The organism is Citrobacter sp. Cpo069 (assembly GCF_030332785.1).
GTDB classification, from domain to species: domain Bacteria; phylum Pseudomonadota; class Gammaproteobacteria; order Enterobacterales; family Enterobacteriaceae; genus Citrobacter; species Citrobacter portucalensis.
Genome location: NZ_JAOWHD010000049.1, coordinates 1 through 51,027, shown reverse-complemented (window position 1 = coordinate 51,027; position 51,027 = coordinate 1). Strand labels below are relative to the sequence as shown.

At 53.2% G+C, this 51,027-nt stretch carries 53 protein-coding genes, 5 pseudogenes and 1 riboswitch; of the genes and pseudogenes, 36 read left to right on the top strand and 22 right to left on the bottom strand.

Features of this window, described 5'->3' with window-relative positions; translation table 11 throughout:
* Positions 1-83 precede the first annotated feature (83 nt).
* Genes tnpA through tnpC form a run of 3 tightly spaced genes read left to right on the top strand, consistent with a single transcriptional unit; the run spans position 84 to position 2,396 of the window.
* Positions 84-467, top strand: a complete 384-nt coding sequence (gene tnpA / locus OGY08_RS25210) for an IS66-like element accessory protein TnpA (protein WP_001201739.1) — start codon at positions 84-86, stop codon at positions 465-467.
* Positions 464-811 (top strand): IS66 family insertion sequence element accessory protein TnpB, encoded by a 348-nt coding sequence (gene tnpB, locus OGY08_RS12325; RefSeq protein ID WP_000609174.1) that lies wholly within the window; start codon positions 464-466, stop codon positions 809-811. Before tnpA ends, tnpB begins: the two co-directional genes overlap by 4 nt.
* Positions 812-860: 49 nt before the next feature.
* Positions 861-2,396 carry an IS66 family transposase gene (tnpC, locus tag OGY08_RS12320; RefSeq protein WP_032430836.1) on the top strand — a complete coding sequence of 512 codons (1,536 nt, stop codon included), beginning with the start codon at positions 861-863 and terminating at the stop codon, positions 2,394-2,396.
* A gap of 371 nt (positions 2,397-2,767) precedes the next feature.
* Here tnpC and OGY08_RS12315 read toward each other — a convergent pair whose 3' ends face one another.
* On the bottom strand, positions 2,768-3,118 hold the full coding sequence (locus OGY08_RS12315; protein WP_016154441.1) for a DUF3147 family protein: 351 nt from the start codon (positions 3,116-3,118) through the stop codon (positions 2,768-2,770).
* 290 nt (positions 3,119-3,408) lie between these two features.
* Between OGY08_RS12315 and OGY08_RS12310 the strand changes: the two genes are divergently transcribed.
* Entirely contained in the window at positions 3,409-3,621 is a 213-nt protein-coding gene (locus tag OGY08_RS12310) for a YdgH/BhsA/McbA-like domain containing protein (RefSeq protein ID WP_009652456.1), read from the top strand.
* 120 nt (positions 3,622-3,741) lie between these two features.
* Here OGY08_RS12310 and OGY08_RS25300 read toward each other — a convergent pair.
* Positions 3,742-3,885, bottom strand: a pseudogene (locus OGY08_RS25300) (Tn3 family transposase); the annotation flags it as partial.
* Between the two features lie 116 nt (positions 3,886-4,001).
* Positions 4,002-4,076, top strand: a riboswitch (Fluoride riboswitch).
* A 42-nt stretch (positions 4,077-4,118) separates the two neighbouring features.
* On the opposite strand from OGY08_RS25300, the gene OGY08_RS12305 reads away from it, so the two are divergent.
* The 6 genes from OGY08_RS12305 (at position 4,119) to OGY08_RS12280 (ending at position 8,607) form a co-directional block, all read left to right on the top strand.
* A complete protein-coding gene (locus OGY08_RS12305) occupies positions 4,119-5,081 on the top strand; it encodes a DHHA2 domain-containing protein (protein WP_009652407.1) in 963 nt (320 codons plus the stop codon).
* Between the two features lie 3 nt (positions 5,082-5,084).
* Entirely contained in the window at positions 5,085-5,513 is a 429-nt protein-coding gene (locus tag OGY08_RS12300; protein WP_009652460.1) for a universal stress protein, read from the top strand.
* A gap of 15 nt (positions 5,514-5,528) precedes the next feature.
* Positions 5,529-6,815, top strand: a complete 1,287-nt coding sequence (eno, locus tag OGY08_RS12295; protein WP_009652415.1) for a phosphopyruvate hydratase — start codon at positions 5,529-5,531, stop codon at positions 6,813-6,815.
* A gap of 377 nt (positions 6,816-7,192) precedes the next feature.
* Entirely contained in the window at positions 7,193-7,828 is a 636-nt protein-coding gene (locus tag OGY08_RS12290) for a 2,3-bisphosphoglycerate-dependent phosphoglycerate mutase (protein ID WP_223175621.1), read from the top strand.
* Positions 7,829-7,862: 34 nt separating this feature from the next.
* Positions 7,863-8,237, top strand: a complete 375-nt coding sequence (gene crcB / locus OGY08_RS12285) for a fluoride efflux transporter CrcB (RefSeq protein WP_016154442.1) — start codon at positions 7,863-7,865, stop codon at positions 8,235-8,237.
* Positions 8,238-8,346: 109 nt separating this feature from the next.
* A complete protein-coding gene (locus tag OGY08_RS12280; RefSeq protein WP_016154443.1) occupies positions 8,347-8,607 on the top strand; it encodes a cation-transporting P-type ATPase in 261 nt (86 codons plus the stop codon).
* A 168-nt stretch (positions 8,608-8,775) separates the two neighbouring features.
* Here OGY08_RS12280 and OGY08_RS12275 read toward each other — a convergent pair whose 3' ends face one another.
* From OGY08_RS12275 to OGY08_RS12260, 4 genes are all read right to left on the bottom strand, one after another.
* On the bottom strand, positions 8,776-11,835 hold the full coding sequence (locus OGY08_RS12275; protein ID WP_016154444.1) for an efflux RND transporter permease subunit: 3,060 nt from the start codon (positions 11,833-11,835) through the stop codon (positions 8,776-8,778).
* Complete coding sequence (locus OGY08_RS12270) at positions 11,832-12,947, bottom strand: efflux RND transporter periplasmic adaptor subunit (RefSeq protein ID WP_009652501.1); 1,116 nt, start codon at positions 12,945-12,947, stop codon at positions 11,832-11,834. The genes OGY08_RS12275 and OGY08_RS12270 overlap by 4 nt, the downstream gene beginning before the upstream one ends.
* Positions 12,948-13,048: 101 nt before the next feature.
* Complete coding sequence (locus tag OGY08_RS12265) at positions 13,049-14,215, bottom strand: sensor histidine kinase (RefSeq protein WP_009652412.1); 1,167 nt, start codon at positions 14,213-14,215, stop codon at positions 13,049-13,051.
* The gene (locus tag OGY08_RS12260) at positions 14,212-14,907 is read right to left on the bottom strand and encodes a response regulator (RefSeq protein WP_009652481.1); all 696 of its coding nucleotides are present in this window, start codon (positions 14,905-14,907) and stop codon (positions 14,212-14,214) included. Before OGY08_RS12260 ends, OGY08_RS12265 begins: the two co-directional genes overlap by 4 nt.
* A 127-nt stretch (positions 14,908-15,034) precedes the next feature.
* Between OGY08_RS12260 and OGY08_RS12255 the strand changes: the two genes are divergently transcribed.
* Positions 15,035-15,820, top strand: coding sequence for a MipA/OmpV family protein (locus OGY08_RS12255; protein WP_016154445.1), 786 nt, complete (start codon positions 15,035-15,037; stop codon positions 15,818-15,820).
* A gap of 1,619 nt (positions 15,821-17,439) precedes the next feature.
* Here OGY08_RS12255 and OGY08_RS12250 read toward each other — a convergent pair.
* From OGY08_RS12250 to OGY08_RS12225, 5 genes and pseudogenes are all read right to left on the bottom strand, one after another.
* The gene (locus OGY08_RS12250; RefSeq protein ID WP_373887364.1) at positions 17,440-17,610 is read right to left on the bottom strand and encodes a heavy-metal-associated domain-containing protein; all 171 of its coding nucleotides are present in this window, start codon (positions 17,608-17,610) and stop codon (positions 17,440-17,442) included.
* A gap of 366 nt (positions 17,611-17,976) precedes the next feature.
* Positions 17,977-19,446, bottom strand: coding sequence for an efflux transporter outer membrane subunit (locus OGY08_RS12245; RefSeq protein ID WP_009652383.1), 1,470 nt, complete (start codon positions 19,444-19,446; stop codon positions 17,977-17,979).
* Between the two features lie 17 nt (positions 19,447-19,463).
* The gene (locus OGY08_RS12240) at positions 19,464-22,637 is read right to left on the bottom strand and encodes an efflux RND transporter permease subunit (RefSeq protein WP_009652455.1); all 3,174 of its coding nucleotides are present in this window, start codon (positions 22,635-22,637) and stop codon (positions 19,464-19,466) included.
* Positions 22,637-23,851 carry an efflux RND transporter periplasmic adaptor subunit gene (locus OGY08_RS12235; protein WP_009652401.1) on the bottom strand — a complete coding sequence of 405 codons (1,215 nt, stop codon included), beginning with the start codon at positions 23,849-23,851 and terminating at the stop codon, positions 22,637-22,639. Before OGY08_RS12235 ends, OGY08_RS12240 begins: the two co-directional genes overlap by 1 nt.
* A 546-nt stretch (positions 23,852-24,397) precedes the next feature.
* Positions 24,398-24,523 (bottom strand): annotated as a pseudogene (locus OGY08_RS12225) (hypothetical protein); the annotation flags it as partial.
* Positions 24,524-24,795: 272 nt separating this feature from the next.
* Here OGY08_RS12225 and OGY08_RS12220 point away from each other — a divergent pair.
* Positions 24,796-25,182, top strand: a pseudogene (locus OGY08_RS12220) (transposase); the annotation flags it as partial.
* On the opposite strand, the pseudogene tssB reads toward OGY08_RS12220, so the two are convergent.
* From tssB to OGY08_RS12195, 5 genes and pseudogenes are all read right to left on the bottom strand, one after another.
* Positions 25,180-25,484, bottom strand: a pseudogene (tssB, locus tag OGY08_RS12215) (type VI secretion system contractile sheath small subunit); the annotation flags it as partial. The pseudogenes OGY08_RS12220 and tssB sit on opposite strands and share 3 nt — an antisense overlap.
* 736 nt (positions 25,485-26,220) lie before the next feature.
* Positions 26,221-26,826 (bottom strand): DUF2913 family protein, encoded by a 606-nt coding sequence (locus tag OGY08_RS12210; RefSeq protein WP_009652485.1) that lies wholly within the window; start codon positions 26,824-26,826, stop codon positions 26,221-26,223.
* A 76-nt stretch (positions 26,827-26,902) separates the two neighbouring features.
* A complete protein-coding gene (locus OGY08_RS12205; protein ID WP_009652434.1) occupies positions 26,903-27,469 on the bottom strand; it encodes a UCP030791 family putative phage-derived protein in 567 nt (188 codons plus the stop codon).
* Between the two features lie 75 nt (positions 27,470-27,544).
* Positions 27,545-27,961, bottom strand: a complete 417-nt coding sequence (locus OGY08_RS12200; protein WP_009652429.1) for a putative zinc ribbon protein — start codon at positions 27,959-27,961, stop codon at positions 27,545-27,547.
* Entirely contained in the window at positions 27,949-28,368 is a 420-nt protein-coding gene (locus tag OGY08_RS12195; RefSeq protein WP_016154451.1) for a putative zinc ribbon protein, read from the bottom strand. Before OGY08_RS12195 ends, OGY08_RS12200 begins: the two co-directional genes overlap by 13 nt.
* Before the next feature lie 72 nt (positions 28,369-28,440).
* Between OGY08_RS12195 and OGY08_RS12190 the strand changes: the two genes are divergently transcribed.
* The gene (locus tag OGY08_RS12190) at positions 28,441-28,620 is read left to right on the top strand and encodes a hypothetical protein (protein ID WP_131334065.1); all 180 of its coding nucleotides are present in this window, start codon (positions 28,441-28,443) and stop codon (positions 28,618-28,620) included.
* 37 nt (positions 28,621-28,657) lie between these two features.
* Here OGY08_RS12190 and OGY08_RS12185 read toward each other — a convergent pair whose 3' ends face one another.
* Both OGY08_RS12185 and OGY08_RS12180 read right to left on the bottom strand, forming a co-directional pair.
* Positions 28,658-28,897 carry a helix-turn-helix transcriptional regulator gene (locus OGY08_RS12185; RefSeq protein WP_009652493.1) on the bottom strand — a complete coding sequence of 80 codons (240 nt, stop codon included), beginning with the start codon at positions 28,895-28,897 and terminating at the stop codon, positions 28,658-28,660.
* Positions 28,898-29,049: 152 nt separating this feature from the next.
* Positions 29,050-29,619 (bottom strand): inovirus Gp2 family protein, encoded by a 570-nt coding sequence (locus tag OGY08_RS12180; protein ID WP_016154452.1) that lies wholly within the window; start codon positions 29,617-29,619, stop codon positions 29,050-29,052.
* A 2,146-nt stretch (positions 29,620-31,765) separates the two neighbouring features.
* On the opposite strand from OGY08_RS12180, the gene OGY08_RS12175 reads away from it, so the two are divergent.
* The 23 genes and pseudogenes from OGY08_RS12175 (at position 31,766) to OGY08_RS12065 (ending at position 43,934) form a co-directional block, all read left to right on the top strand.
* The gene (locus OGY08_RS12175) at positions 31,766-32,734 is read left to right on the top strand and encodes a hypothetical protein (protein WP_016154453.1); all 969 of its coding nucleotides are present in this window, start codon (positions 31,766-31,768) and stop codon (positions 32,732-32,734) included.
* 349 nt (positions 32,735-33,083) lie between these two features.
* A complete protein-coding gene (locus OGY08_RS12170; RefSeq protein WP_009652512.1) occupies positions 33,084-33,380 on the top strand; it encodes a membrane protein in 297 nt (98 codons plus the stop codon).
* A 261-nt stretch (positions 33,381-33,641) separates the two neighbouring features.
* Positions 33,642-34,370 (top strand): helix-turn-helix transcriptional regulator, encoded by a 729-nt coding sequence (locus tag OGY08_RS12165; protein ID WP_009652433.1) that lies wholly within the window; start codon positions 33,642-33,644, stop codon positions 34,368-34,370.
* Entirely contained in the window at positions 34,367-34,633 is a 267-nt protein-coding gene (locus OGY08_RS12160) for a hypothetical protein (RefSeq protein WP_009652486.1), read from the top strand. The genes OGY08_RS12165 and OGY08_RS12160 overlap by 4 nt, the downstream gene beginning before the upstream one ends.
* A 12-nt stretch (positions 34,634-34,645) precedes the next feature.
* Positions 34,646-34,957 (top strand): hypothetical protein, encoded by a 312-nt coding sequence (locus OGY08_RS12155; protein ID WP_009652410.1) that lies wholly within the window; start codon positions 34,646-34,648, stop codon positions 34,955-34,957.
* A gap of 46 nt (positions 34,958-35,003) precedes the next feature.
* Positions 35,004-35,474: a YfjT/YkfB family phage-associated protein gene (locus tag OGY08_RS12150; RefSeq protein ID WP_009652431.1), complete on the top strand. Its 471-nt coding sequence runs from the start codon at positions 35,004-35,006 to the stop codon at positions 35,472-35,474.
* A 48-nt stretch (positions 35,475-35,522) separates the two neighbouring features.
* Positions 35,523-36,035 (top strand): DUF4234 domain-containing protein, encoded by a 513-nt coding sequence (locus OGY08_RS12145; protein ID WP_009652395.1) that lies wholly within the window; start codon positions 35,523-35,525, stop codon positions 36,033-36,035.
* An 82-nt stretch (positions 36,036-36,117) separates the two neighbouring features.
* On the top strand, positions 36,118-36,339 hold the full coding sequence (locus OGY08_RS12140) for a hypothetical protein (protein ID WP_009652443.1): 222 nt from the start codon (positions 36,118-36,120) through the stop codon (positions 36,337-36,339).
* A 55-nt stretch (positions 36,340-36,394) separates the two neighbouring features.
* Positions 36,395-36,628, top strand: coding sequence for a DUF905 domain-containing protein (locus OGY08_RS12135; protein ID WP_009652474.1), 234 nt, complete (start codon positions 36,395-36,397; stop codon positions 36,626-36,628).
* 103 nt (positions 36,629-36,731) lie between these two features.
* Positions 36,732-37,550: a DUF932 domain-containing protein gene (locus OGY08_RS12130; protein WP_009652424.1), complete on the top strand. Its 819-nt coding sequence runs from the start codon at positions 36,732-36,734 to the stop codon at positions 37,548-37,550.
* Entirely contained in the window at positions 37,550-37,804 is a 255-nt protein-coding gene (locus tag OGY08_RS12125; RefSeq protein WP_009652519.1) for a hypothetical protein, read from the top strand. The genes OGY08_RS12130 and OGY08_RS12125 overlap by 1 nt, the downstream gene beginning before the upstream one ends.
* A 16-nt stretch (positions 37,805-37,820) precedes the next feature.
* Positions 37,821-38,294, top strand: coding sequence for an antirestriction protein (locus OGY08_RS12120; RefSeq protein WP_080336072.1), 474 nt, complete (start codon positions 37,821-37,823; stop codon positions 38,292-38,294).
* Between the two features lie 10 nt (positions 38,295-38,304).
* Positions 38,305-38,523 (top strand): hypothetical protein, encoded by a 219-nt coding sequence (locus OGY08_RS12115; protein ID WP_009652503.1) that lies wholly within the window; start codon positions 38,305-38,307, stop codon positions 38,521-38,523.
* Between the two features lie 11 nt (positions 38,524-38,534).
* Positions 38,535-39,017, top strand: coding sequence for a RadC family protein (radC, locus tag OGY08_RS12110; RefSeq protein WP_016154455.1), 483 nt, complete (start codon positions 38,535-38,537; stop codon positions 39,015-39,017).
* Positions 39,018-39,030: 13 nt separating this feature from the next.
* The gene (locus tag OGY08_RS12105; RefSeq protein ID WP_009652392.1) at positions 39,031-39,252 is read left to right on the top strand and encodes a DUF987 domain-containing protein; all 222 of its coding nucleotides are present in this window, start codon (positions 39,031-39,033) and stop codon (positions 39,250-39,252) included.
* A 23-nt stretch (positions 39,253-39,275) separates the two neighbouring features.
* On the top strand, positions 39,276-39,635 hold the full coding sequence (locus tag OGY08_RS12100) for a type IV toxin-antitoxin system YeeU family antitoxin (protein ID WP_009652436.1): 360 nt from the start codon (positions 39,276-39,278) through the stop codon (positions 39,633-39,635).
* Positions 39,636-39,684: 49 nt separating this feature from the next.
* Entirely contained in the window at positions 39,685-40,062 is a 378-nt protein-coding gene (locus tag OGY08_RS12095) for a TA system toxin CbtA family protein (RefSeq protein ID WP_016154457.1), read from the top strand.
* The gene (locus tag OGY08_RS12090; protein WP_009652438.1) at positions 40,059-40,550 is read left to right on the top strand and encodes a DUF5983 family protein; all 492 of its coding nucleotides are present in this window, start codon (positions 40,059-40,061) and stop codon (positions 40,548-40,550) included. The genes OGY08_RS12095 and OGY08_RS12090 overlap by 4 nt, the downstream gene beginning before the upstream one ends.
* A 29-nt stretch (positions 40,551-40,579) precedes the next feature.
* Positions 40,580-40,783 carry a DUF957 domain-containing protein gene (locus tag OGY08_RS12085; protein ID WP_009652505.1) on the top strand — a complete coding sequence of 68 codons (204 nt, stop codon included), beginning with the start codon at positions 40,580-40,582 and terminating at the stop codon, positions 40,781-40,783.
* An 80-nt stretch (positions 40,784-40,863) separates the two neighbouring features.
* Positions 40,864-41,709: pseudogene (locus OGY08_RS12080) on the top strand (DUF4942 domain-containing protein).
* 11 nt (positions 41,710-41,720) lie between these two features.
* Positions 41,721-41,957 (top strand): hypothetical protein, encoded by a 237-nt coding sequence (locus OGY08_RS12075; RefSeq protein WP_016154458.1) that lies wholly within the window; start codon positions 41,721-41,723, stop codon positions 41,955-41,957.
* A 635-nt stretch (positions 41,958-42,592) separates the two neighbouring features.
* Positions 42,593-43,375 (top strand): lipoprotein YafT, encoded by a 783-nt coding sequence (locus OGY08_RS12070; protein WP_125363306.1) that lies wholly within the window; start codon positions 42,593-42,595, stop codon positions 43,373-43,375.
* A gap of 301 nt (positions 43,376-43,676) precedes the next feature.
* Complete coding sequence (locus OGY08_RS12065; RefSeq protein WP_125363307.1) at positions 43,677-43,934, top strand: SymE family type I addiction module toxin; 258 nt, start codon at positions 43,677-43,679, stop codon at positions 43,932-43,934.
* A gap of 77 nt (positions 43,935-44,011) precedes the next feature.
* Here OGY08_RS12065 and OGY08_RS12060 read toward each other — a convergent pair whose 3' ends face one another.
* From OGY08_RS12060 to OGY08_RS12045, 4 genes are all read right to left on the bottom strand, one after another.
* Entirely contained in the window at positions 44,012-44,329 is a 318-nt protein-coding gene (locus tag OGY08_RS12060) for a hypothetical protein (protein ID WP_228553259.1), read from the bottom strand.
* The gene (locus tag OGY08_RS12055) at positions 44,322-48,755 is read right to left on the bottom strand and encodes an RHS repeat-associated core domain-containing protein (protein ID WP_286565892.1); all 4,434 of its coding nucleotides are present in this window, start codon (positions 48,753-48,755) and stop codon (positions 44,322-44,324) included. The genes OGY08_RS12060 and OGY08_RS12055 overlap by 8 nt, the downstream gene beginning before the upstream one ends.
* Before the next feature lie 23 nt (positions 48,756-48,778).
* Positions 48,779-49,207: a DcrB-related protein gene (locus OGY08_RS12050; RefSeq protein WP_008784877.1), complete on the bottom strand. Its 429-nt coding sequence runs from the start codon at positions 49,205-49,207 to the stop codon at positions 48,779-48,781.
* The coding region (locus OGY08_RS12045) for a type VI secretion system Vgr family protein (protein WP_286565891.1) at positions 49,204-51,027 on the bottom strand (1,824 nt) is incomplete at its 5' end. The genes OGY08_RS12045 and OGY08_RS12050, both read right to left, overlap by 4 nt.

The window sequence follows — 51,027 nt, the reverse complement described above, 5'->3', positions numbered from 1 at the left end:
GTAAGCGTCGTCTGAGTACCGTCTGGTCCCGAATCCAGGATCCTGTAACTTAAGCACCCACTTATTTTGCAGGTGGACACCTCATGCGCGCTAAAGAAAGACTTCCCCGGAAACACTATTCCCCTGAATTCAAAATGGAACTGGTCAGGCTGGCTCTTGAAGAAGAAGGCAGTATTGCCGCACTGGCCCGGAAACATGACGTCAATGATAACCTGCTCTTTAAATGGATAAGGCTCTGGCAGCGTGAAGGGCGGGTCTGTCGGCCCCGAAAAAACTCATCGTCGCTTCCTGCCCTGATACCCGTGCAGCTTCAGGCGGGCTCTTCTCTCCCAACCTTCGAACTACCATCCTGCTCTCCTCCCGCTACCTGCCACATAAAATGTCGGGGAGGAGAAATAACACTGACTCATCCCTCTGCTGAACTCATGAGCACTGTCCTGCGCGAACTGATGCGGGGGCCGGTATGATAAATCTTCCCGCAGGCACAAAAATCTGGCTGGTTGCCGGTATCACCGATATGCGCAACGGCTTCAATGGCCTCGCCGCAAAGGTGCAGACCGCGCTGAAAGATGACCCGATGTCCGGCCACGTCTTCATCTTCCGGGGACGCAGCGGCAGTCAGGTAAAACTGCTCTGGTCCACCGGCGATGGTCTGTGCCTGCTGACAAAGCGACTGGAACGTGGTCGCTTCGCCTGGCCCTCAGCCCGCGATGGCAAAGTGTTCCTGACGCCGGCGCAACTGGCGATGCTGATGGAAGGTATCGACTGGCGACAGCCAAAGCGGTTACTGACATCCCTGACCATGTTGTAGCGCTCTTTATCCTGGTTGTCGCAGAATAAGCCTGGTAAAATACAGGCTTATGAACGATACCTCTTCTGACGACATCCTTCTGCTGAAACAGCGCCTGGCCGAACAGGAAGCGTTGATCCACGCCCTGCAGGAAAAGCTGAGCAACCGGGAACGCGAAATAGACCATCTGCAGGCGCAACTGGATAAGCTGCGCCGGATGAACTTCGGCAGTCGTTCCGAAAAGGTATCCCGCCGTATCGCGCAAATGGAAGCTGACCTGAACCTGCTGCAGCAGGAAAGCGATACGCTGACCGGCCGGGTGGATGACCCGGCAGTGCAGCGCCCGCTGCGTCAGACCCGCACCCGCAAACCGTTCCCTGAGTCACTCCCACGGGATGAGAAGCGGCTGCTGCCGACTGAGCCGCGTTGCCCGGAGTGCGGTGGTTCGCTGAGTTACCTGGGTGAGGATGCCGCCGAACAGCTGGAGCTGATGCGCAGCGCCTTCCGGGTTATCCGGACAGTCCGTGAAAAGCATGCCTGCCGTCGGTGCGATCGCATCGTTCAGGCCCCGGCTCCTTCGCGCCCCATCGAACGGGGGATCGCCGGACCGGGGCTGCTGGCCCGAGTGCTGACCTCAAAGTATGCAGAGCACACACCGCTGTATCGCCAGTCGGAGATCTATGCCCGCCAGGGTGTAGTGTTGAGTCGTTCTGTACTGTCGGGCTGGGTGGATGCGTGTTGTCGTCTGCTGGCACCGCTGGATGAAGCCCTTCAGCACTATGTCCTGACCGACGGCAAACTCCATGCTGACGATACGCCTGTCCCGGTGCTGTTGCCGGGCAATAAGAAGACGAAGACCGGGCGCTTATGGACGTACGTTCGAGACGACCGCAACGCCGGATCAGCGCTGGCCCCCGCAGTGTGGTTCGCTTACAGCCCGGACAGAAAAGGTATCCACCCTCAGACCCATCTTGCAGGCTTCAGTGGCGTACTGCAGGCTGATGCCTACGCCGGGTTCAACGAGCTCTACCGCGACGGCCATATAAAGGAAGCCGCGTGCTGGGCCCATGCCCGCCGAAAAATCCACGATGTTCACGTCCGTACCCCGTCAGTCCTGACGGAGGAGGCGCTGAAACGGATCGGCGAGCTGTATGCCATCGAGTCGGAGATCAGAGGTAAAAGAGCAGAGGAACGGCAGGCAGTCCGGCACCAAAAAGTGCTGCCGCTGCTGGCGTCACTGGAGGGGTGGCTGCGGGAGAAACAGAAAACCCTCTCAAGGCACTCAGAACTGGCGAAGGCGTTCGGGTATGCGCTGAACCAGTGGCCGGCGCTGATCCGCTATGCAGAAGATGGCTGGGTGGAGGTGGATAATAACATTGCCGAAAACGCCCTACGACGGGTCAGTCTGGGGAGAAAAAACTGGCTGTTCTTCGGCTCGGATCATGGTGGTGAGCGCGGTGCGTCACTGTACAGTCTTATCGGGACGTGCAAATTAAACGGCGTGGATCCGGAACGCTATCTGCATTATGTACTTGATGTCATCGCCGACTGGCCTGTGAACCGGGTGGGTGCTCTGCTCCCGTGGCGGGTTACTCTGCCTGCCTGACCAGCTTCACTTCGTCAATACGGTTCTCACTGCACGCTTACGGTTCTGGCTGAACCCTCTCTTTTCAAATCAAGCCTGAAAAAATGAGCTCACTGCCCTTTTTTCTTCATCAGAAATCAGCAGAAAGTGACATTTAAAACCGGGAAATCAGGGTGACATTATCAATAAGGAAAGACAGCGAGTATAATAGTTGTAATATCCGCACCTCCCCAGAACATCTGAATTTGTCTTTGACAGAAAGAACCGCGCTTCCGGCAGGAAGCCGGCCCCCTTGAAAACTCTCTTATCCTGTTAAAAAGCCTGATATGGTTCGGAGTTAGTCGGTGTTTCCTCCGGCAATAGTGCAGTTGGCTTCACAACAGCGTACATTATCACATCAGATTTATGCCAAAACGGCGTAACGCACTGGCCCACAAAAAGAAAATAAGGACGGTTACGACGCAGCAGCTACCCAGCGTGATCCAAAAGCCAAATCGCTGACAGAAAACAGGGAATAGTAAAAACATAGGTAGTGTCGGCACTACATACCAGAATGTATACCACGCATGATTGGCTATTTTTTGCTGACTCTGTCCTTCCAGCTTCATCCACACGAGCACAAGCACAGTAACCAGGGGAAGCGCGGCGACAAGACCACCAAGCCGATCACTACGCTTGGCAACTTCAGAGATAAAAACAACCATTCCGGCGGTGATCGCGTACTTAATCAGTAGCCATAACATCATAAACCCTCACTAATCCTGTAAGTTAACGGCCCTGCACCGACCTATCTCCCCAGCGCAATCCCGGTTTCGCGGTGTCTGTTACGGCCGTATTTTCTCATGCCTCGTCAGCCACGGTGAGGCTCTTTCAAGAGCTGGGTTGTATGAAAACGAAAAAACACAGCCAACAATAATTTACAAAATAACTTATTGACCCTGTATTTACTACAGGGTTTTTAATGCACATCAACAGGTGAGACGGCGATGATGCCGGTATCACCAGATGACCAGATAACCCAAGGAATATGACCATGAAAAATATCAAACTGCTTGTTGCTGCCAGTATGCTCTCCGTAGTCTCTTTCTCTGGCTTCGCCCAGTCAGTCAGTGTTACTGCTGACACACTCAGCAACGCGGAAGCGAAAATTGCCGCTATCGCCAAGGAATCCGGTGCTTCGTCCTACCGCATCACCAGTGCTGACCAGAACAACTTTGCCCGCATGACTGCAGTCCTAGATAAGTAACCCGGGACTGTACTACCCTGAACCTGACCAGTTAACGCAAGAGATGGTCGCAGAGCAAATAGCCGGACTGGCTGTCCCCCAGTGGGATGCATCTGGTTCCGCTGGCGACCTCACACGCAATCCCTCACTGTAACGTTTTCTGATCTCACCACGCTGGCCATAACAGATTGCCCTAGCCACTGCATTACGACCTTCTCTCCGGTTAAGCTGAGTCAGGATACGTCGGCGATAATACTCATCATAAATATAATTAAGAAGGTATAAATTGCTTCATTCGGCGCACTATTGTAAACGTTTTTGGCGGGACAGGATGTACTTGTGTGTACGAAACCGAGGGCCAACAATAAATATTGATTTAATGCAAAGGCCCATATAAGATTGATTTACAAGGTGATGGTGCTCCACCTTTCCCAACCGCCGGTTTTTCAACACCGGATGATGGCGCCTGATATACAGATGAAGTTGTCCTCTTATAGGCATGTATGTCAGGTATAGCTATGCAAAATAAAACCACATTACCGCTTACCGCAGAATCTCTCTCTTTTCAAAGAGATAATCCGATTTATGTCTTCGGTCATCGAAATCCTGACAGCGATGCTATTTGCAGCGCGCTGGTTGTGGCTGACTGGCTTAATTACACCGGTCGTCCCGCAACGCCCTGGCGCCTGGGGGATATCACCCCGGAAACCCGTTATATCCTCAACGCTGCGGGTGTTTCACAACCCGATTTACTCACCGTCGATCTGACAGATAAAACCGTATGGCTGGTTGATTTTACGGATGCAGAGCAGGGACCGTCTTCGCTGATGGACAGCAACGTCATCGGCATCATTGACCATCATCGTATTGGTACCCTTGTTACCCGCAATCCACCGGATGTCTGGGTGCGGGCGGTAGGATGCTGCGGAACAGTAATTCTCTCAATTCTCATGCATGACATTCCGATGCCGCTGACTGCCGCTCAGGCTGTGTTGCTGATGGGGGCGATCCTCAGTGATACCGTTGCGCTGACGGGTCCCACCACCACCACTCAGGATCAGGAATCCGTGGCTGTTTTGCGGGAAATCGCCGGTATCGATTATGACCAGTTTGTGACAGGGCTGCTGCGAGCCAAAACAGATATAACCGGGCAATCCGCGTCGGTTTTACTCAATCGTGACGCCAAAAATTACCGGATCCATGATGTGCCGCTGTTGTTGTCACAAATTGAGGTCCGCGACATGGCTGATATTACTCCCCTGTTGCCTGAGCTACTGCAGGAAATGGATAAAACCTGCAAGGACAGCGTGCTGGACATGGTGATCCTGATGGTGACAGACATTACCAGCCGGAACTCCGTTTTGCTTTTTTCAGACAGCAGCCTGACAGGCTCCCGCCAGGTATCGCTGCCCGGCATGACAAGCCGGAAAAAAGAAATCCTCCCCTGGCTGACCAACCGCTTCGCTTCTTATAAGAGGTGATTTATGCAAATTTACCGGCATGCCTTGTTACTTGTACAGAATGAAACCGATGGTCTGCTGTTGCTTGAGCAGGCAGAACGTCTGGCAAAAGAGATGGGCACCCGTATTACTGTCGGGCATCTCAGTGCTGACTATAGGGAACTGGATTATACCAGTGACTCATTAACCAAAGACCGTCAGTCCCGCGAAGTTATTGATGCAAAGGCAATGCTTAGCCGTCTGGTGGAGTCCAGCAGTATTGATATCAACGTCAGGTCCATCGTCAGCATCCATCGTTTCCGGGACGTTGAGGCCGTTGTTCAGCATGAAGATATCGATCTGGTCATGCTGGGGCATGAAAACCGCCTGTTCGGGGTTTTTTCCTCCTTTTCTTTCGAATTCATCAATCACCTTTCTGTTGATGTTCTGATTAAACATATTCCAGCCCCTTAAAAGAAGGTCAAACTTATGAGCTTTGAAATTGAATGTATCATCGCAAGAGAAATTCTGGATTCCCGCGGTAACCCGACCGTAGAGGTTGAAGTGACTTCTGTAGGGGGCAGTATGGCCCGTGCCTCCGTTCCTTCCGGTGCCAGCACCGGCTCCCGTGAAGCCATCGAGCATCGCGATGATGACAAGACACGTTTTGGCGGTAAAGGTGTTCAGGATGCGGTCCAGTGCGTCAATACCGAAATTAACGATGCCCTGCAGGGCTACGATGTACGCCGCCAGAAAGAAATCGACAACTGTCTGATTGCCCTTGATGGCACAGAAAACAAAGGCCGGCTGGGTGCTAATGCGATCCTTGGCGTATCGCTGGCAGTATCCCGCCTGGCGGCACAACTATCCTCTACCCCGCTCTACCGCTATCTGGGTGGCGTCGGCGCGAATCTGCTGCCGGTTCCCTGTATGAATATCATTAACGGCGGAGTTCATGCCCGCTGGCAGGGCGCTGATTTTCAGGAGTTTATGATTGCACCATGGGGAGCCTCTTCCGTACGCGAAGCTATTCGCTGGGGCAGTGAGGTCTACCAGGCCCTGCGTCAGGTCCTGCTGGAAAAAGGTTTATCCGCCGGCGTGGGCGATGAAGGCGGTTTTGCACCGGCCGTTTCCTCAAACCGTCAGCCGCTGGAGCTTATCGTGGAGGCAATTAGCAAGGCGGGATACCGCCCAGGCGAAGATATCGTTATTTGCATGGATCCGGCCTCCAGTGAATTCTACGTCGATGGGAAATATACCCTGCGTACCGAAAATACCCGGCTCAGCGCCGACGAAATGACCCGCTACTATGAGCAACTGGTGAAGGATTTCCCGATAGTCCTGATTGAAGATGGCCTTGCGGAAGACGACTGGGCCGGCTGGCAGCTCCTGCACCGCGCGCTCGGCGATAAAGTTGAGCTGGTTGGCGATGATATCTTTGTGACCAATGTGAAATATATCCAGCGAGGTATCGATGAAAACCTGGCCAATGCCGCATTGATCAAACTGAACCAGATAGGCACCCTGAGTGAAACCATCGAAGCCGTCCAGTTGTGTCAGGATAACAACTGGGGAACCTTTATTTCGCACCGGAGCGGGGAAACCGTGGACAGCTTCATTGCAGATATGACCGTCGGCCTGCGGGCTGGTCACCTGAAAACCGGTGCACCCAGCCGTGGGGAGCGCATTGAGAAATACAATCAACTGATGCGTATTGAAGATGAATTAGGTGATGCCGCCATCTTCGCCGGTAAAGCCGCCTTCAAAAAACGCTGATTCCGTCACCCTTCCCGTATGCTCAGATACGGGAAGGGGTAGGGTGGTTCTGTGAACGGAAAAATACTCATACTGTAACAGCAACGGGGATCCAGGCAAACTGTCTGGTTTTCCTGATCGCTGATGCCTTTTTTAATATACTGCCGGATGATACCAGTGCCGTTGTAATCGCGCTGTTCATCGGGAGCGGTGCCCATCTTCTGATGCGTCACCTCCTTGACCGGAGTCCAGGTAAATCCGGGTAATCAGTACAAACAACTCAACGGGTTCAGGTCCTTCCGGTTCAGTTGTGGGTGACAGACAGGTAGTTGTTATGGGGAAAATTATTTTACTCCGCCATGGCGAAAGTTAGTTGAATCGCAAAATCGTTTTACCGGATGGGAAAATGTCCCGCTGATGCTGAAAGGAGTGGAGGAAACCCGGCGCGCAGCAAACCTGATAAAACGGTCCGGAATCAGTGTGCCACTACAATCATAGATGGAGCCTGCACATCCGTTCTGAACCGGGCAATTCATTCGCTCTGGCTGATAATGGAAGCGCTGAATCAATTGTGGTTACCGGTGGACAAATCATGGCGGTTAAATGAACGTCATTACGGTGCGCTTCAGGGAATGAACAAAGATGAAGCCACTCAACAGATTGGCCAGAAAATCGTTTATCACTGGCGGAGGAGCTATCGTGGTATCTCCCCTCCGTTGCCGGATGCACCTGCTTCACTTCATCGTGAGGCACGTTATCGTCATGTGTCCCTGACGGATTTGCCGGGGGGAGAAAGTCTGGAAATGACGCAACGAAGGTTGTTGCCTTACTGGCACCACGTCATTGTCCTGCGCGTCGCCAGTGGCGAAACCATGTTGCTGGTCAGTCATGCTAATACACTGCGTGCGCTGACCATGTTTATTGAGCAGATTGATGAAAATAAGGTTCCCGATCTGCATGTCCTGACGGGAATCCCCGTACTGTATGAAATGAATGAAAAACGGGCCATCACCGCACGTTATTCCCTTGAATGACGGTCTGATGGTGCCCTGATTTCAGCGAGGTGGTATGTACAAATCATTATTCGCGGTGGTGATAGGCGGATCGATCGGCTGTGTGATCCGCTGGATACTGTCCATGCGTCTCAATGCACTTTTCCCCAATCTTCCACCTGGTACCCTGGTGGTTAATCTGGTTGGCGGATTTATCATCGGTATGGCACTGGCCTTTTTTGTCCGGCAGCCTCACCTTGATCCCGCCTGGAAGTTTTTTATTACCACCGGCATATGTGGCGGTATGACAACCTTTTCCACCTTTTCTGCTGAGGTGGTGGTGTTACTTCAGAATGGCAATTATGCATGGGCTGTCATTTCCGTACTGACGCACGTAACTGGCTCGCTTCTGATGACTGCCACTGGTTTCTTTGTGATGACACTGCTGTAAAAGCATATGCGCCATACACTTAACCGCGCCATGTCTCCGGCAGATTTTCATTTTATCGCCATAACAACATACCTGACCTGCCGGGTCAGGTATTTCCGGAGAAGGGTGTATGGAGATGCTCCCTGAGAATATCGTGAAGGGACTTTCCGAAGCCGAGGTGCAGACCCGGCTGGGTCAATGTGGCTATAACGAAGTGCGTGAACAGCCTCCGGACCAGGTGCGTGCTATCCTCAAACGTCTGCTGGGTCCCATCCCCTGGATGCTCGAAATTGCGCTGGTACTTGAAGTGGTTCTGGGAAAGACGACTGAACCAGTGCGCGCTCAGACAACGACGAACCATCCATTCACCTCATTCGGAGGTCACAGATAGTCGCTGTCTCACACGCCGAATCCCCTCCTGAGTTCACCACGATCCAGCAGGTCATGGCGGCGTCCGGCGCCATGATCCTAGCAGTCGCAACCGGCAGCGACGGTCATCCCCATATCCGCGGGTTGCAATCATTAGTCGAAGCACTAGGCGATGATACGGCAGGACTCGTCAGGGATACGGTTTCCAGTGAAAGATTAGACTTATTGCTGCCGGCAGTAGTGTCAGCGTTGCCAGTGTGGCTGAAAGCAGCCCACCAATAATGGCAAATGCCATCGGTCCCCAGAAAACATCCCGGGCAATCGGCAGCATCCCGAGAATGGCCGCCGAAGCGGTCAGCATGATGGGGCGTGAACGGTGCAGCGCGGCGACTTTGATCGCCTCATCCGCAGTGAAACCATTTTTCATCCCCACATCCACTTCGCTAATAAGAATGACGGCATTACGGATGATCATCCCGGCCAGTGCAATGATCCCCAGCAGCGCCACAAACCCCATCGGTATGCCAAAAGGCAGCATAGCCACAACTATCCCAGGCAAACCAAACGGTGCCATCAGCAGGGCCAGCAGCATCGACGAAAAGCGTTGTAACTGAATCATCAGCAGTAACAGCATCACCATCAGCGTGACAGGCAATACCGCATACACTGAGCTGTTTCCTTTCTCCGATTCCACAACCACTCCACCTTCCTCCACACTGTAACCCGGCGGGAGACTCTCCCGGAAACCGGCAACCACCGGAGAGAGTGCCGATGACACGGTCTCTGCACGAACGCCGGGCGCGGTATCCGACTGAACCGTGATAAACGGCAACCGCTGCCGACGCCAGATAACCGGATCATCCAGCGTCCATTCTGGCGTGGCGACCTGTCCCAGGGGAACTTTATTCCCGGTCGATGATGTCAGCATCAGAGCATTCAGTAACGCCGGGTTTTGTCGTGAGGCTTCATTTCCCCGCAGCACCACATCAATCTGGCGGTTACGGTCGCGCAGGGTGGTCACGGTGGTTCCGGAAAACAGCGTGGCAAGCGTTCCTGCCAGTGACTGAGACGTCATGCCGGTGGCACGCGCCTGCGTCTGATCCACCCGCAGACGGATGACCCGCTCCGGTTCACCGGACGTCAGATTGACACCCCGGGTATCGGGATTGCGGGCAATCATCCCTGCCAGTTGCGTGGCCAGTTCACGTACACGGGTATTATCCGGCCCGGATACCCGGTATCTGACCGGCCAGCCCACCGGAGGGCCCAGCTCCAGTGTGGATACCCGGGTTGTGAGCGTACTGAAATCTTTCGACAGGATCTGCTCAAGCTGTTTCTGCAGCCGGTTTCTCGCCGCTTCATTTTTCGCCACTACGACCAGCTGGGCAATGTTCTCTTTCTGCAGCAGAACATCCATCGGCAGATAAAAACGCACAGCGCCGGAACCGATGTAGCTTGAGTAATGGTCAATATCAGGATTATCGCGCAACTTCGCTTCAAACTTCAGGACGTCGCGGTGCGTCTGTGCCTGGCTGACATTCTGCGGCAGAGTCAGGCTCACCAGCAGCTCCGGGCGATCGGACGCTGGGAAAAACTCACCCTGCATCAGCAGGGCTCCGCCCCCGGACAATATCAGTATCGCCAGGGCACAACCGAGTGTCTTGCGCCGGTGCTGCATCACCCGGTCGAGCAGGCGGGTATAATGACGGTGAAAGAAACTGTGCTTATGTGACTGATGTGAATGCTGTTCCGGCAGTAACCAGACGCCGGTAAGCGGCGAGAAAAGAACCGCAACCAGCCATGAGCTCAGCAGCGCTGTCAGTACCACCACAAACAGGGAGTAGCAGTATTCTCCTGCGCTCGATGCCGCAAATCCCACCGGTATAAATCCGGCAATCATCACCAGTGTCCCCGTCAGCATCGGGAACGCGGTGGTACGAAATACCTGCGTGGCGGCCACACTCAGGGCATCGCCAGCCTCAAGCCGCGACACCATGGCTTCTACGGTGATCATGGCATCATCAACCAGCAGTCCCAGTGCAATGATCAGGGCACCGAGGGAGATTCGCTGTAGCCCTATTCCGGCCAGTTCCATCCCGGTAAATGTCATGGCCAGCACCAGCGGAATGGCCACGGCGACCACCAGACCTGCCCGGCTGCCCAGCGAAACAAAAGAAACGGCCAGCACAATAATAACGGCCTCAACCAGCACCTGGACGAATCCTCCCACCGCGTCACTGACTACGGCCGACTGGTCTGCCACCTTCTCCACACTGATCCCGTAAGGAAGATGCGTGCGGATCCTGTCCATCGTCGCGTTCAGCGCCCGACCAAAATCAACAATATTTCCACCGCGAGCCATCGAAATCGCCAGCCCGAGTGCTGGTTTACCGTTAACCCTAAACTCCGGTGAGGGCGGATCTGCCTGCTGCAGTGTGACCGTGGCCAAATCGGTGAGTGGGATAAAACGGTTTCCGGTATGCAGCACAATTTGCCGCAGGCTGTCCACGGATGTGAAGGCGCCACTGACTTCCACCGACATATTTTCCTGTGATGTCCGGATACGTCCGGCGGGCGTGACGGCATTCTGTGCCTGCAGAGCCGCCGTCACCTGCTGAAGATCGAGTCCCATTCCCGACAGTTTCAGTGGATCAAAAGCAATCACCACCTGTTGTTCGCTGTCACCCAGCAGCGTAACTTTCCCTGTTCCCGGAACAGCCAGCAGAGATGTCCGGATATCATCGACGGTATCGCGTAACTGCCGGGGAGTGAAGCCGTCCGACGTGAAGCCATAAATTGTGCCGTATGTATCATCGAATTCATCATCCACGGCCGGGGTGGTGGTGCCGTCCGGCAGGGATGCCCGGATGTCGTCCATCTTTTTCCGCACGCTATACCAGATACCCGCAACCTCTGACGGCGGTGTGTCATCACGCAGGTTCACAAAAATCACCGACGAGCCCGGACGCGTGTAACTCTCGATATAATCCAGATGTGGGATTTCCTGGAGCTTCTTCTCCAGCGTGTCGGTGACGAAACTGACGGTATCTTTTACCGTTGCGCCCGGCCACTGTGCCGACACCACGGCGGTCTTAATGGTAAACGCCGGATCTTCGCTGCGCGGCAGATTTAGAAAGCTCATGACGCCTGTCACCGTGACCATCAGCATCAGAAAAGCCACCAGTTGTCGGTGGGCCAGTGCCCAGGCAGAAAGATTAAAACCGCCGGAAGCGTGCATAACATTTTTCATTTTTGGTTCTCCGTCAGCACGTTTTCCCCGTCACGTAACTGACTGACCCCGGCAGTGACCACCTGTTCACCGGCTGTCAGCCCTTTGCGGATGAGCACCGAATCGGTCATATAGGCCGCAATGTCAACGGGTGTCAGGCGCAGGCGATTTTTGCCGGTGTCCACCACGAACACTGCCGGTTTCTGTTCTTTCCTCGTCAGGGCAGATGCCGGTACCTGAAACACTTCACTGCCGCCCAGGGGTAATGACCCGGTGACCGTCGCCCCCATAGCCATTACCGCGGGTGCATTCTCAAGGTCATAGCGTACCCGCCAGGTCCGGGTCTGTGTGTCGGCCTGCGGGCTGATGTCACGCAGCGTTCCGGTTACCGACACCGACGGGTTATCCGCCATACGCAGGGTGAGTGTCTGCTGCTGTTTCAGGGTGTCAGCCAGAGCCCCCGGTACGCTGAAGACCGCATCACGGGCCCCTGACTGCGCCACCCGCAGGATTTCCTGTCCGGTGGTCACTACCTGTCCCGGACCGGCGCTGACGGTGGTGACCACCCCGGTAACCGGTGAGAGCAGTCGCGCATACCCCAGACGGTCCGCTGCACTGCTCAGGTCGGCCTGAGCGCTCTGCAGTTTTGCTGTTGCCGTGTCGCGGTTTGTGCGGGCCTCGTCAAGCTGAACCCGGGCAACCGCACCCTGCGGGGCAAGCAGCGTCATGCGTCGCAGGTTTATCTCAGCAAGCCTGGCGCTTGCCTCGGCTTCCTGTACTGCCGCCTGAGCACTGCGGTACTGATTACGCAAATCGGTATCATCCAGTTCAGCCAGTACCTGCCCGGCAACCACTGACTGCCCCACATCCGTGAGTCGTTTCACCATCCGGCCATCGGTACGGAAGCCGATAATCGTCTCTTCATGGGGCAATATTTCACCGGTCATCAGCGTCTGTCCGCCATGATTGCCGGCAGATACCTCCGTGGTCATCACCGGTCTTGGTGGGACATGGCGGGATACCGGCTCATTATCACAGCCGGTCAGTTGCAGGGCGAGGGCGAAAACCAGGGCTGAGCCCCGTCGCCAGAAAAGCAAAGACGCTATCAGGGGGATGAATGAATATGATGGCATGGCAGCCTCCGGAAAAAATGCTGCCATGAGTAAACCGCAGGTGTGTCCAGATACGTTCGACGAACCATCAAGATTTGGTCAAGAAAAGTGAAAAAGAAAACTCATACGGGCAGTTTCACCCGAAACAGGAGTCCGTTCCCCTCTTGCGGGATACTGGCGGTCAGCGTTCCGCCGTGAGACTCACAAATGGCTCTGGCAATCGACAGACCCAGTCCACTGCCTCCTGAATGACGGGAACGGGAAACATCAGAACGGGTAAACCGGTCAAACATCACCGGCAGAAAATCCGGTTCGACGCCCGCGCCGTAATCCCGGAAGGAGAACGTCCAGTAGCCTGACTGAACGGAACCCTGTATCGTTTGCTTCCCGCCTTCCGTCGCGTAACGCAGTGCGTTCTCCATTAAAATGGTAAAGACCTGTCCGATTCGCAGCGGGTCCGCACAACATTCTCCCGGAGGGATATCCGTGTCGTAACCGAAATGCCCGGCGGTAGCCTGTGGCCGTAGCCAGGCAATCTTTTCCTGCAGTAATCCGGCGGGTGAGAAGCGTTGTTTATTCAGCGTAAGCTGCCCTGCATCAGCCAGTGAGAGCAGGTGCAAATCATCAATCAGACGGCTGAGGCTCAGGAGCTGGTTCATCACCATATTCATCTGCGCTTTATCAGCCGGGAATACGCCGTCCATCATTCCCTGTAGACGGCCCACCGCGGCCGTCAGTGGAGAGCGCAGTTCATGCGCGGCTGCAACATGAGATGCCCGTAATTCCCGGTCATAACGTTCAAGTCTTTCGGCCATGGTATTGAAGTTCTGCGTAAACAACATCAATTCAGAGGGCGCACTTGCATCCATTTTTGAGCGAGTGGTAAAACGCCCCTGCGCTATCGCTGCGGAGGCTCGCGTCAGCAGACCGAACTGCCGGGCGAGAGGCCGGGCGGCCAGCAAACCGAGCATAATTATCAGCGGTGTCACAAACAGGACCAGCCCTCCCAGCGTCAGCCAGTCTGTTGACGCAATGGACGGATCTGAGAACTGCAGTCCGTACCAGTCATCAATAATTTCATGGTAACGGATGCGATTAAGATCGGGATTTTCCCGCAGATGCAGAAATTCCTGTCGTACCGCCTCCGGCATCCGATGCTGTACCCAGGCATCCAGCAGGGCAAAACGCAGCCACATGCACAGGGCGATAAGCACGACACTGCCGGCCGCCAGCGACAACACCCTGACGCAAATCCAGCGCCATAATGAACGGGACTCTCTTTTTTTCATGGCTGCAGATACCGGTAACCGATCCCTCTCACGCTGGTCAGCACACCGCTGACCCCCGCTTTTTCCAGTTTGCGGCGTAGGTTATAGATGTGTGTATCAACCACCCTCTCCAGCGCATCACTTTCCGGCAGGCAGTGTTCAAGCAGCGTCTGACGGGAACAGACGCTCCGGGGGCGGGTCATCATCATGTCCAGCAGTGAAAACTCGGTGGGGGTCAGCTCAAGGTGCACCCGGTTTTCATCGTGAATAACAGCGACTGACATGGTGTCCCGGTTGAGTTCAACGGCCCCCACCCGGCGATAATTTTCAGCGCTAGCATGCGCTGCCGCCCCACGCCGTAACACCGCCTGCACCCGGGCCACGACCTCACCCGGATCATAAGGTTTGACGACATAATCATCCGCACCGAAGCGTAAGGCCCCGATACGGTCCGGGGCCTCGCCCATTGCGGTGACCATTATCACGGGAACATCGGATTCGCGGCGCAGCCGGCTGAGTATTTCTGTTCCGGTCATACCCGGCAGCATGATATCAAGCAGAATAAGTGCAGGATGCTGGGTAAGGGCGGCTTCAAGTCCTGCTTTTCCATCATGGGCCAGTATGACCCCGAAGTTTTCACGGCGAAGATAGGCTTCGAGCACATTCGCCGCATCCCGGTCGTCCTCGATAATCAGAATACGTTTTGTGTTCATTCATTCTGCCTTGATGGTTTCTTGATGGTTTCCACGCTGAGTCTTGATAAAGCATCGTCATAATCCACTGCGGGTGGCCGGGCGGGTCACAGCTTACCGTAATGCATAAACATAAAACGAGGGATATATGATGGCAACGTATTCGTCTGTAACAGGGTGTACAGTGATCCTGCTGGCAGCGACCTGCGGGTCCGCTATTGCCGACAGCGGCAATCAGGATGGAGTGACGGTGGGGATAATGGGAGAAAACGCCCCCCGCTACAGTGGCGCGGATAAGCAGCACTGGACAGTGATGCCTTCCCTGCAGGTCCGTAAAGGCGCGTTTTTCTTCGACTCAACAAAAGGTATCGGTTATGACCTGCAGACGGATAATGGCCTCTATTTTGAAAATGCGTTCGGATACAGTTTTGGCCGTGCCGATCAAAATTCATCGTGGCGCGATGGTTCTGACAAACTGAAAGGAATGGGAAACATCCGTGGTGCACTGAACACGCAGGTTGCTGTTGGCTGGCAGGTGAACAGCTGGTTTACCCCGGAAATCCGTGCAACTCTGCCGCTGACGGATTCACAGGGGGTACAGTACCAGGCCTCGCTGACGCTCGTGCCCTGGCAGAACGACACAGATACGGTTGCCCTGCAGGGCGCGGCACTTTTTGGTGACGCCCGGTACATTAACACCTGGTACGGCGTTAATGCTGCCCAGAGCCGCACAACCGGTTTCCGGGAATACAACCGTAGCGCAGGATTTTATGCTACGCAGACTACCCTGAGCTGGCAGCATCAGTTTAATGAACACTGGGGCACCCTACTGGGCGCTTCATATGCCTGGCTTGCGGATAAAACCAGTGACAGTCCTGTTGTGTCAGCGCGAGACAATATCAGCGGTTTTGCTGGTATCAACTGGACATTCTGACACGCCAGGAACTGGCAGAGTCTCCGAAAAGTGGACTATCAGAAACATATATTTGAATGTTGATATCAGATGATGTTTTGCGAGTCATCTACTGGCTTGGAAATGGCTTCAAGCCCTGAGTGATATATCACCGGAAGATTACGAGCAGGAGCATGTACTATTACACTTTCAGTGGAGTGGATTATAAGCGCAGGATAATAGCATATGAGGACAGCATTAAAATTCATTACATTCCCAAATCCTTTATCTATATTCTCGCTAGTATAAAATCATGTATAGCGAAAGAAAACCCTAGCACCTTAAATAAGACCGCACCGACAGTCTTTTGCGCCGAGGTTCTTCTCCCCCCCATAAACAATGACCACGAAAATATCAGGAAAACTACGACATCACATGTCAGATGGGCCGAATCCCAGCTTAACCAGAATTGACGAATGAATACTTGAAAAATTTGACATAAATTGAATATCGTCATTCCATAATAGTATGGGCATAGTACGAACTGCCAGCTAGTTTGTTCCGTCCGTTGAGTCTCTAACTGACTATTATTTTAAGACTAACATATCAGTCTCTTTGATTTTTAGATAGCAATAATATTTGCTGATATTACTTCATTGAGTACTTCTACCGCCATACTGGCATCAAGATTCTTGACCGACACATAGACCTTTATATGAGCCTCCACGCTATCGAGAATTATCTCGAACGTACGGTCAAGCTCTTCTGGATAGTAGTTCATCACGCTGTCGAACACGCTATTGTACGATGCCCTGACAATCCCATTACATACCGTAAGGAATAAGGCGATATTTCTCATTCAGAACTGAATCACATGCGGTAGCAGGAGGATGAAAATCAGCTACTGAAGAAACAGGTGGCTGGCCTGAGTGTGGACAAGGAGATGCTTCAGGAGATGCTGAAGCAAAAGTTCTAAGGCCGGCACAGAAATACCAGTCGGTGCATTCTCTGCGGGAAGCATATCGTATCAACGCCTACCGGGGACGCGGGTTACTAATGCAAAGCAGAACTGTTTAACCGCCGCTATCGGACATAAATACTGGATTTTAATCTATTTAGAACTCAGAATGAGGTACGGGAGAATTACATTATGCTGGCTGAGGTAATACAATAACGAGCGGCCTCATGAATCTCTGAATAACCTGATACAGGAAGAGGTATCGGCTGATGACTGAAAACCCGGAGCTATCAAGAAGTGCATGGAACAAAAATGGCATGCTTAAACTTACAGCGTTTGGTTTACGTATACTTCGCTCTTCTTACTTTTTATGATGATAAATTTGGCATACCACCCTGTTCTTAATATATTTAAAAAAAACCAAATACTCCCTCCACAAATACTTGACGTCACATGATACATTAATGAGGCCTTAAAAGAAAAAACCGATGATTTAGTAAATCACACATAAATATTGAACACAATACATTTAACATAGAGAAAAAATTAGTGAGTTAAGTAATAGACATATTAAATCAAAACTACAACTCAAGACATCTAAACACCCCACCATGGTGCATAATAATAACAGAAATACTTCTAACCGTAAGGATACATGATAAAAAATGGTTACCACAGCGGGGAGGTAACCATTTTTAGTTAACTACTCTCTCGGAGGAAAACCTGCCTCACGTAAAGCATTAGCAACTTGTTCAGTAGATAAAGAAGTTTTCACTTCGATCTTACGAGTCGGTGGATCAGTTATGATACTTGCCTCAGGATCAATATTTTGAATCACTTTAGTCACTGTCCGGGCACATCCGCCGCATGTCATATTTTCTAGATGTAATTGCATATATATATCCTATTTAGTTGTAGTAACTTCAATGATAGAACTTGCCACCGTTGTAAGGTCAAGCCCTATCGCCAAAAATTTTCGTGCTTATATTCTCTGACTAAGCGTTTCACCTGAGGTGGGGATATATACTGCCCCAAAGTATTTCAAGTAAACCGTTCAGTTGTGCTTTCTGCCGGCTGTCGGGCAACAAGACGAAGACGTAGCAGTCCTCGCAGTAAAAGAAGTGGTTGCCGCGCCGTAACCCCTTATCCCTACGACAATGCAATACGCGGGCGGTTTTATCCCTCCACCCACGTATTGCCGACCTTATCGCCAGACAGTGGCGTTAACCTGCCCGGAGAGTTATGGCTTAGCCGGAGAGCTTTCTGTCCATCCGCCCCCCAGCGCTTTATACAAATTGACCAAATTGCTCATTCGCGCCAGTCGGGTCTGAACCAGAGTTTGCTGTGCACTGAACAGCGCTCGTTGCGCGTCAAGCTCCGCCAGATTATCGTCAATACCGGCCCGGAAGCGCTGTGAGGCCAATTCATAGTTAGCCTGGCTGGCCTGCACCAACAATTGTTCTGAACGGAATTGATCGTCCAGGGTTTGTCTGCCCGCCAGGCCATCAGCCACTTCGCGGAAGGCAACCTGAATCGCCTTCTCGTAATTCGCAATTTCGATGCGCTTTTGTACCTGGGCTAGGTCCAGATTGGCGCGCAGAGCGCCTCCCCGGAAAATAGGCAACGAGATTTGCGGAACAAAACTCCAGGCCGCTGACCCCGGCTCGAACAACCCGTCCAGACTCGAACTGGCCGTACCAGCCGATCCTGTCAAACTGATTGCCGGGAAAAATGCCGCGCGAGCGGCCCCGATATTGGCATTGGCCGCACGCAGTTGCTGCTCTGCCGCACGGACATCCGGACGACGCACCAGCAATTCTGCCGGCAAGCCCGCCGGCAACGCGGAAGGGATGATGTCATCGGGCAAGGTATTCGCCTTATCCAGGCTGGCCGAGAGTTCGGCCGTCAATGGCTGCCCTAAAAGCAAAACCAGTGCATTGCGATCCTGCGCCGCCACCCTCGTATAAGCAGCCTGACTGACTTCCGCAGTACGCAACGCAATCTCTGCGCGCCGCAAATCAATTTGCGTTGCATTACCCGCATCAAACAGCGCCTGGGTCAATGCGTAAGTCCTCTTTTGCGTGCTCAGCGTATCGTGAGCCAGTTGCAGCAACTCCTGATCCGCACGCAACGTCAGATAAGCGTTTGTCACCTCAGCGAGCAGGCTCAGCCTTGCCGCAATCCGTGTTTCATCCAACGCCAGGTACGTTGCCAGCGCCCGATCGCTGAGGCTACGAACCCGTCCCCACAAATCCAGCTCCCAGGCTGACACCGCACCATTAACGTCATAACTCCGCGTTATCTGCGTTGTACCACTCGGGCTGACATCTGCGGGCAGACGCTGCACGGTAGCGCCCGCATCCACATTCAGTGTTGGCAACATATCGGCACGACGGATCCGGTACTGAGCCCGCGCGGCCTCAACATCCAGCACCGACTTGCGCAGATCGCGGTTGTTTGCCAACGCGACCTCAAGTAATTGTTGCAACAACGGATCACGATAGAAATCGCGCCAACCGATATCAGCCACGGCAGTCTGAGCCGCTGAAACTGTTCCCTGAGCATAAGCCGCTCCCGAAGGATAGCTTGAGCTCGTTGGTGCAGAAGGCCGTTCGTAGTCCGGCGCCATAGTACAACCGGCCAATACCAGCGCCATCGCCAGCACCGAGAGTTTATTAATACGATGGTTCATTTCATACTCTGCTTTCATTATTCTCTCTCCGCCCGTCATGGCCGTGAATCACTGATTGCCCGCTGTGCCTGCTTGATTTCCCGGCGAATAACCAGCTTACGGACCACGACATAGAACACTGGCGTCAACAAGAGTCCGAACAGCGTCACCCCCAGCATCCCGGCAAACACGGCAATCCCCATGGCATGACGCATTTCCGCACCGGCACCGCTCGCGATCACCAAAGGCACAACCCCCGCAATAAATGCCAACGAGGTCATCAGTATCGGGCGCAGACGCAGGCGAGCGGCCTCCAGCACAGCAGCCAGAGGATCGACGCCTTCACTCTCTCTGGCGCGAGCGAACTCGACGATCAGGATTGCGTTTTTCGCCGCCAGTCCCACCAGCACCACAAAACCAATCTGCGTGAAGATGTTGTTATCTCCATTCGATAGCCAAACCCCGGCGATCGCGGAAAGTAATGCCATTGGGGCAATTAACAGCACCGCAAACGGCAGCGACCAGCTGTTGTATTGTGCGGCCAGGATCAGGAACGCCAGGAACACCGCCAACGGGAAGATATACAGCGCCGAGTTGCCAGTCTGCTTCTCCTGGTAAGTCAGATCGGTCCATTCGTATGTCATTCCCTCAGGCAGCGTTTCACTAACGATCTTCTCAATAGCTGCCGTTGCCTGTCCGGAGGAGTAGCCAGGCGCTGCGCCACCGGTAATATCCGCCGACGGATAACCGTTGTAACGCATAACACGGTCTGGTCCAGAGGTACGGGTAATGTTCACCAGCGTTCCCAGTGGGATCATGTCACCCGCGGCATTACGCACTTTAAGCAACCCGATATCTTCAGGCTGCATACGGAATTGCGCATCCGCCTGAGTGATCACCCGATACGTACGACCGAAGCGGTTAAAGTCATTTACATACAGCGACCCCAGATTCACCTGCAACGTATCAAAGATATCGGTCAGTGCGACGCCCTGAGACTTGGCTTTGACGCGGTCGATATCAACCTGCAACTGAGGTGCGTTGGTCTGGAAACTGGCCATCATCCCTGCCAGTTCAGGAGCCTGCATGGCCTTCGCCATAACCATCCCTTGAACACGGGTCAGCTCTTCAAAGCCAAGCCCTGCCCGGTCTTCGATCTGGAGTTTAAATCCTCCCATGCTGCCCAGCCCCGGTACCGGTGGTGGCGGGAAGATCCCGACAAAACCGTCAGGTATCTGGCTAAATTTCCCCATCAGGCTACCGGCAATAGCCTCGGCAGACAGCGAAGGATCCTTACGTTCACTGAAGGGTTTCAGCATGGTAAACATCAATGCGGAGTTAGGCATGTTAGGGCCGTTTACCGACAACCCAGGAAACGCCACGACGCTTTCCACTCCAGGTTCCGCCAGCGCAATTCGGGACATCTCTTTCACTACGGCTTCCGTGCGATCCAACGAGGCGCCGGAAGGCAATTGAGCAATCCCAACCAGATAGTATTTGTCCTGAGCGGGCACAAAACCGTTAGGAACCTGCTGGAACCCCAACAGTGTCAGGCCCAGGAAACCGGCATACAGCACCAGCACGATGATACTGCCGCGTACGGCCCGGCGGACTGCGCCAACGTAGTTGTTCGACAATCTATCGAAGAAAGCGTTAAAGCGACGGAAGAAACCACCGAATACGCGATCCATGATGCGCGTCAACCTGTCGGCCTGCGCCATATCCTGATGGGGTCTAAGCAGAACCGATGCCAGCGCCGGCGACAACGTCAACGAGTTGATCGCAGACAAGATCGTCGAAATGGCGATGGTCAGCGCGAACTGGCGATAGAACTCCCCCTGCAATCCTGACAGGAACGCAGAAGGAATAAACACAGCAGCCAAAACGGAAGTAATGGCTAAAATAGGGCCAGTCACCTCGTCCATGGCCCTTCTTGCCGCTTCTTTCGGAGAACGGCCCTGTGCAATATGCCGTTCGACGTTTTCAACCACCACAATGGCATCATCGACAACGATACCAATCGATAACACCAGACCAAACAACGACAGCGTGTTGAGCGAAAAGCCGAACAAATACATGAGGGCGAAAGTACCGACCAACGAAATAGGTACCGCGACCAGAGGGATGATCGAAGCCCGCCAGGTTTGCAGGAACAGCATCACCACCAGTACCACCAACACCGTCGCCTCCAGCAACGTCATTGCCACTGATTTCAACGAGGCGCTGACAAACACTGTCGGGTCATAAGCGATACGGTATTCGATACCTTCCGGGAAGTTGGCCTGCAGCCTCGCCATCGTCGCCCGAACCGAGGCAGAGACGTCCAGCGCATTGGCGCCTGGCGTCATAACGATGTGCATACCCACGGCATTTTTATCGTCCAGCAGGCTGCGCAGGGAATAGTTGTCCGATCCCAATTCCAGACGCGCAACATCGCGCAGGCGGGTAACCTGCCCGTCAGCGCCAGCTTTGATCACGATATCGCCAAACTGCTCAACGGTGGTCAGACGCCCCTGGGCATTGATACTGACTTCGAAGGCTGAGGAGCTGTTCGGCTGTTGACCGACAGAACCGGCCGCGACCTGGACATTCTGCTCACGAATTGCTGCGGTCACATCACTGGCCGTCAAACCGCGGGAAGCGACTTTGGTCGGATCCAGCCAGACGCGCATCGCGTATTCACCCTCGCCCCCAAGCGTGACGCTGGCAATACCTGGCAAGCGTGATAGCTCATCACGCACGTTCAACATGGCATAGTTGGAAACATAAAGCGGATCGTAGCGATCGCCCTGTGCAAATATATGCACAACCATGAGGATATCCGGTGACGTTTTCTCCGTCACGACACCGATCTGCTGCACCTCAGTCGGCAAGCGCGGCAAGGCCCGAGAAACCCGGTTCTGCACCTGAATCTGCGCAATATCGGGGTCGGTTCCCTGCCGGAATGAAATCGTCAAGACCATTCGACCGTCGGCAGACATCTGGGAACTCATGTACAACATGCCTTCCACCCCGTTGATTGCCTGTTCCAGTGGAGCAGCAACGGTGTCAGCAATCACCTTAGGGTTAGCACCAGGGTAGCTTGCCGAAACCTGCACGGTAGGCGGTGTTACCGATGGGTATTCACTCAGCGGAAGCTGAAAGAAAGCCAGAGCGCCAGCTATCAGCATAAACACCGATAACACAATCGCGAAAATAGGCCGCTGGATGAAGAAGTGTGGGAATTTCATTATTGGCCTCCCCCTTCAACGGAGCCGGCTTTTTCCCCCTCGCTAACCGACGCGCCAGAAGCCTGCATCGGGGTCAAACGCGGCGTCACCGCCATACCGGGACGCACCAGCCCCTTGATAATAATGTTCTCACCGGCTTTCAGGCCACTCTTGACCACGCGCAAACCATCAACCACCGCGCCCAGCTCAATCGGGCGATACTGCGCCTTATTATCCGCACCCACCACCAGGACATAGTTGCGTCCCTGATCGCTCCCTATCGCCTGATCGTCAATCAGAATCGCCTGATGTGCCGCACCGGTGGCCAGCTGCACGCGGGCAAAGGCACCTGGCGTCAGTTTCCCATCGTCGTTAGGGATTACGGCACGTACCCTGACAGTACCGGTACTACGATCGATCTGATTCCCGACAAAATCGAGCGTTCCCTGATGCGGGAAACCTTTTTCTGTCGCCAGCCCAACATGCACGGGTAAACGCTCTTCCACCTTGTTAACTGCGTCAGGACGTGCCTTGCTGACTGAATTAAGGAACGTCGCTTCGTCAATATCAAAGTAAGCGTATAGCGGATTGACGGAAACAATCGTTGTCAATAGCGTCGCAGATCCCGTACCACCGCCGCTGACCAGATTTCCCTCAGTCACCAGCATGCGATCCACGCGGCCGGTAATCGGTGCCACCACGCGCGAATAAGACAAGTCCAGTTTCGCCGCCGCAACCTCGGCCTTTGCAGCCTGCACCTCAGCCTGACGAGCATGACGTGTAGAAGCGGCGTCATCGTAATCTTTCCGGGATACCGCGCCATTGTTCACCAGCCGACCAACTCGTTCAAAATCGCGATTGGCCTGGATAGCCAGCGCTTCTGCCTGCTTGAGTCGTGCTTGCGCGCTGTCAAGAGCCACCTGGAATGGACGAGGATCAATTTGGAACAGCAGCTGCCCCTGACGCACCATGCTGCCTTCAGGTACGCTGACAGCGTCGATGGTACCGCCAACGCGTGGGCGTAGCTCTACGGTTTTTGGGGCCGCCAATGAACCGGTAAACTCTGCCGAAGGGACTATCTGACGCGAGAGCACTTCGGCTACGGGAACCTGGGGAGCCATAGGTGCGGCCGCTGCGGCCGGCTCATCGTTGCCGCCACTATCCCGGGCAAACGCAATCCCGGCAGTGGCGATGATTGCGGCCGACACAATCAGAACCCCAATTTTCATTTTCATAACAGTGATCCTTTCATACGCCACAGGCAGCCCCGGCCCATCCGAAAACGGCGCTGTAGCAATTTCTTACAAGGCTAAAGGTTGATGTTACTGGAAGGTCAAGCACACCAATTAAAAAAAATGAAAAACATCCAATCAGGCTTAATTAATATTTAATGTGTAAGCGTTAAACGAGCGCCGTATTGACGATTATTTATCGGGAAGAACCACGTTCCATGGAAGTAGTTCGGCCACTTTGTTGCTGGACTACTCCGGTAGTATGCTCAAGATATGGCGAAGGTAGTGACCCATGCAGCAATTGAGCTCACCGCTGAAGACTCACGCCAGACCTTCCCCCTTCTCCCGGGATAGCCGCCTGCGGCAGCATGTCATTCGTCATCGCGCTGCCAACCTGACCATTCAGAACCAGCGGCACAACATGCCGCATTTCTTTACGCAACTGGCTGATTTGCTAGCGCGGGACCAGCAGATGATTGGTAGGTGCTTGGCTGTCCGCGTGTCTCCGGGGTCAGACACTGACCTTTACTGACAGCTGGCGGCCCCCATTAAGGTCGGAACCACAGTACTTGGCGGGCTGTGCTGCAGGCGCTGATACTGCCCCAGTACCAGTTCGGCGCTGTTCAGAACATTTAGCATCCAGAACGGGGACATGTCTGCCATGCGCTCGTTACTATAGGGCAGGATCGTCTACCGGGGTGGGGTCAGTCCATCAACGGCTCGGAAGTGTCTAGATTACCCGTGGCGATTCAAGAAGGTTGAATATGATTCCCGACTCATTAATGGAACGCTGCATGATGTTATGCATTACGGGTTGACATTACGATGTGACGGGCCGGGTTAGCTGTATGGAGCCTGTACACAAGTTTGTGTAATTGCCTGATTTTGATATGTTCAATTCAACATCAAAAGCAGGTTACTTTATGGACGAAAAACAGTTGTAGGCTCTGGCTAACGAACTGACCAAAAATCTCAAAACCCCTGACGATCTCAACCAGTTCGATCGCCTGCTGAAAAAAATCAACGTTGAGCGCCGCCTCAACGCCGAAATGCTCCATCACCTCGGCTACGGTAAACATCAGTCTAAACCGGGTGCCAACTCCCGCAACGGCTATTTCACAAAAACCGTTACCACCGGCGATGGCCCGCTGGAACTGCGTACGCCGTGCGATCGTGACGGCTCCTTCGAGCCCCAACTGGTGAAGAAAAACCAGACCCGGATCACCGGGATGGATAACCAAATCCTGTCACTGTACGCCAAAGGGATGACCACCCGTGAGATAGTGGCTGCGTTCAAAGAGTTGTATGACGCGGATGTCTCACCGACGCTGGTAGTCCTTCATGCTCCGGAAGGTCAGACTGATGTTGTCTTCACTGCCATCATCAGCAAGCGTGTTTTTAACGGTAAGATTGACTTTTGGGGAATATTCAGAAATGACAGAATCACAATTATTTTTATTCAAATCAACTTTTTTGCGCTCAGACAAGGGGCAGACTCCTGACCATTACTGAAGTCGCCCGCCACGAGCAATTTCAGGGGGAGCTCCGTTTTCTTGCTCGCACCACCGGTATGCAAATCAAGTTTTAAATTAATACGCGCTTTAGGGATTTCGGACTGAAAGGAAGAATTAGACATGGCTGTCCCTGTTCTATGGAGTGATAGAAACGGTCAATGCCAGTGAAAAATAAATAAGAAAAAATTACCCAGCCAGAACAACTTTCCGGTTCGCGTCATCCGACGTAAATAAAAATCCCGGAACCAAAAAAAGCGGGCGCATTCCATCCACCAGCATGTCGACACTGTATTTTCTGGGTATTTGTCTGAAATGAAAAATTTCGGATAAGGCCCAATGGCTGGAGTTTGGGAACGTTCCCTGCCAGATCGAAAATGAAAAAATGTAACAAAGATTTACATTCCTGGCTTTTAACAAAAAAAATATCATCTTTCTGATTTATAAAAATTTTACACCATAACCCTTCAGGCCCCGCGGGATAAGGATGTACAGAAAATGATCAATTTGGCTTAGGGTGTATATTTGTACAAAATATCACCAGTCACGTGAAATATCTGATTTTGTACTTTTATCAGAAATTGAGAAGCTGGACGTGACTGAGCATGTGAAAAACTGGCGACAGTTTCAGGTTTCCATCATTTCTTATTATTCACGTAAACCGGGCTTATTTATTTTTTTTCAGATTAAAGGAATTGCAACGCCCGGACTTTACGCATATCTCATACCTGTACCAGCGATATGAATATCTCAGCCGCCGGTGCATTAGCGCGACCAGGAACAACACCCGTTCGGTTTACAGAAAGACAGACGTGGACAGTGATGAGCTTTGCTGCGGGTTGAGAACGGTTGTTTTACTGCTCAAGGTTGTAACACGATCCGATTCGACTCCAGCATGACAGCCGACAGTGTATGAGCCGCAAAAACAGCCATACAGGCTGACAAGTCGCCATTCACAAGAAACTCAACCGGCGCAACGAGTTTCCCTCCATCCGAAAATCCGCAGGTCAGTGCCGACTTCCTTACCAGCAGTGCATTCGCATCGCTGTATTCCAGGGCCAGAAGCGTTTCATTGTCCCAGTCCCTGTCACTCACCGCTGCATTGACCCAGCCCCGCGATTTAAGCTGTTCAATTGCGTACGTCAGCCGATACAAATCCGACTGCGCTGACACCGGTCCGGTGCACGAAGACCACAGATATTCCAGACGACTGAATAAGCTGGCGGCAAGGCCTTTGTTACGCCCCAGCGTCAGCAATCCCTCAATATCAGATGCGATTGCACGTGGAAACCGTTTTTGCTTATACGCCACCGTTAACCAGCGCAGTATAAATGCATGCGTGCTGAGTGGCGACAATGCCTGACCATCCTGCTGAGCGGTACGTAAGGCGACAAGGGCGCACCAGGCGAAATGCGCAAGTGCTGTGACGGTTTGTTCCGGGGGTAAGGTATCGTGAGCTTTTTTCATTCAGGGATTATATCGGCGCTGCAGACACCGGGGAAGACCTGGATAACTCCCCCATTAATTAGAGAAGCTATTACTTTCACGGACAAATCATCCCCGTTCTGGCCGTTGCTATTGGCTCTGACATGGCCTTAACATGCACGGTAAGCTGGTTAAAGGGTGTTGCGAAGACTCCCTGAGCGACGCGGTTAATAATGATCTGCGTCATACTCGTTACACCGTCAGTGCAGGCGGTACCGGTCACCTTTTGCCATGCGTCGGCGATGATGGCGTTAAGCCCCGGAGGCGCACTGTCGGTCAGTTGCAGGTTTCGCCCTGTACCCAGCGTATCGAGATTGAGCAGCAGCACCATTTTGCACTCCGGTGCGCTGGCCGTCTCCCATATCCAGCGTAACAGCGTCGGGAGTGAACGATGTCGTGCCTGCTGACGCTGGCGCGAATATTCGCCGGTGCGCTGCCAGACTTCAGAGTGAAAACGCAGAATCAATGACCGGTATTCGCTCATGGCTTCACGATACGGTAGCGCCAGCGTAAAGCTGAATGCCGCCAGTCGCGGGTAATGGTCAACGGCCTGTTGCAGAAATGCACGCGTGCTGACGGCATCCGCGCTGACAGCATCAGACGCCCGTATGTAAGAATGATTCATAATGCAGACTCTCTTTAGGTTAAATCAGGGAGGACACCGCCTCTACGGCGGTATCTGGTTCATAAAGACGGGGAACTATCTGGTACTGCAGCAGTAGTTTCTCTGCCAGTGCGCTTCTTCGATGCTGTAGATACCAGTCAGACACCGGGGACAGTGCTTCACGCCCTGGTAATGGTCGCCGCACCACACGCAGTACCAGGAGAGCACCATTACCGTCGCTTCCAGCCCGTTGATGAGACTGCGCAGCTTTCGGTGCCGGGCTTCGGTTTTCACTTCCGGGTCAAGGTGGGCGCAGGCCATCAGCACATGCCGGGCCACGCTCTGCTGGTCATGTTCAAACCACGGCGGCTCCCCGTATGTCCCCGCATGGAGCACCAGTCGACAGCCGCAGGACGCGCAGCTCCATATCTGCCCCGGCGCACTCACGGCCTCCCCGGCTGTCGCGAAGTGGCCTTCGCGGTCATTGGCCAGATAACATTTCAGCATGCGCATGCCGTCACTTCCTCTATCCGGTTGGTATCAGCACGCACATCACTGTGCTCGCCCGTCCGGCAGGTGAGGCAGTAGCGCTCACCGTGGTAATCACTGCCGCAGCCGTGACAGTGCCAGTCTGCGTAGAAAACCAGGGGACGGGCTTCCGGTACATAAGACTGCAGTTGCCGGATATGGCGGGTCTCCCTCACCCCGGGCTTTACATACGGGCAGTGCTGTCGACCGTTCTCCGAAAGCTTTGCTGCATGATGTTCAAACCACGGACGTTCGGTGTCGTATTCAGGATGGTACTGCAGGGCACTGGCACACAGATGGCAGCTGTAGCGGTCATACGGCGCGGTCTGCGCGGTTATGGCTCCCGTGAGACGGCCGTTGCCGTCCAGAGCCATAAACGATTTTGCATACATAGTGGTACTCTCCTTACCGCCAGACGACACGCAGGCGTCAGCCGTCCCGGTACGGGCAGCGTGGCAGGGTGAATGGCGGTTCAGTTATGCGTTAGCGGGTCGGTACGGTTGGTGGTCGGCACCGGAATACAGAAAGGTTACGGTTGTGCAGGTGCGTCGGTGGGTCTGAAACAAACGGGACAGGGTCTGGCGCCACAGTACTGTCGCCGGCAACGGGGACACGTCCAGCGAACCGGGATGGCCTGTGGCTGAGTGCGGCGTCGTTTTTCCATTCAGATATCCTCCCTGCTCAGACGCCACGGGAATCAGCAATACGCTGCTGCATCCAGGCTTCCACCTCGCTTCTGCGCCAGCGGGAGCTGCGCCCCAGCTTGATGGGTTTCGGAAACAACCCGTCGCCAATCAGTTTGTAAAACCATTTGTCGGTCATCCCGGTAAACGTGGTGATAAAGGTCATGTCGATAAGCGGGTCCTGAGCTGAAAGCAGTGTGTCAGGGCTGGCATTAATATTCGTATTCAACGTGGTCATGGTATTTTTCTCCCTCTGAGGATATGGCTATCGGGAGACGTCCGGTGGTGGTTGAATCATGGGGTTACCGGTTCTCCTCAGAGGATAGGGGAACGTTGTAAAAAATTACCCGGCCCGCACAATCAGGCCTGATGAATCGAGATATGTCTGGCTCAGCCACGGCTGCAACCGAAGTTACGCTCACCGTCACCGGTGATTTTGGTCTCCAGCTTGGCTAAATAGGCCGCCTGCGACAGGGCCTGTTGCAGTTGAGCACCATCGCCACGTGTCAACCATGAGACTGGACTCGCCGGGAAACGAGCCAGAACGGCATGCGCCTGTGCATCCACCTTCAGGGCGCTGCACCACGCTTGTTTAATCATACCTGCAAGCGAATCCGGGTCTTTGTAATCTCCCGGTCCGCACCACGTATCGCGGTTCAGCAACAGCACCGCGTGGTAATGCTTCTTCCCTTTGATTTCACCAAACTCCCGCGCCCAGATAAAACGCAGCGTGGTCGGCCAGACGCGTTTGCCCTCGCGACGTTGACGCGTCTGAAGGGCATCAATCCGGGCTTTCAGGGAATCGGTGAAGCGGGAGATAACAGCAGCATCGGTGGCCGCTGGCGTATCCGGCAGACGGAGGTCAACACGCAGGGCCAGTAAGCGGGTGTAAGCGTTAAGAGCGCAACTGAAGGTATCAGCGATGCGTTGCTGCCAGTAAGGGTCGTATGTGTAACTCATTAAAATGGACTCCGGTGGGTTATCGTTCATAACCATTACCGGTGCTGTTAAAAAAAACTTATTGCCTTCAGCGAGTCCGCCAGTCGATCCCTCAGAGACGGCTGGCTTCAGTAAAATATCGTGGCTGGCAGAATGATTGCGTAAAGGGTAATCGCCTCTCAGAAATCGGTTCTAATGCCGGGTGACCCGAAGGCTGCGAAAAAACAGTCTTCCCGTTAGACGATGGCGGGTACGCTTGACATAAGCGGCGTCAACGAGTTCATCGGGTGGCAAATCACGGGTGATATTACAAATCGTCGCCAGTGCTGTATCGGAGAGTTTAAAACTCCGTGACAAGGCGTAGTAATCCCCGGTTTTTTGGTTACTGATGTTATCGAATAACGCTCTGAAGAAATCCGTCTGTGAAGGTCTGCGGGCGTTGATAATTGCCTCTGTCGCTTCATCCCTAAATGTTACCTCCACCTCTTCCATCCCCAGTGAGCGAATGATCCCGGCAATGTCAGGCCAGTAGCGAAGATCGAAACTGTTAAGTCGCTGCAATTCTGGCTTACAGAAGCAGCTGAAGATTGCGATGCCCTTGTATTGACCTGGACCCAAAATAGGTTGTGGTTACCCTGAAAAGCAAATATTACCCCAGAGGGATGTATATACCCGGGGCAAGAGCCCCTGTACCAGTCCCTCATTGCTGTCATGATATTATTACCCCGTTCAATAAGCCCGATAAATAATCGTTATCGGGACTACTGCTAAAACGCCCTGTAACGCATCAGGAGCGCCATATTCATACTAACCACAGATTTCCACTATCGTGTTATTCAATGCGCTTATGCAGGCTCACAGGAAGCTATGGCGGTATAAGACACTACAGCGCTCAATTACTTATTAAATAGCTTGCGGTGATTACCAGGATAATCACCCTATTCCACGTCACCTCAATCGGGTTATTCTGTTTACGATACAATCATGACTATTATCACCAACACGGATAATGCCCCGTTTACAGTCGTTACCAATGGCCTTGTTTACACATATCAAAAAACTTTCAGGGATAACGGGTCACCGTAGTATCTGTAACTGACAGGTATTGTAAGCGTCAATATCAGGCAGACAGAGCAATACCGACAGGCTTACTACAGGTTAGTTCACTGACTGAGCATTTAACGCTCATCACTAATACGCAGACCAGTAATAAACCATTGATACTCACCTGCTGATTTTCAGGCATGACCATTCACCCAAAACGTTACTGTTAACCAGTAACCACCCTGTCGTTATGATTATTAGATTACTGATGTTAATCATCTTCACTTTTATCCTGACGAGGACTAGTCAATGGTAATATCGACTCAATTCAATTCTGTTTTCTTAATGATAGATTTTTAATGAGTGCTAAACATTCAGGTTGTGACTACATTGAATGGTGTATTTCTTACCTGATGGCAATGATTGCTCAATGGATACCATCCAATAGTACTATCCCCTTAGTGAATACCTTCAGATAATAATACCTCCCAGGCATAACCCACTTACTGATAACACATCATCGATTACTGTTACAAATGATAAGACCCCTTCTTTAATATATTAATACCAATCCAACACGCCAGGCATAACAATAGCTATGAAGATAACCACGCCAGACAGCACTTACCTACAACAAACGCCTGCATCAGTTACTCTGGAATTATCTTTTTTCAATAACATGAAAATAGACACCACGTCATATCAAATAACCTCAATCAAATTAACCCCGTATCATCACTGCCCGCAGAAGCCCTCAATCCTGATTATGAGCAACAAAATGGAAATACCTCATGGCAGCCCGACCTGATACCAGAAATGCCCCCTGAAGCGAACCAGGCACCATGATGGGGATGAAAACGAAAGCATGCAGGAGAACAAGATAACCTATTGAGACGATACTCATCCAGTAAACAGAGAAGCATCTGAGAGATAAACAAAGAAAATGACAACTTTAAAACCATGGTAAAACCTTGTCAAAACCAGTATAAATCAACAATAAAACCTCACGATGACTACCAGATGTGTTTTTAAGTGACGATAAAACCATCATCGTGATACTGTGTAGCTACAACAATCACCACCATAACCACTACTATGTAGTTTACGATTACAGGTATCCACAATGGTTGTACATTACGACAATGGCAGACAACATCTTATAAAAACCCGTGACCTGAGAGTCTGTGCTTTTTATGCCGGGTGGCTGGGTGTTAATAAAATAATTAACACCCGTGACATTCCTCACCAGGATGCAGAAAGTTGTCGACAGGCACTCAACAAACTGATTAATCAGTTCATACCGAATGCAGAACAGCGGGCAAGACTTTTTTCTGATATGGAAACAGCCCGTGATGAAAACATCCTTCCGCTGGAAAGTTTTGACTGGCTAGAACAGGATGAACGGGCAACATTCTGGTTATGGGCGTATATTTGCAAGGCCGGAGACTACGAACTTGGTATTGACAAACCAGCAAATGCAGAGTTCGGAAAGAACTGGTATCAGCGAATGAATCTGAGTGTATCTCCGACAAGCCACCAGGAAAGAATTAATATTATCATCTCTTTTTTCGACAACATTATTATTCCGACCCCACCGGTAAATCATCTCAAGCGCCAGGTCATGGACAGGCTGAAAGACCAGTGGAAAAATATTTACAGCAAACCAGCTCCGCTGAAATGGTTACCTAATGAAGAAGACGCGGTACTGTGGGCATGGAACAGCCTCAAATCGCTTCAGGAAGAAAGAAATGCGCCCACTATCGGGCTCTCATTAAATATTTCAACGCCAGGAATGAGTACCTGGTTTACCCCCCTGAGTCATTCTGAACGCAATTTAGCCCTGCGCACGGCGATCGACTTATGGGACGATGCACCGGATACAAAGCGTTTATTCCTTCTGAACCTGAATAAAGCCTGGAACCAGCAAAAATTACGTCAGTCCCGTACCGATAAAAAAGCACTCAATACGTACCTGAAGAACGAAACAAAAACTCGACTGGACTTTATGGCAGAACGTAGCGGAGTTCGCATCAGTGATATGCTGGAAATGCTGATTAATGACCATTACCGAAAAACCTGTGGTGGTGAGTGAGGGCTTTGCGCTAAAAACAAGGTGAGCGGAGGCAGTAATACAGACCAGAAATGACATTCAAAATAATTTCAGACCTATATTACCGGTGTGAGAACGGCAGCAGAAGTGCTGCCGTTTTGTTATTTCACTCACGGAGGTTAATGTGTCCAGTAAGAACAAACGGGGTCCCGATACCCTGTTACCGTCGTTATTCCTTCTCCCGGGTCAACTGTCCCACAAAATACCCGTGCGTATGCTTCTCGCGCTAAGTCACAGCTATGCTTTCTGTTCCGGTACCCAGGTCTCTCTGATACACGGTCCGCCAGCTCATGAAGGCGGCTATTTATTGCCAGTAATAAGGGAGAAAGAAATGCATTGTCCGAATTGCGGTTCGCAAAACATACGACTGCGCCATGTGGGTAAAAAGACGGGTGGGGTCATTGGCGCAACAGCCGGAGGCATTGCCGGGCTTGAAGGAGCCTCCACCGGTGCGCTGATAGGTTCAGTCATTCCGGTTGTCGGTACGATAGCCGGAGGCCTCATTGGTTTTCTGTCCGGCGCCTGTGCTGGTGCGGTGGCAGGCTCTCTGGCCGGAGAACAACTGGACGGTACCGTCTTTGATGAATACGGCTGCACGCAGTGCGAGCATATCTTCAGTGCACCGTAACGTTAATAAGGGTCAGCCCATCCTGCACAAAGCCTGAGCCGCTGACCGTACTCGCTACGGCACGACTGATGACAGGGCGTGTCAGCATGCTGTCGTCATTTCAGCTACCTGGCACTAACCCTTTGTTAATTCTCCTGTTTACTGAAAGATGAATTTTACTTTTTCTTTTCCGCCATTACGGGGGATGGACATAACGTGTCCCTCCCCGCCCGCATAATAACCGCATGAAATATCAACCTATTTATCGCACACGGAGCGTCCATGCAACGACCCGATGAAGAGGCCCGCTACGACCGGCTGGCCGTCAGATTGTCGGTCATTATCAGCCGGTTAATGGCCGGAGAAACGCTGACCCTTCAGACACTGTCCGGTGAGTTTGGTGTATCGATACGCACCCTGCGTCGTGACTTACATCAACGGCTGGTCCACCTCGACATTATCGGGGAGAACGGCACGTATCGGCTCAGTGAGAGCGCCACGCGTGATCACTCTCCGGGGGCCGTTTCCTTTGCCCGCAGTACCGGTATCGCACGCATTATCCCGTCGCAGAACCGGCAACTGATGCACCTGCTGATGAATGAAACGGGCACCTCACCCTGCTTTATCTGGCACGACTTACCGCCAGCATGGACACAGGCTGACAGTTTTCATCGTCTGGCCGAAGCCATTTGTCATCACCGGGTGGTCAGTCTGCTGGTCGGCGGTGTCCGTCACGATGAGCAGGAGCCTTACCGCCTGATTTACCGGCATCAGCACTGGTATCTGGTCGTCTGTTGCCGGGGGAGCCTTCGGGTGTTCCGGCTGGAAGACATTATCTCGGCCTCACTCTCAGAGCAAACCTTCCGTCGCCGGAGCGAAATCAGTTCGCTCATTACTGAAGAGGGATTTATCAGCGCACTGCCCCACTTTCGCTTTATCAGTGATGTCATTCACACCTTCAGGGAACAACACCCTGAACATCCATCCAGACCCAAAGGAGTCAAATCGTGAAACCTGTCGAAGGCCCTCTGCTGCTCTTCACCCTGATGTTGTCTGCCGTAACCCTGAGCGGCTGTGGCGACAAAAATGAACGCGAGTTTATCCGGGGATGCAAATCAGGCGGCGGTACTACCGCCGTCTGCGGATGTATCCGGGATGACCTCAAAACGAAATATACGCACGGGGAGCTGGAGAAAATGAACCAGCAATACGGTTATGTCCCCCCGCGCTTCATGGACAACATGCTGAGCGCTGCTCAGCAGTGCAGAAAATAAGGAAATCTGAACATGGCGCTTGTCATTAAATATTTCGCGATTGCCTTCGCCATCGCGCTTGTGGTCGTGCTGTTTAACGTGTTCGGGAGTACCGGCGAGATACGCAGTTTTGGTCAGGGAATGGAATATCTGTTCTGGATGACGCTTGGGCCCGGAGCCGGTATGACGGTCGGTGCTGCTCTTCGACAATGGCTGATGCCGGATGCGGTATACACCCGCGAAGGAATGACCGGATTACTCAAGGCCCGTCTGTTCTGGCTTGTGGGCCCACAGTATATCGGCTGGCTGGCCGGACTTATCGTCGTGGGTAAACAACTCATGTAACACGGCTGCCCCCCAACAACATTTTTGACTGAGAAGGAAAAATACCATGCGATTCATGCACGCCATCCTGTCAGCAGGATTACTGACCTTTGCCATCACGGCACAGGCGGTCCCCAATATGTGGAGCAGTGGCTTCGGTATGGGCGTCACCGAGTACATCATCACCAGCCCGGAAAACGTGATGATGAACCTGAACTGCACCGGCAACCCTGACGACCAGAATATCCTGCAGCATCACGTCATGCTCACCCTGCCTGACGGCAGCGGTGCCGATTCACAGGATGAGAAAACCGCCATCACCGTCGTCACGGATGACCAGACGTTCCCCCTGCCGTCCTCTCTGGGCTGGCGTAACGGCGACAACGCCTGGCTGTCGTTCATTGATGCCATCAGAAAAGCAACGTCGTTTGAGATTTACGTCAACGACAAACAGGTGGGGCACTTTACCCCTTCGGCTGGAAACGTTCACAAGGTTCTGGCTGATATGCCCGAATGCACGACACTGACCGCCGGGTAACCCGGCGCATCCCCGGTTTACAGCAAAATCAATCAAGGACAATACGATATGACCGACATTTCGACACTCAGCCAGCGACTGACGACGCCAACCCTGCATTTTGTTCTACTCACCGTCGCCACCTGCGGCATCTGGCCGTTACTGTGGCTGTACCGAAAACAGCAGATTATCAGCGACACCACCGGATATCCGGTTTGCGGCAATCTGTTTATCATCTGGCTCGCCGTCTGTTTTGGGCTCGGACGACAGTTCGGCGTGATGGCCTCACCGGACCTGGCGGGCTACTACACGGGCAGCGATACACTGTTGGCCTTAAGCGGCATTCTGTCGCTCACCTGCGGCGTGATGTACATCGTCTGGGCCTTTAAGGCCAGAGCAGCACTGCGACACTATGCGCTGAACACCTTCCGGTTTGACCTGAAGATGAATGCGTTTTATACCGTGGTGCTCAACGTCTTCTACATTACATACTGCATCAACGATATGCCGCAGGCACTGGCGAAGCACCGCATTATTCATGGTCAGGCCCCTGTGCCGCCGGAGTCTCCGTCACCGCAGTAACGCAGCTCTCCTCTTATTATCCGGCCGGGGCATTCCTGTGTGCCCCAGATTCATCCGGATCCCCCCTCTGAGATTTGACCCAATGACATTACTGAAAATCGTGCTCAACACCCTGCGTCAGGTGCTGACGTGGTGCGCCAGCAGCCGGGCGCAGCAGTTTGTGGAAGACCACTTCCGCGAAGAAGGCTATGACGAAGACAGTATTTACATCGCCAGACAGGCGGCAACCCTGCTCGCAGGTGCCTTAATCACAGCGCTCATGGAACAGATACTGCAGCTTATTGCCACACACTTAACCCACTGATGCCCTGCTCACTGAGCGGGGCATTTTGTTTTATGCCATTCATCAGGAACTGAATATGCAAGTCACTGACGATACGTCGTTACCGCCAGGGCAATTCACCCGCCGACAGGCTGAAGCCGTGGTCACGCTTTACCACAACGTCACTATAGAAGATGACCAGGGTACGCACTTTCGGCTGGTTATTCGCGACAGCGAGGGGACGTTAATCTGGCGGGCCTGGAATTTTGAAGCCAGTGCCGGGGAATGGCTTAACCGCTATCTGCTCAGCCACGGGATCCCCAAACACTGACACACCACAGCTTAACCCAATAGCGACCACACAAAAAAGCCATGCTCCCACAGGAGCATGGCTGTTTTGTTTATGCCGTTAAATCAACAATAAGGAATTTACCATGAGACTAGCCAGCCGCTTTGGACGGACAAACCAGATCCGTCGCGATCGTCCGTTAACCCGCGAAGAACTGATGCAGGTCGTTCCCAGCGTATTCAGTGCAGATCGCCACGGTTCCAGGAGCGAAAAATACGCTTACATACCCACCATTACTCTGCTCGAAAATCTTCAACGCGAAGGCTTTGAACCCTTCTTCGCCTGCCAGTCACGCGTACGCGACCCTGACCGCCGGGAGCACACCAAACATCTGCTGCGCCTGCGTCGTACCGGTCAGATAACCGGCCAGCAGGTTCCCGAAATCATTTTGCTTAACTCGCACGATGGTAGCAGCTCATACCAGATGCTGCCGGGGCTGTTCAGAGCCATCTGCACCAACGGGCTCGTCTGCGGACAGTCGTTCGGTGAAATTCGTGTACCGCATCGTGGCGATGTGGCCGGGAAAGTGATTGAGGGGGCTTATGAAGTGCTCGGTGTCTTTGATCGGGTGGAAGAAAAGCGCGAGGCCATGCAGTCACTTCGACTACCAGCACCCGCGCAACATGCCCTGGCGAACGCCGCACTGACATACCGCTTTGGTGAAGAATATCAGCCGGTGACCGCAGCGCAGATACTGACACCGCGACGGTATGAGGACCATCAGGACGACCTGTGGACCGTTTATAACCGCATTCAGGAATCGTTGCTGAAAGGCGGGCTGAGCGGACGCACCGCACAGGGTAAACGTACCCACACTCGTGCGGTTAACGGTATCGACGGGGATATCAAACTCAACCGCGCGCTCTGGGTGATGGCCGAAGAACTGCAGCAGGCACTGAGCTGATGCAGCACATTCCTGCAAATACCCGTCTGACGGCTGTCTGGCCCGTTTCCCTGCAAAACCAGTCCGGCTGCCGTTCCATCTCCGACGATGACCTCTGCGCCTGGTGCAGACATCTTTGCTACCGTCCCGGCGAGCTCAGCCTGTGCCGACTGTCTGTATCTGACAGCATCTGGCCCTCACGGTGCGATGAAGATGGCTATGCGCAGTCCTGCCCGTCACTCCTGCTGAACCAGCATCCCCAACCCGATAAATAAACAAGGAAAAACTAACATGACCGACATTATTAACCTTCACGATACCCTTCCGTTACCGCCACAACCTGCCGGTTCTGCGCCAGCGCTGACCGCCACCCTCGTACAGGACGAGCAGCGCATCGGCTTTTGGCCGCAGTACTTCGGCAGCATACCGCAGTGGATAATCCTTGAGCCGACGGTCTTCGCGTGGATGGACCGTTTCTGCGCCGACTACAACGGCGGTATCTGGAATTTTTATACGCTCAGCAACGGTGGTGCGTTTATGGCCCCGGAAGCGGAGAACAATGGACCGTGGTCGCTGTTCAACACTATGAACGGCAACGGCGGTGAACTCAGTGCCGACGCTGCGGGGATTGCCGTCTGTCTGATGACTTACAGCCACCATGCCATGCGCACCGAATGCGATGCCATGACGGAGCACTACTACCGCCTGCGGGATTACGCGCTCAGTCACCCGGAATGCAGCGCCATCATGCACATCATCGACTGAGCATCCCGCCATGTCGTATGAACTGTCTCACCTGAATACCCTGTGGGATGCGCTGGGGAAAATAACGGTCAGGGATGAGGACGGAGACGTTGTGACCGACGAACTCTTCCTGCATTTTCTGACGGGCACCTCTCTCTTCCCTATCTGGTCATGGTTTGAATCCCAGCACGACGAGTTCGTCGTTGCCGTGAAACTGTACAACACATCAATCCCGGACGGGTCAACATAAAGGAAAAGCCAATGAATATAACCCCTTGCCCCCCCGACAGCGGGGGAATATCTCCCGCCGCACAGCGCACTATCCGACGTGCGCTGACCCTGCTGGAACGCCAGTTACGCGAGCCCGGCGCCTCCTTTACCTCCACCACCGCCGTTCGTGACTGGCTGCGTCTGCAACTCGCCTCACTGGAGCGTGAAGTATTCACTGTACTCTTCCTCGATAACCAGCATCGTCTGATAGCCCACGAAACGCTCTTCACCGGCACCATCAATCATACGCAGGTCCATCCCCGCGAGGTGGTTAAGGCCGGTCTGAAGCATAACTGTGCCGCTGTCATTGTGGCGCATTGCCACCCGTCAGGCCTTGCCGAACCCAGCAATGCAGATCGTCAGGTCACTACGCGTATTCAGCAGGCGCTGGAGCTGGTTGATATCCGACTGCTTGATCACCTGGTGGTGGGCGGCATGGAGATCGTCTCGTTTGCTGAGAGAGGGTGGCTTTAAGGAGAGAATAACGATGAAAATCATCAGCAAACGCCAGGCGATGGCGATATACCGCCAGCATCCGCAGTCCCGGTTGTTTCGCTTCTGTGCCGGCAAATACACATGGTCCGGCAGCATCTGCCACTACGCAGGTCGGGAAGTGCAGGATATCAGCGGCGTGCTCGCCGTCTTCGCAGAACACCGTCAGGACCGCAACGGCCCGTACGTCGTATTACGCAGCGTTACGCTGAATTAATTCACGTTTAAGGAAGGCTAAAATTGTCGAATACAATACCGCCTGTAAACCACGATATCGCCGCCCCTTGGTGGGGGCTTAAACGCGATATCACCCCCTGTTTTGGCGCACGTCTGGTGCAGGAGGGCAACCGGCTGCATTACCTGAACGACCGCGCCAGCATCACCGGCACCTTCAGCGACGCGGATTTACGCCATCTCGACCAGGCATTCCCGCTACTGCTGAAGCAACTGGAGCTGATGCTGCTTTCCGGTGAGCTGAATCCCCGTCATCAGCACTGCGTCACGCTGTATGCAAAAGGGCTGATATGCGAGGCCGACAGCCTCGGCTCGCACGGGTACGTCTATCTCGCAATTTACCCGACACCTGCAACAACAGAATAAACCTCCCGGCAGTTTTCCTTCGTTTAACTCACCAGTAAAGGTTTCCATTATGCAAACACAACCTGTTCCTCCGAAACGGGAGGTTTCGCCACGCCCGTCACCCGTGGCGATCTGGCAGCGCCTCCTGAGTCACCTGCTGGACCGTCACTACGGTCTGACGCTCAACGACACGCCATTTGGCAAAGATGGTGTGATCCAAGAGCATATCGATGCCGGTATCTCACTGTGCGACGCGGTGAATTTCATCGTGGAGAAATACGACCTGGTACGCACTGATCGTCGCGGTTTTAACGCGGAAACTCAGTCGCCGCTTCTCACCAGTATCGATATTCTCCGCGCCCGCAAAGCCACCGGGCTGATGACCCGTCATAGCTACAGGGCCGTTACCGACATCACCACCGGCAAATACCGTGAGGTGCAACCATGAAGCTGTCCCTGACGGTGGAAGCCGATGCCATCAACGTACTGGCCCTCAACATGGGCCGGATCGTCGTAGACATTGACGGTATTGAACTGACCGACCTGATCAATGTGGTGAACCAGAACGGTTATTCGCTTCTCGTTGCTGACGAACCGGGGAAATTGATTGTTGAAGATCCAATTCCGCCCGTTGCCCGCCTGAACGGCATTCAGTGCAGCACTGCACATATCACGGCGGAAGACAATGCTCTGCTGTTTACCCTTTCACACCAGCATGAAGACTTTGGCGAGTCTGAATGGATTAGTTATACCGGCTCGGGTTATCTGCTCCACCTGGGCGCGTGGTCGTTTCCGGTCTTACGCCTCAAACGCCTCGGTCTGTCAAAAGCCTGCCGTCGGTTATTAGTGACGCTTATGCGTCGCTACGCCGCTGGCATTGTTCATCTGGATGCCTTTGGCGAAGTGCTACCAAGTTTTACAACCTTTGACTGGTAACCCCACCTCAATCACCACAAGGTTTTTACATGCCGGAATTAACCACCGAAGTGGCTCTCAACATTCTGATTGGCTGGCTGCAGGACAACATCAGTTGCAACACCGGCATTATTTTCGACAACGACGAAGACAAGACGGATTCAGCAGTGCTGTTGCCCTGGATTGAGCAGGCGCGAAACGATGTTCGTAATCTCCGCCATCTTCAGCTTCTGCAACAGACCAGAACCTGTTAGCCACCGAACCATACTCACCACACACCTATAAGCCCCAGCCCTTACCGGCTGGCGCTTTGCTTTATATAAAGGAAATTAAAATGTCAGATCTTACCCTCACCGAACCTGAAGTGTTAACCGGCCATACCGATGTGATTTGTTCTACCAGTATTGAGCGCATCATCACCGGACGTAATTTCGCGATTGCACAGATTGAAACGCTGATACAACAACTTGACGATATCTCGACGCTGACCCGCAGCATCGGCGGTGGTAAAGCGAATGAATAGGGAATGCGGCAATACAGCTACGACTGCTGGCTGATGGAGGATACTGATACGGCCATGAAAGCCATTACTCGCAATATCGATCGTGGTATATGGCGGGATCTGATGCAACGCTCGGGAATGCTGGCGCTCATGGACGCACAGGTCCGCGACGAGTGGTACAACAGCCTGGAGAAAGACGATATTCCGGCTATCAGTGAAGAGAATATTCTCAACACATTCGAACAACTGCATCTGAATAAAGGTGAGGTGTTTGAACGAGGTGTGATTAACGTGTTTAAAGGTCTGAGCTGGAATTTTAAGACAAACAGCCCCTGTAGGTTTGGCGGGAAAATCATCGTGACGGGGCTTGTCAAATATGACCGGTGGGGATTTGGTCTGAACTGGGGCTGGCAGCGTGACCGGTTAACGGACCTTGAGCGCATGCTGATGCTGCTGGATGGGAAGGCCATCCCCGACAATCGCGCCGACGTCACGCGCCGGTTAAGCGACCATATCCATGAGAACAGGCATAGCACCCGTTATGAGGATGAGATGTCTGTGATTAAGTATTTTCAGAAGGGAACTGTCCATATCACGTTCAGGCGATCGGAGCTGGTCGATAAGCTGAACGACATTATCGCGAAACACTATCCAGGGGCGTTGCCCACTAAACAGTAAGGAACCAAATTATGGTATCATTTTCAAACATGGATGGTGCTCACTGCGATTCCGTAGTAGATCACTATACCTTGCCATCAAATAGTATTCAGATGGATGTAAAAGTTCCTGTTCAACCATCAAATTTTGACCCTTTGCAGAAGGGGGCCTTAATGGGGGCCTCAACGTTTATGGAACAAGATAAAAACCATTCTAATCAATGCAATTACAAAACAAAATCCATTCCGAGTCCGGGCACCACTATTTAGAAGAACCCGCCTATGGCGGGTTTTTTGCTTTTGGCGAAGCGGGCTCTCTATTGAACTCCGCCAACTGCTCACCTCCAATTCGTCTACTTTTATACACAAATTAGATTGGCAGAAGTCACGCGTAAGCTGCTGGCATCTACCTTTCTCGACAACACACAACTGAAAGAGCGACCATAGGCGAATCCAGGACGTTGAGACACACTGCCCCCCACCTGCATACCCGAAATCTTAAAATCTGATCCGAAGGAGACGCTTCTTGTCTTACTCTGATGTTGTATATTGCAGAATTTTCATTATGTATTTCCGGCTTAAATTTATTCAGGAGAACAAACCTGCATCAATGCTAAGGCAATAATATAGTTTTGCTCCCGAATATTGCATCCCCCCCAAAAAATTCTTCGTACTGTTACAACCCTCCCAATAATACTGCCAGCCAGCCCCACACGGATAAACTGTACTCTGCAATAGGATAGTATATATTTAAATAACACATACAAAACCTTTAATCATTATTTAATTGAATGTTTTAATAAAAAGCAATTCTCTTTTTAGGTCTTTATTTCATGTGTATAATTCAGTTTGAGTTTTCAGATAAATAATTGCAGGAAACACCTGACGCCATTGAGGATGCAAATATGAATTCCAGGTCAGCAGTATTTTTATGTACAGCAGTATTTCTGCTGACTGGCTGCGCGCCACACTCTCCTATTGATGCAAAGAAAGCAGGGGCACGGACAGAGAACGGCGTAAGTAAGACTGCTTCAGCACAGCAACTGACGGACAAGGATATTTTTGGCAATGAAACTACGCTGGCGGTGTCCGAAGAGGAGATCCAGGCCGCGCTGGAAGGGAATGTGTTTCACGTATCTCTGAATTCACCTGTTATTCTGGTACAGTCCGGTAGTCGAGCACCGGAAGCCATCATGCAGCAGGAAATGAGTCGATATTATACCGTCGCAACCTTCTCCGGTATTCCGGACAGGCAAAAGACCGTGACTTGTAATAAAGATAAAAATAAAGACGAGAGCCAGGATATTGCTGTTGTAGAAAACATGAACTGGATGCAGGCATTGCGTTATATCGCTGCAAAAGGGCATCAGAAAGCAATCATCGTTTATCAGGATACATTGCAGTCAGGCAAATATGACGCTGCGACAAAAAACATGGTCTGGTCAGATTATAAAAATGAAAAACTAACCGACAATACATCACTACGTTATCTGGTGCGTTTCACTCTAGTGGACGTGGCAACTGGTGAATGGGCTACCTGGTCGCCGGTCAATTATGAAGATAAAATGCTGCTACCACTGCTAGGGAAAAAAAATGCTGCAGAAGCAACTGCTGAAAGGCAATTTTCGCAGCTTAAGCAAAAAACCTATGCATCAATGGTTAAAGACCTGGTGAACCGTTACCAGTAATCCGTCCTGGCTACCATTATTGACTTGTAGCGGCGCGTCAGCGAATCCGACGTGCCTGCTGCCCCTCGCGGGCTGGAGCCGCAGGGCAAGATTACTCCCCCGCCAGCCCTATCGGGTCAGGATAAAGGAGCTTACCGGAGTGCGAATCATACCGTTAGCGTTGTATGTAAATCACCAAGCTCATCGCGTCGTAGTCCATACGCCACCGCCACACCCTGATCATTTAAGCCATCTGAACACTATTTATTTTACTATTAAATCAGATAGTTAAATACAAAAACTCATCCAGAACACGGCACACATGAAAGTCGGCTATGTCGGCATTTACCGCACCAACCGTAAAACAAAAATCCCCACCGGATATACACGCAACTCCAGCCTGCACCTTAAAGGCGACTGGCTGGTCGAGGCGGGATTTGAGACCGGGCGCGGCGTGACGGTGAAGATCTCGGACGGGTGTATTGTGCTGATGGCAGACTGTAACGAGGTGCAGGAGCTGCGCGAGCAGCTTTATCAGGCTAAACAGGTGGTTAAGGGGATCAAAGATGTGCTTGTTTAGTAGACTTAACCAAAACTGAATAATAAAAAAGCCGGGAAGATTTATTCTTTCCCGGATTTAAAAATTTATAAAAATAATCAGGTAAACATATTAATATCATCAAGAGCATCTTCAGCTCTCGATGATATTATCTCATTTGAATTATTAATTTTCTCTTTCAAAAATGGGATTACTATGTCTTTATTTATTGTACCATTTATTCTGGCTATGTGCCCCAAGCAAGTTAAAGCCAATCCACTAATATCATTATCAGGATCATTTGCCATTCTCATTAACTGCTCTTCGGCCCATTTTATATCACTTATATTATAGGCAATATAAAGAAGAGTCTCTGTAACTTTCTCAGGCTCACCAGAGTTAAGCAGTTTTTCTAAGCGTAACTTATCTTCAGCCACCACAGATCTTTCCTTTTCTCGTCGTTTTATCAGATTTGATCAAGGCAGATTGTTGCTTGTTATCCAAAGCATCCCAATCACGAACATGCCCATGATATTCATCCACTTGATCTGATAACGCTCGCGTTTTATCTAATACAACAATTTCATTATTAACAATATCAACACCAACCCGTCTTGGTGATGTTGGTTTTACTTGAACAGAGTTATCTAAAGCTATCTGACCATTTGTTGGTGCTCGGCTTTTTACTGAATTATCAGAAGTACCATGGTACGGAGCATCTTTATATACATTTACTTTATCACCACTTAGTCCAAGTGGATCGATCCATGTCAGCGGATTAGGCGCATAAGCATAGAGGTTTAACCCGCCTTTTAGCCCTATCGGATCCGGCGTAATAAACCGCCCCATATCCGGCGCATAATACCTGAATGTATTGTAGTGAAGCCCCGTTTCCCTGTCCAGATACTGACCCGCAAACCGCAGGTTCTCTTCCGGCGCACCACCCCATATCTTCCGCCACCTGCCTCCCTCTTCATCCGCGTATTCCGACCGCGTTTCTCCCCACGTCTCCACATCCTGACGCCAGTGCAGTTTCCCGTCCTCATCCGTCAGCGCCTGCGGCATACCGTTATGGCTGCAGCGGTAGTAGTCCACACGCTGTTTGTCGCCGGTGCCGTAAACCCTCGCCAGCGGCGTGTAACTCCCCGCCCCTTCGTACACGTACACCAGCGACTGTCCGTTGCGGGTCTCCGCCAGTAGCCGGAACCCTTCCCACACAAAGGTCGTCACCTCCTGCGTCCCGGTGACACGCCCGTCATCCGGCGCAGATACCGTCACCTCGCTGCGCTTTTCTGTTCGCCGCCCAAACGGGTCGTGGGTAAAAATCACCCGGTGTCGCGTATTTCCGGCCCCGGTTGCGTCCGGCATGTCCAGCACCGCTTCCGTCATCCGGTGTTCACTGTCATAACCGTAGCGCCACAGGCCACCCGGGCCCGGTTTCTGCACCATCCGGCCGTAAACATCATACCTGCACGCACCATTACCGCACTGCGTCTGCCGGTTATGTGTCAGCGACTGCCCTGCCTGCGGGGCAGTCAGCAGGTTACCTGCCGCATCGTACGTATGATGCGTCACCCCACGAAAACTGGTGTCGTGGCGACAGACGTGGTCACCGTCATCGTAATGGTAGCCCTGATAGCGGTAGTCGCTGATTTGCGTTTCACTCAGCAGGTTGTGGCGGCTGTCGTACTGCCAGTGCCACGCCTCCACCGGCCGCATCCCGTTCTCTTTGCGGTAGATTTCCCGGCGCGCCTGCCGCCCCAGTCGGTCATAACGCGTGCGTGTCGTCAGGCCGCCCTGCGTTCGACTGATTTCCCGGTGCAGGTTGTCACGGGTAAATTCCGTAATCAGCCGCTCATCCAGACTGATACTCAGCGCATGACCGCTGCCGTAATACAGCGTCTTCAGGCTGCGACCATCCGGCAGCTGAACGGATGTCCGGTTACCCAGTTCATCCAGGCTGTAGCTCACCCGGCCAGAGTCGTTCTCCTCCGCCGTCAGCCGGCCGAGCCGGTCATGCTCCAGCAGCACGCGCTGTGCAGGACTCTCTGCTCCCGGCGGATAAAACAGCGCCGCCTGCAGAGTCCCTCCCGTCGTGTACCGGTAGACCGTGTGCCCGTCCGGCGTTTGCTTATCGGTCACTTCCCCGGCTGCGTTATACTGCCAGCGGTGCGTCAGCGCATCCGGCGTGCCGGCCGCCCAGGTTTTACTGACCACCCGGTCACAGACATCGTATTCGTAGCGGGTGATAACACCATCCAGACCCCGCTCTTCCGTCAGATGCCCATTTATGCCGTGGATAAACCGGTACAGCTCACCACTTTCGTTATACAAACGCGTCAGCCGGTTGCGCGCGTCATATTCACGCCGCACGGTATGGCCCAGCGGGTCAGTCACCACGCTCACCCGCCCACAGGCATCATACTGCCAGCGCACCGGATTATTGTGTCCCACCCGGTAGCTTTCCGGCAGCCCCTGTGCCGTCCAGGACAGGCTGGCCGTCCAGTCCTCCGCACCGGAAACCATTTTTAGCCTGCCTGCCGGGCTGTAAACATAGCGGGTACTCTCCCCGGCCGCATCCACCTCCTCGGCCAGCCTGTAAGCCGCATCGTACCGGTACTGCGTTGTTTTCCCGGAACAGTCCTGAACGCTGATAAGCTGCCCACGCTCATTACAGCTAAAGCGTTGTACGCCGCCCTTTTCATCTGTGAATTCGACGACCTGGCCCCATTCATCACGACGGTAATAACAGCACAGCCCGAGTGCATTGATTTCTGCACGCAGACCAAAGTTCGCATCATAAAAATACTGGTGTACGCTTCCCTCCGGCCCGCAGGCCTGAACAGGCAGCGCCCGGTCTTCAAGCCAGCGTGTACAAACGGCCCGGCCCAGCGGGTCGGTCTCCAGAATCATGTTTCCCGCATTATCATAGTGATATGCTCTGCTGGCACCCAACGGGTCGACGGTACGCGAAAGCTGCCCGTCCTCGTTCCACTCATAGCCCCATACCTGCCCGGATTCATCGGTGTACTTCTCCACCAGATAGCGACGATCCCATTCATGCCGGTGCGTTTCGCCACCGCCATGGGTGACGATGGTCACGCCCTGTGTCAGGTCATAACCAATCGTGGCGCTGTCACCTCCGCTGGACTCATAGGCCACCACCCGCCAGCCGTCGCTGAACTTTTTCCACTGATAGCGGTGACGGGCCCCGCCGGGCATCCGGTGCCCTGCCATCAGGGCGTCCGGGGTGTAATCAAATTCACGCAGGCAGACATCATCCGCATCGGTCACACGGTACAGTTCCCCCTGCGGGGTGTAGTCGTAGGACATCAGTAGCCGATGAACCGGCTCGCCACCGGGGGGGGCCGGGGTGAGCATGTGCTCAGTGATCCGGGTCGGACGCTGCGGGGAGTGTAAGTCCTGATAATGCAGCACCACCCGCAGGCTTTCCTGGGTATCGGTAATCGCCTGCAGGCGATCCTGTTCGTCATAATGGAGCCGCAAGCCATTGCCATAATTATCCGACAGCAGGTGCAGGCGCAGTTGCGAGGGCGCTGACGGGTGCGGAAGATAGAGCCGCCAGGTGGCGCCGTCCAGATCACCAATCACCACCATGCCCTGTTCGCTCTGCGCAAATAACAGTCCTTCATCGGGACTGAATCCTGCCTCACCCGGCGGGGGACAGACAAAACGGAGTTCGCGTCCCCCTTCATCATGGAAGCAGGCGTATTCCTCCTCCCTGACCACGCGGGTTTCAAATGCGGTGCGCCAGCCGCGACCAAAGAGCCCTTCATGCGGGTTACGGCTGTTGTAGATGCGCTGCCAGATGAGAGGGAAACGGGCCGGGAGCTCAAAATCACAGTCCTCTTCCCCGCTCAGAACCTTCGCGCCCGTCGCGGCATGTACCGGATTCCACAGTGCCCGCACAGATTCGCCAATCTTACTGGCAAGCATTGCCGCCGCCATCCCCATTATCATGCAGGGAAGCTGTTTCAGTAGCTTAGTGGGGCGGCACGTCAGGACGGAAAGCGCGAGCAGCGCGGTTTCCACGCCGGGTGATTTGCCGCTATGAATAGGGCGAACCACAACCGGTTTACCCCCGATGATGACGTTGGGAGAGACCACCGTGGAAACGGTGCCGCCGCAGGTTGTCCGGTCTCCGGTGCGGACGGCAGGCAGACCATTGATACTGACCTGAGAGGAGCCTTCGGCCATAAACTGTATCGGGTTCGGTGGGTGTTTTTCGCATAGCACCACATCATGCTCAGCTTCCACCACCCCGCCTGACGGCCCGGCCACGACAGGGTTAATCAACTCACCCAGCAGTTCGCTGCCATAGCTGAACAGTGCAGACACCCCGTTCAGCACTTTCATCCCTGTGGACATCCGGGCGTCCTCTTCTTCCCGCCGCGTCTTCTCTTCCGCCTCCATTTTTTCCCGCGTGGCGTTTTCGGCGGCGGTCATCAGACGCCCCGCAGCTCTGGCGGCAGGCAGACCATTGGTCTGCACATTTAAAGAACCTGTCGCAATTTTCCCCTGCGGTGACGGGGGGGAGATAAAGTTTGCCGCGCCCTGAGCAATATCGCCGACAACCTCAGAAGCACCCGATAACGAAACTGTCAGCCCTCCGACAATGCCCGCGGCTGTACAGGTTGTTGCGGCGACTGACGCTGCCGCAACCGTCGCAGCTGACACGCCTGCAGCAGTTGCCGCCGCGGCGGCAAGAGGGGCTGCAGCAGCAACCACGACGACCCCAACAGCAACGCAAATAGCCGCTTCAAAAGCTCCCTCCAGTATATCGGCCAGAATACTGGTATGAATGATGTCGTCGCCCAGACGGGCGGCGTTCGGATTGCTCATGGCAAAACGTCCTCTGTCTGATCTCAGTCCCTGTCCAGCGTATTTTTAACCTGCAGCCAGAACCGTTCGTCCTCTTCGCTAAAGGTATTCAGTGCGGTGCAGGTCAGCATCAGCAGCCGCCGTTCTGGCATCAGTACGGCCAGCTGGCGCTGGCAACAAAAATAAGGTTCACGAAGATATGTAGCCGTCGTTTCCCGGGCGGGACAGTCAGGCAATAAAGGCAACGTTAATGTGACGGGTGGCGTCTGTTGATAGTTATCGATCTGTGCAGCCACCTGTGCCCACTGGAATACCAGTTCGTCATCAAACGACCTGTCCCCGGCAATAACTGCGCGGGTGATCACCAGTGAGGTGTGGGTGCGGGTATTGCGAATAACCTGCATCGTGCAGTCAAGCCAGTCTTCTCCGGTCAGCGCCAGATGGCCTTCATTCATGCGGTAAATGGCGTTCATTTTCCGCCCCCCGTCTCTTCGGGGAATAATCCCTGTATAATGCTGGTTAAGTCTTTTTTATGGTTTTTACCGACAACGCCAATAGCCGGGGCGGGCTCTTCCGGATTCAGGCCCAGCATAGCTGTGCCTGTCGTAATGAGACTGTTACCCTCAGCCACGATGTTAAACGCCTTGCCCTTAAGGTTAATCACGCCCCCGGCATGCAACTCCAGTGCACTCTCCCCACATTCCAGCCGGATCATGGAACCTGAGCCGATGACCACATTTCCCGCGCTTTGCATTATCCTGTCGCCGCCGTTAAAACAGGTCACATCGGTTTTGACATTCACTTCCTGAAACTGCCGAATATTGAGCAGCTGGTGCCCGTCAATTTTGACATCTTCGTTGGCGGTCACGACTTTCAGCCGGTTATTGCCCACTACCAGACTCTGGTTACGAATGATCGCCGTACCCTGATCGTTGAGTACCGTCGTCTTCATGTCCTTCTGCGCATGCATCGACAACAGTTCCTGACCTGTTTTATCCTCGAACATCAGCTCGTTATACCCGCTACCTTTATAGGTTTTCGAGCGGATGGTCATCTGCGTCTTCGTCCCCGGCAGACCGCCCGGCGGCGGGTTATCCGCATGGTACGTCCGCCCCATGATGATTGGCTGGTCAGGGTCCCCGTTCAGGAAGTCCACTATCACCTCCTGTCCCACCCGCGGTATCGCCAGGTTGCCGAACCCCGGTCCCGCCCACGCCTGCACCACCCGTATCCAGCACGAGCTGTCCTGGTTCGCCGGGTTATACCGGTCCCAGTTAAACTTCACCCGCACCCGGCCATGTTCGTCACAGAAGATTTCCTCCCCCTCCGGGCCGGTAACAGTGGCTGACTGCGGGCCGTCCACTGACGGCTTTTCCATTGGCCGGGGCCGCCACGTCCTGTCCGCCGGTATCACCGTAAAATCATTCTCAAGGGTGGTCCCTGAACCGGAACGCCCCGCCACCGCCTGCGGCTGTTTCCCCTGCAAATCGCTGCTCACCACCTGCCATTCACGGTTCAGGCCCGCCTGCGGATGTTCCGTCAGCTGAATACGCCGCCCCGGCCATATTGCCGGAGAACGACTTTTTCCCTGCGCCTCTTCGGCATTATTGCGCCAGCCCTCCACCTGCCAGCGGGCGAAGTTCTGCCCGTGGTCGTCCTTGAAGCGCCCCGGATAATCAAACACTTCATACTGTGTACGCTGATAATCCTGGTTCTGCCCCTGCTGCTCAAAGCGGCCCGCCCAGCCGGGGCGTTTAAAGGTGTAGTCCTTGCCAATGACAGAAGAGGGGCGTATCTGTGCGCTGTGGCGGAACTGGCTGATGCACGGCGTGCTCACTTCGGTCCGGGTATTCGGGTTCCACGGGATGTCAAACACCTCCGGCAGAAAGCGCACCGTGTCACACAGCACCAGACTCTGGTCGTCGCTGTCAGGCGAGTGCTCTTCGTAGAAGAACAGTCCTTCCTCCGCCGCCATCCGCGCCAGAAAGTCATAATCCGTTTCACCGTACTGCACGCAGAATTCCCGCGCCGGATGCGCCTCACTGAACAGCGGACTCCAGTCCGTCACCCCGTTTTCCTGCAATATCGTCCCCAGAATGCTTTTAATGTCCTCATTCTGAAAAATACGGGAGTTCTGCCGCAGGGAGGCACGCCACACCGGTGGCCGGACAATCATGCTGTACAGCATCTGGTGTCCGTCGTTTTCACCCTGCTCAAACCAGGTCACAATACCGTTCACCCGGCGCTGTATCTCCGTGCCCTGCCAGATTTTAAGATGGGCTGTTTTTTCCAG

Excerpts from the sequence above, each read along its gene's own strand:
- tnpA (WP_001201739.1), top strand. The coding sequence starts at position 84 with ATGCGCGCTAAAGAAAGACTTCCCCGGAAACACTATTCCCCTGAATTC.
- tnpB (WP_000609174.1), top strand. The coding sequence starts at position 464 with ATGATAAATCTTCCCGCAGGCACAAAAATCTGGCTGGTTGCCGGTATC.
- tnpC (WP_032430836.1), top strand. The coding sequence starts at position 861 with ATGAACGATACCTCTTCTGACGACATCCTTCTGCTGAAACAGCGCCTG.
- OGY08_RS12315 (WP_016154441.1), bottom strand. The coding sequence starts at position 3,118 with ATGTTATGGCTACTGATTAAGTACGCGATCACCGCCGGAATGGTTGTT.
- OGY08_RS12310 (WP_009652456.1), top strand. The coding sequence starts at position 3,409 with ATGAAAAATATCAAACTGCTTGTTGCTGCCAGTATGCTCTCCGTAGTC.
- OGY08_RS12305 (WP_009652407.1), top strand. The coding sequence starts at position 4,119 with ATGCAAAATAAAACCACATTACCGCTTACCGCAGAATCTCTCTCTTTT.
- OGY08_RS12300 (WP_009652460.1), top strand. The coding sequence starts at position 5,085 with ATGCAAATTTACCGGCATGCCTTGTTACTTGTACAGAATGAAACCGAT.
- eno (WP_009652415.1), top strand. The coding sequence starts at position 5,529 with ATGAGCTTTGAAATTGAATGTATCATCGCAAGAGAAATTCTGGATTCC.
- OGY08_RS12290 (WP_223175621.1), top strand. The coding sequence starts at position 7,193 with ATGGGAAAATGTCCCGCTGATGCTGAAAGGAGTGGAGGAAACCCGGCG.
- crcB (WP_016154442.1), top strand. The coding sequence starts at position 7,863 with ATGTACAAATCATTATTCGCGGTGGTGATAGGCGGATCGATCGGCTGT.
- OGY08_RS12280 (WP_016154443.1), top strand. The coding sequence starts at position 8,347 with ATGGAGATGCTCCCTGAGAATATCGTGAAGGGACTTTCCGAAGCCGAG.
- OGY08_RS12275 (WP_016154444.1), bottom strand. The coding sequence starts at position 11,835 with ATGAAAAATGTTATGCACGCTTCCGGCGGTTTTAATCTTTCTGCCTGG.
- OGY08_RS12270 (WP_009652501.1), bottom strand. The coding sequence starts at position 12,947 with ATGCCATCATATTCATTCATCCCCCTGATAGCGTCTTTGCTTTTCTGG.
- OGY08_RS12265 (WP_009652412.1), bottom strand. The coding sequence starts at position 14,215 with ATGAAAAAAAGAGAGTCCCGTTCATTATGGCGCTGGATTTGCGTCAGG.
- OGY08_RS12260 (WP_009652481.1), bottom strand. The coding sequence starts at position 14,907 with ATGAACACAAAACGTATTCTGATTATCGAGGACGACCGGGATGCGGCG.
- OGY08_RS12255 (WP_016154445.1), top strand. The coding sequence starts at position 15,035 with ATGATGGCAACGTATTCGTCTGTAACAGGGTGTACAGTGATCCTGCTG.
- OGY08_RS12250 (WP_373887364.1), bottom strand. The coding sequence starts at position 17,610 with ATGACATGCGGCGGATGTGCCCGGACAGTGACTAAAGTGATTCAAAAT.
- OGY08_RS12245 (WP_009652383.1), bottom strand. The coding sequence starts at position 19,446 with ATGAAAGCAGAGTATGAAATGAACCATCGTATTAATAAACTCTCGGTG.
- OGY08_RS12240 (WP_009652455.1), bottom strand. The coding sequence starts at position 22,637 with ATGAAATTCCCACACTTCTTCATCCAGCGGCCTATTTTCGCGATTGTG.
- OGY08_RS12235 (WP_009652401.1), bottom strand. The coding sequence starts at position 23,851 with ATGAAAATGAAAATTGGGGTTCTGATTGTGTCGGCCGCAATCATCGCC.
- OGY08_RS12210 (WP_009652485.1), bottom strand. The coding sequence starts at position 26,826 with ATGAAAAAAGCTCACGATACCTTACCCCCGGAACAAACCGTCACAGCA.
- OGY08_RS12205 (WP_009652434.1), bottom strand. The coding sequence starts at position 27,469 with ATGAATCATTCTTACATACGGGCGTCTGATGCTGTCAGCGCGGATGCC.
- OGY08_RS12200 (WP_009652429.1), bottom strand. The coding sequence starts at position 27,961 with ATGCGCATGCTGAAATGTTATCTGGCCAATGACCGCGAAGGCCACTTC.
- OGY08_RS12195 (WP_016154451.1), bottom strand. The coding sequence starts at position 28,368 with ATGTATGCAAAATCGTTTATGGCTCTGGACGGCAACGGCCGTCTCACG.
- OGY08_RS12190 (WP_131334065.1), top strand. The coding sequence starts at position 28,441 with ATGGCGGTTCAGTTATGCGTTAGCGGGTCGGTACGGTTGGTGGTCGGC.
- OGY08_RS12185 (WP_009652493.1), bottom strand. The coding sequence starts at position 28,897 with ATGACCACGTTGAATACGAATATTAATGCCAGCCCTGACACACTGCTT.
- OGY08_RS12180 (WP_016154452.1), bottom strand. The coding sequence starts at position 29,619 with ATGAGTTACACATACGACCCTTACTGGCAGCAACGCATCGCTGATACC.
- OGY08_RS12175 (WP_016154453.1), top strand. The coding sequence starts at position 31,766 with ATGGTTGTACATTACGACAATGGCAGACAACATCTTATAAAAACCCGT.
- OGY08_RS12170 (WP_009652512.1), top strand. The coding sequence starts at position 33,084 with ATGCATTGTCCGAATTGCGGTTCGCAAAACATACGACTGCGCCATGTG.
- OGY08_RS12165 (WP_009652433.1), top strand. The coding sequence starts at position 33,642 with ATGCAACGACCCGATGAAGAGGCCCGCTACGACCGGCTGGCCGTCAGA.
- OGY08_RS12155 (WP_009652410.1), top strand. The coding sequence starts at position 34,646 with ATGGCGCTTGTCATTAAATATTTCGCGATTGCCTTCGCCATCGCGCTT.
- OGY08_RS12150 (WP_009652431.1), top strand. The coding sequence starts at position 35,004 with ATGCGATTCATGCACGCCATCCTGTCAGCAGGATTACTGACCTTTGCC.
- OGY08_RS12145 (WP_009652395.1), top strand. The coding sequence starts at position 35,523 with ATGACCGACATTTCGACACTCAGCCAGCGACTGACGACGCCAACCCTG.
- OGY08_RS12140 (WP_009652443.1), top strand. The coding sequence starts at position 36,118 with ATGACATTACTGAAAATCGTGCTCAACACCCTGCGTCAGGTGCTGACG.
- OGY08_RS12135 (WP_009652474.1), top strand. The coding sequence starts at position 36,395 with ATGCAAGTCACTGACGATACGTCGTTACCGCCAGGGCAATTCACCCGC.
- OGY08_RS12130 (WP_009652424.1), top strand. The coding sequence starts at position 36,732 with ATGAGACTAGCCAGCCGCTTTGGACGGACAAACCAGATCCGTCGCGAT.
- OGY08_RS12125 (WP_009652519.1), top strand. The coding sequence starts at position 37,550 with ATGCAGCACATTCCTGCAAATACCCGTCTGACGGCTGTCTGGCCCGTT.
- OGY08_RS12120 (WP_080336072.1), top strand. The coding sequence starts at position 37,821 with ATGACCGACATTATTAACCTTCACGATACCCTTCCGTTACCGCCACAA.
- OGY08_RS12115 (WP_009652503.1), top strand. The coding sequence starts at position 38,305 with ATGTCGTATGAACTGTCTCACCTGAATACCCTGTGGGATGCGCTGGGG.
- radC (WP_016154455.1), top strand. The coding sequence starts at position 38,535 with ATGAATATAACCCCTTGCCCCCCCGACAGCGGGGGAATATCTCCCGCC.
- OGY08_RS12105 (WP_009652392.1), top strand. The coding sequence starts at position 39,031 with ATGAAAATCATCAGCAAACGCCAGGCGATGGCGATATACCGCCAGCAT.
- OGY08_RS12095 (WP_016154457.1), top strand. The coding sequence starts at position 39,685 with ATGCAAACACAACCTGTTCCTCCGAAACGGGAGGTTTCGCCACGCCCG.
- OGY08_RS12090 (WP_009652438.1), top strand. The coding sequence starts at position 40,059 with ATGAAGCTGTCCCTGACGGTGGAAGCCGATGCCATCAACGTACTGGCC.
- OGY08_RS12085 (WP_009652505.1), top strand. The coding sequence starts at position 40,580 with ATGCCGGAATTAACCACCGAAGTGGCTCTCAACATTCTGATTGGCTGG.
- OGY08_RS12075 (WP_016154458.1), top strand. The coding sequence starts at position 41,721 with ATGGTATCATTTTCAAACATGGATGGTGCTCACTGCGATTCCGTAGTA.
- OGY08_RS12070 (WP_125363306.1), top strand. The coding sequence starts at position 42,593 with ATGAATTCCAGGTCAGCAGTATTTTTATGTACAGCAGTATTTCTGCTG.
- OGY08_RS12065 (WP_125363307.1), top strand. The coding sequence starts at position 43,677 with ATGAAAGTCGGCTATGTCGGCATTTACCGCACCAACCGTAAAACAAAA.
- OGY08_RS12055 (WP_286565892.1), bottom strand. The coding sequence starts at position 48,755 with ATGAGCAATCCGAACGCCGCCCGTCTGGGCGACGACATCATTCATACC.
- OGY08_RS12050 (WP_008784877.1), bottom strand. The coding sequence starts at position 49,207 with ATGAACGCCATTTACCGCATGAATGAAGGCCATCTGGCGCTGACCGGA.